This window comes from Streptomyces mexicanus (assembly GCF_902506575.1).
GTDB lineage: Bacteria > Actinomycetota > Actinomycetes > Streptomycetales > Streptomycetaceae > Streptomyces > Streptomyces mexicanus.
In genome coordinates this window covers 1,589,405-1,646,559 of sequence record NZ_LR732544.1, presented here as the reverse complement: position 1 = coordinate 1,646,559, position 57,155 = coordinate 1,589,405, and the positions used below count along the sequence as shown (strand labels likewise).

Annotated in this window: 52 protein-coding genes (1 of these 52 cut by a window edge); 27 read left to right on the top strand and 25 right to left on the bottom strand. The window is 72.8% G+C overall.

Annotated features, from left to right (window positions below; all coding sequences use genetic code 11):
• Positions 1-110, top strand: partial view of a YoaK family protein gene (locus GV126_RS07410; RefSeq protein ID WP_159663793.1) — the end only. It extends 562 nt beyond the left edge of the window; the window shows 110 of its 672 coding nt (coding positions 563-672); the start codon falls outside the window, past its left edge; the stop codon is at positions 108-110.
• 135 nt (positions 111-245) lie between these two features.
• On the opposite strand, the gene GV126_RS07405 is transcribed toward GV126_RS07410, so the two are convergent.
• Positions 246-824 carry a Dps family protein gene (locus GV126_RS07405; protein WP_159663791.1) on the bottom strand — a complete coding sequence of 193 codons (579 nt, stop codon included), beginning with the start codon at positions 822-824 and terminating at the stop codon, positions 246-248.
• 141 nt (positions 825-965) lie between these two features.
• Positions 966-1,628: a hydrolase gene (locus tag GV126_RS07400; protein WP_159663789.1), complete on the bottom strand. Its 663-nt coding sequence runs from the start codon at positions 1,626-1,628 to the stop codon at positions 966-968.
• A 484-nt stretch (positions 1,629-2,112) separates the two neighbouring features.
• On the opposite strand from GV126_RS07400, the gene GV126_RS07395 reads away from it, so the two are divergent.
• The 3 genes from GV126_RS07395 (at position 2,113) to GV126_RS07385 (ending at position 5,120) form a co-directional block, all read left to right on the top strand.
• Positions 2,113-3,183, top strand: coding sequence for an AraC-like ligand-binding domain-containing protein (locus GV126_RS07395; protein ID WP_159663787.1), 1,071 nt, complete (start codon positions 2,113-2,115; stop codon positions 3,181-3,183).
• A 151-nt stretch (positions 3,184-3,334) separates the two neighbouring features.
• Positions 3,335-4,327 carry an alpha/beta hydrolase gene (locus GV126_RS07390; RefSeq protein ID WP_159663785.1) on the top strand — a complete coding sequence of 331 codons (993 nt, stop codon included), beginning with the start codon at positions 3,335-3,337 and terminating at the stop codon, positions 4,325-4,327.
• A 166-nt stretch (positions 4,328-4,493) separates the two neighbouring features.
• On the top strand, positions 4,494-5,120 hold the full coding sequence (locus GV126_RS07385) for an FMN reductase (RefSeq protein ID WP_159663783.1): 627 nt from the start codon (positions 4,494-4,496) through the stop codon (positions 5,118-5,120).
• A gap of 152 nt (positions 5,121-5,272) precedes the next feature.
• Here GV126_RS07385 and GV126_RS07380 read toward each other — a convergent pair whose 3' ends face one another.
• Both GV126_RS07380 and GV126_RS07375 read right to left on the bottom strand, forming a co-directional pair.
• Entirely contained in the window at positions 5,273-5,713 is a 441-nt protein-coding gene (locus GV126_RS07380) for an SsgA family sporulation/cell division regulator (protein ID WP_159663781.1), read from the bottom strand.
• 361 nt (positions 5,714-6,074) lie between these two features.
• Positions 6,075-6,557 (bottom strand): DoxX family protein, encoded by a 483-nt coding sequence (locus tag GV126_RS07375; protein ID WP_159663779.1) that lies wholly within the window; start codon positions 6,555-6,557, stop codon positions 6,075-6,077.
• A gap of 799 nt (positions 6,558-7,356) precedes the next feature.
• On the opposite strand from GV126_RS07375, the gene GV126_RS07370 reads away from it, so the two are divergent.
• Entirely contained in the window at positions 7,357-9,231 is a 1,875-nt protein-coding gene (locus GV126_RS07370; protein ID WP_201299927.1) for an amidohydrolase, read from the top strand.
• 52 nt (positions 9,232-9,283) lie between these two features.
• Here the strand turns inward: GV126_RS07370 and GV126_RS07365 are convergent, their stop codons facing one another.
• Entirely contained in the window at positions 9,284-9,778 is a 495-nt protein-coding gene (locus tag GV126_RS07365) for a carboxymuconolactone decarboxylase family protein (RefSeq protein WP_236569915.1), read from the bottom strand.
• 281 nt (positions 9,779-10,059) lie between these two features.
• Between GV126_RS07365 and GV126_RS07360 the strand changes: the two genes are divergently transcribed.
• Entirely contained in the window at positions 10,060-10,395 is a 336-nt protein-coding gene (locus GV126_RS07360) for a GNAT family N-acetyltransferase (RefSeq protein ID WP_159663773.1), read from the top strand.
• 155 nt (positions 10,396-10,550) lie between these two features.
• Positions 10,551-10,886: a WhiB family transcriptional regulator gene (locus GV126_RS07355; protein ID WP_272910166.1), complete on the top strand. Its 336-nt coding sequence runs from the start codon at positions 10,551-10,553 to the stop codon at positions 10,884-10,886.
• 114 nt (positions 10,887-11,000) lie between these two features.
• On the opposite strand, the gene GV126_RS07350 is transcribed toward GV126_RS07355, so the two are convergent.
• Together GV126_RS07350 and GV126_RS07345 are read right to left on the bottom strand one after the other, a co-directional pair.
• Complete coding sequence (locus tag GV126_RS07350) at positions 11,001-11,723, bottom strand: alpha/beta fold hydrolase (RefSeq protein ID WP_159663771.1); 723 nt, start codon at positions 11,721-11,723, stop codon at positions 11,001-11,003.
• A gap of 60 nt (positions 11,724-11,783) precedes the next feature.
• Positions 11,784-12,758 (bottom strand): alpha/beta hydrolase, encoded by a 975-nt coding sequence (locus GV126_RS07345; protein WP_159663769.1) that lies wholly within the window; start codon positions 12,756-12,758, stop codon positions 11,784-11,786.
• A 311-nt stretch (positions 12,759-13,069) separates the two neighbouring features.
• Here GV126_RS07345 and GV126_RS07340 point away from each other — a divergent pair, with 311 nt between their 5' ends.
• Positions 13,070-13,906: an alpha/beta fold hydrolase gene (locus GV126_RS07340; protein ID WP_159663767.1), complete on the top strand. Its 837-nt coding sequence runs from the start codon at positions 13,070-13,072 to the stop codon at positions 13,904-13,906.
• A gap of 151 nt (positions 13,907-14,057) precedes the next feature.
• Here the strand turns inward: GV126_RS07340 and GV126_RS07335 are convergent, their stop codons facing one another.
• Complete coding sequence (locus GV126_RS07335) at positions 14,058-16,316, bottom strand: ATP-binding protein (protein ID WP_159663765.1); 2,259 nt, start codon at positions 16,314-16,316, stop codon at positions 14,058-14,060.
• Between the two features lie 305 nt (positions 16,317-16,621).
• On the opposite strand from GV126_RS07335, the gene pcaDC reads away from it, so the two are divergent.
• The 4 genes from pcaDC (at position 16,622) to GV126_RS07315 (ending at position 19,946) form a co-directional block, all read left to right on the top strand.
• Entirely contained in the window at positions 16,622-17,926 is a 1,305-nt protein-coding gene (gene pcaDC / locus GV126_RS07330) for a bifunctional 3-oxoadipate enol-lactonase/4-carboxymuconolactone decarboxylase PcaDC (RefSeq protein WP_159663763.1), read from the top strand.
• A gap of 79 nt (positions 17,927-18,005) precedes the next feature.
• Positions 18,006-18,641, top strand: a complete 636-nt coding sequence (locus tag GV126_RS07325) for an MBL fold metallo-hydrolase (RefSeq protein ID WP_159663761.1) — start codon at positions 18,006-18,008, stop codon at positions 18,639-18,641.
• Positions 18,642-18,707: 66 nt separating this feature from the next.
• A complete protein-coding gene (locus GV126_RS07320; protein ID WP_159663759.1) occupies positions 18,708-19,487 on the top strand; it encodes an exodeoxyribonuclease III in 780 nt (259 codons plus the stop codon).
• 18 nt (positions 19,488-19,505) lie between these two features.
• Entirely contained in the window at positions 19,506-19,946 is a 441-nt protein-coding gene (locus GV126_RS07315) for a DUF6278 family protein (protein WP_159663757.1), read from the top strand.
• Between the two features lie 207 nt (positions 19,947-20,153).
• Here GV126_RS07315 and GV126_RS07310 read toward each other — a convergent pair whose 3' ends face one another.
• Positions 20,154-20,921, bottom strand: coding sequence for a hypothetical protein (locus GV126_RS07310; protein ID WP_185947145.1), 768 nt, complete (start codon positions 20,919-20,921; stop codon positions 20,154-20,156).
• A gap of 163 nt (positions 20,922-21,084) precedes the next feature.
• On the opposite strand from GV126_RS07310, the gene ggt reads away from it, so the two are divergent.
• Entirely contained in the window at positions 21,085-22,896 is a 1,812-nt protein-coding gene (gene ggt, locus GV126_RS07305; protein WP_159663755.1) for a gamma-glutamyltransferase, read from the top strand.
• Positions 22,897-22,974: 78 nt separating this feature from the next.
• Here ggt and GV126_RS07300 read toward each other — a convergent pair whose 3' ends face one another.
• Positions 22,975-25,521, bottom strand: a complete 2,547-nt coding sequence (locus GV126_RS07300; RefSeq protein ID WP_159663753.1) for an ATP-dependent Clp protease ATP-binding subunit — start codon at positions 25,519-25,521, stop codon at positions 22,975-22,977.
• A 338-nt stretch (positions 25,522-25,859) separates the two neighbouring features.
• On the opposite strand from GV126_RS07300, the gene GV126_RS07295 reads away from it, so the two are divergent.
• The 7 genes from GV126_RS07295 (at position 25,860) to GV126_RS07265 (ending at position 34,342) form a co-directional block, all read left to right on the top strand.
• Positions 25,860-26,111: a helix-turn-helix domain-containing protein gene (locus tag GV126_RS07295; RefSeq protein ID WP_159663751.1), complete on the top strand. Its 252-nt coding sequence runs from the start codon at positions 25,860-25,862 to the stop codon at positions 26,109-26,111.
• A 172-nt stretch (positions 26,112-26,283) separates the two neighbouring features.
• The gene (locus tag GV126_RS07290; protein WP_159663749.1) at positions 26,284-27,567 is read left to right on the top strand and encodes an aspartate aminotransferase family protein; all 1,284 of its coding nucleotides are present in this window, start codon (positions 26,284-26,286) and stop codon (positions 27,565-27,567) included.
• A gap of 92 nt (positions 27,568-27,659) precedes the next feature.
• The gene (locus GV126_RS07285; RefSeq protein ID WP_438947872.1) at positions 27,660-29,219 is read left to right on the top strand and encodes a PucR family transcriptional regulator; all 1,560 of its coding nucleotides are present in this window, start codon (positions 27,660-27,662) and stop codon (positions 29,217-29,219) included.
• A gap of 123 nt (positions 29,220-29,342) precedes the next feature.
• Positions 29,343-30,185: a nitrilase-related carbon-nitrogen hydrolase gene (locus GV126_RS07280; RefSeq protein WP_159663747.1), complete on the top strand. Its 843-nt coding sequence runs from the start codon at positions 29,343-29,345 to the stop codon at positions 30,183-30,185.
• A gap of 28 nt (positions 30,186-30,213) precedes the next feature.
• A complete protein-coding gene (gene hydA / locus GV126_RS07275) occupies positions 30,214-31,617 on the top strand; it encodes a dihydropyrimidinase (protein ID WP_159663745.1) in 1,404 nt (467 codons plus the stop codon).
• 11 nt (positions 31,618-31,628) lie between these two features.
• Positions 31,629-32,651 (top strand): TIGR03842 family LLM class F420-dependent oxidoreductase, encoded by a 1,023-nt coding sequence (locus tag GV126_RS07270; protein WP_159663743.1) that lies wholly within the window; start codon positions 31,629-31,631, stop codon positions 32,649-32,651.
• Positions 32,652-32,776: 125 nt separating this feature from the next.
• Positions 32,777-34,342, top strand: coding sequence for an NCS1 family nucleobase:cation symporter-1 (locus GV126_RS07265; RefSeq protein ID WP_236569913.1), 1,566 nt, complete (start codon positions 32,777-32,779; stop codon positions 34,340-34,342).
• A 29-nt stretch (positions 34,343-34,371) separates the two neighbouring features.
• On the opposite strand, the gene GV126_RS07260 is transcribed toward GV126_RS07265, so the two are convergent.
• On the bottom strand, positions 34,372-35,073 hold the full coding sequence (locus GV126_RS07260; RefSeq protein ID WP_159663741.1) for a hypothetical protein: 702 nt from the start codon (positions 35,071-35,073) through the stop codon (positions 34,372-34,374).
• Positions 35,074-35,190: 117 nt separating this feature from the next.
• On the bottom strand, positions 35,191-35,484 hold the full coding sequence (locus GV126_RS07255) for a hypothetical protein (RefSeq protein ID WP_159663739.1): 294 nt from the start codon (positions 35,482-35,484) through the stop codon (positions 35,191-35,193).
• 51 nt (positions 35,485-35,535) lie between these two features.
• Between GV126_RS07255 and GV126_RS07250 the strand changes: the two genes are divergently transcribed.
• The 5 genes from GV126_RS07250 to GV126_RS07230 all read left to right on the top strand — a co-directional run bounded on the left by GV126_RS07250 (position 35,536) and on the right by GV126_RS07230 (position 40,263).
• Positions 35,536-36,945, top strand: coding sequence for a phytoene desaturase family protein (locus GV126_RS07250; RefSeq protein ID WP_159663737.1), 1,410 nt, complete (start codon positions 35,536-35,538; stop codon positions 36,943-36,945).
• A complete protein-coding gene (locus tag GV126_RS07245) occupies positions 36,942-37,454 on the top strand; it encodes an O-acetyl-ADP-ribose deacetylase (RefSeq protein ID WP_159663735.1) in 513 nt (170 codons plus the stop codon). Before GV126_RS07250 ends, GV126_RS07245 begins: the two co-directional genes overlap by 4 nt.
• 139 nt (positions 37,455-37,593) lie before the next feature.
• Entirely contained in the window at positions 37,594-39,111 is a 1,518-nt protein-coding gene (locus GV126_RS07240; protein ID WP_159663732.1) for an AlkA N-terminal domain-containing protein, read from the top strand.
• A gap of 10 nt (positions 39,112-39,121) precedes the next feature.
• Entirely contained in the window at positions 39,122-39,682 is a 561-nt protein-coding gene (locus GV126_RS07235; protein WP_159663730.1) for a methylated-DNA--[protein]-cysteine S-methyltransferase, read from the top strand.
• Between the two features lie 116 nt (positions 39,683-39,798).
• A complete protein-coding gene (locus tag GV126_RS07230; RefSeq protein WP_159663728.1) occupies positions 39,799-40,263 on the top strand; it encodes a hypothetical protein in 465 nt (154 codons plus the stop codon).
• 87 nt (positions 40,264-40,350) lie between these two features.
• On the opposite strand, the gene GV126_RS07225 is transcribed toward GV126_RS07230, so the two are convergent.
• From GV126_RS07225 to GV126_RS07215, 3 genes are all read right to left on the bottom strand, one after another.
• Positions 40,351-41,085 carry an SIR2 family NAD-dependent protein deacylase gene (locus tag GV126_RS07225; RefSeq protein ID WP_159663726.1) on the bottom strand — a complete coding sequence of 245 codons (735 nt, stop codon included), beginning with the start codon at positions 41,083-41,085 and terminating at the stop codon, positions 40,351-40,353.
• 65 nt (positions 41,086-41,150) lie between these two features.
• Positions 41,151-41,651: an NUDIX domain-containing protein gene (locus GV126_RS07220; RefSeq protein WP_159663724.1), complete on the bottom strand. Its 501-nt coding sequence runs from the start codon at positions 41,649-41,651 to the stop codon at positions 41,151-41,153.
• Positions 41,648-42,751, bottom strand: a complete 1,104-nt coding sequence (locus tag GV126_RS07215) for an ADP-ribosylglycohydrolase family protein (RefSeq protein ID WP_159663722.1) — start codon at positions 42,749-42,751, stop codon at positions 41,648-41,650. The genes GV126_RS07220 and GV126_RS07215 overlap by 4 nt, the downstream gene beginning before the upstream one ends.
• A 281-nt stretch (positions 42,752-43,032) precedes the next feature.
• Here GV126_RS07215 and GV126_RS07210 point away from each other — a divergent pair, with 281 nt between their 5' ends.
• Entirely contained in the window at positions 43,033-44,151 is a 1,119-nt protein-coding gene (locus GV126_RS07210; protein WP_159673419.1) for a glycerate kinase, read from the top strand.
• 112 nt (positions 44,152-44,263) lie between these two features.
• On the opposite strand, the gene pssA is transcribed toward GV126_RS07210, so the two are convergent.
• From pssA to GV126_RS07165, 9 genes are all read right to left on the bottom strand, one after another.
• Positions 44,264-45,082: a CDP-diacylglycerol--serine O-phosphatidyltransferase gene (gene pssA, locus GV126_RS07205; protein WP_159673417.1), complete on the bottom strand. Its 819-nt coding sequence runs from the start codon at positions 45,080-45,082 to the stop codon at positions 44,264-44,266.
• Positions 45,083-45,104: 22 nt separating this feature from the next.
• Positions 45,105-45,761, bottom strand: coding sequence for a phosphatidylserine decarboxylase (locus GV126_RS07200; protein ID WP_159663720.1), 657 nt, complete (start codon positions 45,759-45,761; stop codon positions 45,105-45,107).
• A 171-nt stretch (positions 45,762-45,932) separates the two neighbouring features.
• Complete coding sequence (locus tag GV126_RS07195) at positions 45,933-47,138, bottom strand: acyl-CoA dehydrogenase family protein (RefSeq protein ID WP_159663718.1); 1,206 nt, start codon at positions 47,136-47,138, stop codon at positions 45,933-45,935.
• Positions 47,139-47,140: 2 nt separating this feature from the next.
• A complete protein-coding gene (locus GV126_RS07190) occupies positions 47,141-47,710 on the bottom strand; it encodes a MaoC family dehydratase (RefSeq protein WP_159663716.1) in 570 nt (189 codons plus the stop codon).
• 5 nt (positions 47,711-47,715) lie between these two features.
• Entirely contained in the window at positions 47,716-48,732 is a 1,017-nt protein-coding gene (locus GV126_RS07185) for an HpcH/HpaI aldolase/citrate lyase family protein (protein ID WP_236569912.1), read from the bottom strand.
• Positions 48,729-50,777 carry a protein meaA gene (locus tag GV126_RS07180; RefSeq protein WP_159663714.1) on the bottom strand — a complete coding sequence of 683 codons (2,049 nt, stop codon included), beginning with the start codon at positions 50,775-50,777 and terminating at the stop codon, positions 48,729-48,731. The genes GV126_RS07185 and GV126_RS07180 overlap by 4 nt, the downstream gene beginning before the upstream one ends.
• 9 nt (positions 50,778-50,786) lie before the next feature.
• Entirely contained in the window at positions 50,787-52,124 is a 1,338-nt protein-coding gene (gene ccrA, locus GV126_RS07175) for a crotonyl-CoA carboxylase/reductase (protein WP_185947256.1), read from the bottom strand.
• A 457-nt stretch (positions 52,125-52,581) separates the two neighbouring features.
• Positions 52,582-53,445 carry a TetR family transcriptional regulator gene (locus GV126_RS07170; protein WP_236569911.1) on the bottom strand — a complete coding sequence of 288 codons (864 nt, stop codon included), beginning with the start codon at positions 53,443-53,445 and terminating at the stop codon, positions 52,582-52,584.
• A gap of 172 nt (positions 53,446-53,617) precedes the next feature.
• On the bottom strand, positions 53,618-55,423 hold the full coding sequence (locus GV126_RS07165; protein WP_159663710.1) for a 3-hydroxyacyl-CoA dehydrogenase family protein: 1,806 nt from the start codon (positions 55,421-55,423) through the stop codon (positions 53,618-53,620).
• A gap of 385 nt (positions 55,424-55,808) precedes the next feature.
• Here GV126_RS07165 and GV126_RS07160 point away from each other — a divergent pair, with 385 nt between their 5' ends.
• On the top strand, positions 55,809-56,384 hold the full coding sequence (locus GV126_RS07160; RefSeq protein WP_159663708.1) for an adenylosuccinate lyase: 576 nt from the start codon (positions 55,809-55,811) through the stop codon (positions 56,382-56,384).
• A 189-nt stretch (positions 56,385-56,573) separates the two neighbouring features.
• Here the strand turns inward: GV126_RS07160 and GV126_RS07155 are convergent, their stop codons facing one another.
• Entirely contained in the window at positions 56,574-56,987 is a 414-nt protein-coding gene (locus tag GV126_RS07155) for a RidA family protein (RefSeq protein ID WP_159663706.1), read from the bottom strand.
• Positions 56,988-57,155 lie beyond the last annotated feature (168 nt).

The window sequence follows — 57,155 nt, the reverse complement described above, 5'->3', positions numbered from 1 at the left end:
GCGCCGCGGCCGGTGCCGCCCTGGTCAACCACGTGGGACTGGGCTGGCCGATGCTGGTCAGCACGGTCCTCGTCGCCGCGGTGGCGCTCGGCTACCGCGACCGTCCCTGACCCCCGCCGCCGGGTGCCCTGCTCGCCGACCGCGGGCAGGGCACCCTGTGCTGTTCCCGCACCCCCCTTGCACGAGGCCGGACACACCTGTGCCGCTCCACCGTCGCAGGCGGGGCGGCACAGGGTCCGGGCGGCTCAGAGGCGCGCGAGCGGGGTTTCCACGAGGTGTTCGGCGAGGAACCACACATGGGTCTCACCGGTGCGGACCACCTGGGAGACGAGGAGGTCGTTGGTGCCGTCGTCGCCCATCTCGGCGGCGCGCGCCGCGGCCTCACGGCTCTCGATCAGGATCGCCTCATGGGCGCGCAGCAGGCGCGAGAGCATCGCCGGCACCTGCTCGGTCCCGTCGGGGGGACGCGGGATCGAGGTGAGTTCGGCCGCGTGCCGGGGGTCACCCACGGCCACGCCGCCCAGGCTCTGGACGCGTTCGGCGAGCGCGTCCACCAGTGCGAGCTGCTCGGCCGCGTGCTTGTCGAAGAGCCGGTGCAACTGGAAGAAGGTGGCGCCGCGCACCGTCCAGTGACTCCTCTTGTAGAGGGAGTACAGGATCTGGGTGTCCGCGAGCAGCCGGTTGAGGCGCTGGCACGAGTAGGCCCGGGTGTCATGGGCCAGGCCGATCGGGAAGAGCTTGACGCTCCCGAACGACTGGACCTCCGGGCCGTTCTGCTGGACCATCGGCTGGCTGGACGCCGCGGTGGCGGTCGTCTGCTCCATGGGTGTTCTCCCTGGTAGGGGCGGAAAGTGAACCGGCCGGCCGAGCCGGATCGTGGCTCGGCCGGCCGGAGGGGAGGGCGGATGCCCTCCCGCGTCGGGGACGAGGTGTCGCGTCGGTGTGAGCCGGGTGCCGGGCCGCGGTCAGCCCGCCGCGTGCTCGCCCATGACGGACTGCGCGTACACGACGCCCATCCCGTAGGCGCCCCCGTGCTCCTTGACGATCTCCATGACCGCCCCGTACGTCTCCTGGCGAGCCCAGTCCCGCTGGAGCTCCAGCAGGACCTGGACCCAGGTCACCGGGACGGCGCCCGCGGCGACCATGCGCTGCAGGGCGTGCTCGTGCGCCGCCGGGCTGACGCCGCCGGAGGCGTCGGCGACGACGTACACCTCGTAGCCCTGGCCCAGCGCCGACAGGGCCGGGAGCACCAGGCACACCTCGGTCCACAGACCGGACAGGACGATCTTCTTGCGGCCGGTGGCCTTGACGGCCTCCACGAACGCGGCGTCCTCCCAGGCGTTCATGGTGCTGCGGTCGATGACCTCCTGCCCCGGGAAGACCGCGGCCAGCTGCGGCAGGATGGGGCCGGAGAAGGACTCCGCGGCCACGGTGCTGAGCACGACCGGGACGTCGAACGCCCGGGCGGCCTTTGCCAGGCCGATGGTGCTGTTGATGATGGAGGTGCGGTCGCCGCTGCCGGTGCCGAAGAACATCTGCGGCTGGTGGTCGACGAACAGCATGACGGCGTTGTCCGGGGTGAGCAGGTCGGGGCTGGGGGCAGCCTTCACCTGGGCGAAGTCGACCATGAGGGGTTCCTCTCCGAAAAAGGCATGACCGCTCCCGCGGGAAGCGCGGGGCGAACGGGACGGCGGCGCCTCGGGGCGCCGCGGGTCGGGGACGGACGGGCCGCACCGCGCACCGGTCGGGGCACGGTTTCGGCGGCCTGACGCCACGACAACGAAGTTAGCCGGGTGCGTCGGCCGCTTCTTTCCCCACGGCGCCCTGTGCTGTTCCAGCACTGCACAGCACGAACGGCGCAGCTCCGCCGCCGGAATTTCTGCCTGCGTTTGTGCCTGGAGGAAGAAGTGGACGGCTGCTTGGCTGTTCCGTGCGGGCGGGAACCCGGGCCTCACCGAAGCGGTCCGGTCGCGCTCCGGCGAGGTCGCTGCCCGTACGACGAGTCGTCCGGCCCTGTCCGGGCACCGGCTGCGCCCACTGGGGCGAAGGCAGCCGTCCGTCCCCTTCCCGTCCGCTGCCGCCCCGCAGTCACGCCCCCTGAGGGAGAGCAACTTGAGTCTCGTGCTGACGACCGCCTCCGTGCCGGACCAGGACAAGGTCACGTACTGGAACAACGCGGTGAGCAGGACCTTGGTACCGATGACGGTCGCACCGCGGGACGACGGCCCGTTCGACGGCCGCATCGCCACCGACCGCCTGGGATACCTTCAGGTCTCCACCATGGAGGCCGACGCGGAGCGGGTCAGCCGCACCCCGGCACTGATCGCCCGGTCGTCGGAGGCACTGGTGGCCATCGGTGTCCAGATGTCGGGCACGGCCACCTTCATCCAGGACGGCCGGCGCGCCGAGGTGGGTGAGGGAGACCTGGTCGTGTACGACACGTCCCGGCCGTACTCCTTCGACTACCCGCGGCGGTTCACCTCGCACGTCTTCCAGCTGCCCCGCCGCGTGCTGGGCGTGGCGGACAGCGACATCCGGCAGGTCACGGGCAACGCCATCGGTATCGGGGACGGTTTCGGCGCGATGCTGCTCCCGTTCCTGGCCAACCTGGCGTCCTGCGCGAACGGTTACTCGCCGGCCGTCGCGGACCGGCTGGCCGGCCATGTCGTCGACCTGCTCGCCACCCTGATCGCCGAACGGTCACACCCCGGGGGCACGGACGCCGACACGGCCCGCAGCCACCTGCTGACGCGCGTCCGCGAGCACATCAACCGGAACCTGGGCGACCCGGACCTGTCACCGGAGAGCATCGCCCGGACACACCGGATCTCCGTGCGGTACCTGCACCGGCTCTTCCAGGGAGAGGGGACCACCGTGGGCCGGCTCATCCAGCAACGGCGCCTGGAGGAGTGCGGCCGGGAGCTGGCCCGCCGCGGCAGGACGACCCCCACCGTGTCCGCCGTGGCCCAGCGCTGGGGATTCGTCAACCCCGCCCACTTCAGCCGGGCGTTCCGCGCCGCCTACGGGGTCTCCCCCCGGGAATGGCGCAATCTGCGCGCCGCCCAGGACGATGGTGCGCGCTCCGTGGTGGTCACCGCCGCGTCCAGGAGCGTCCGGGCGACCGCCGCCGATGCCCGCGGCGGCGACCGGCCCTCGGCCGTCCTTCCGTCCTTCAGGGGATAAGGTGCCGCTCGAAGCCACCCGGGGCCCGCTGCCCACGGGCGGCCGTGGCGCGGCCGACGGCCGCGGTATCGCCTTCCACCTCTCGGCCAGGCATATGGCCTTCCGAACAGCCGATGCACTTCAGTACCTTGGCCCCCTCACAGGAGACCGTGTGACCGACTTCGCCCCCTCGCCCGCTCGGCACCCGGTTCTGGATCGTTCCACCCAGGAGTTCGTGGACAGCTACAGCTGCTCCCTGCCGGTGCACGAACGGCACCTGGAACAGGCCCGGTCGGGCCTGACCCGTCTTCAGGCCGAGGGAAACGACGCCCTCGACGAGGAAGCCATCTCCACGGAGTGGTTCGCGCTGCCGGGCGGACCGACCGGTCACGTACGGGTCCAGGTGGTCAGGCCGGCCGACAGCGTCGGCGAGATCCCCGTCGTGCTCTTCCTGCACGGGCTGGGCTGGGTCCTGGGAGACGCCGGCACCCATGAGCGCATGGTGCGCGAGTTCGCCCTCGGCACGGACGCGGCCGTGGTCTTCGTGGAGTACGAGCGCGCGCCCGAGGCGCGGTACCCGGTCGCCGTCGAGCAGTGCTACGCGGTCGCGAAGTGGATCTACGAGCGAGGCGGCGAGATCGGCCTGGACGGAAGCCGGATGGCCGCCGTGGGCGACTCGGCGGGCGGCAACCTGGTGGCGGCGCTGACCTTGCTCGCCAAGGAGCGCGGCGGGGTGCGGCTGGTGCAGCAGGTGCTGCTCTGCCCGGTCACCGACGCCGACTTCGACACCCCCTCGTACCAGGAGTTCGCCAAGGGCTACTTCCTCGGCCGCGAGACCATGCGCTGGTTCTGGGACCAGTACCTGCCCGACGTGCGGCAGCGCAGCGAGGTCACCGCGTCACCGCTCCAGGCCTCCCTGGAGCAGCTCACCGGGCTTCCCCCGGCACTGGTGGTCACCAGCGAGGCCGACGTGGTGCGCGACGAGGGCGAGGCCTACGCGGCGAAGCTCCGTGCGGCCGGGGTGGCGGTGGTCTCGATGCGCTACCACGGGACGATCCACGGGTTCATGGTGTTCGATCCCCTGCGCGGCACGGACGCCGCCCGGGCGGCCCTGATCCAGACCCTCGACACCGTCCACGTCGCCCTGCACCGGCACGGCGGCTGACCCCTCGGGGCAGCCGCCCGAAGGTGCGCCCAGGGCACAGCCCCCGTGCGCGAGCAGGCAGGCGACGCCGGCCGCAGCGGGTTGGCTTCGGGGTGCGGCCGCGCAACGGCAGACGAACGGGCCGTTGCGAGCCGCCGCACCCGCCCGAGAGACGAGGAAGACCACCGTGGACCCCTTCAAGATCGTGGCCGTTTCGGCCGGCCTCAGCCGGCCCTCGTCGACCCGCCTGCTCGCAGACCGGCTCGCCGAGGCGACCCGGCACTCGCTCCAGGACCACTCACCCCGCCCGGTGGACGTCCAGGTGGTCGAGCTGCGCGAACTGGCCGTCGACATCGCGCACAACCTGGTGACCGGCTTCCCCGGCCCCGCGCTGCGCGCGGCGGTCGAGGCGGTGACCGGCGCGGACGGCGTCATCGCCGTGACACCGATCTTCACTGCCTCGTACAGCGGGCTGTTCAAGTCCTTCGTCGACGTCATCGACAACACCGAACTCATCGGCAAGCCGGTGCTGATCGGTGCCACCGGTGGCACGGCCCGGCACTCGCTGGCCCTGGAGCACGCGCTGCGCCCGCTCTTCGCCTACCTGTGCGCACACGTGGTGCGCACCGCGGTCTTCGCGGCCGCCGAGGACTGGGGCGCGGGGGACGCCCAGTCCGGCGGCCTGGGCGTGCGCATCACCCGCGCGGGTGAGGAACTGGCCGAACTCGTGCTCAATGAGCCGGGCGGCACGGTGCGGGACGAGGCCGTCGTCCCCTTCGCGCAGCAGCTGGCGACCTATCGGATCCCGCGGTAGCGGACGTCCGCGACCGCATCGCCGGGCAGGGCGACTGTCCGATCGCCCTGTCCGTGGCCGCAGTGCCACCCGCTTCGATGCCGCCGTGACACCACGGGAGCCATGTCGCCTCGACCGTACAGCGGTCGGCTCCGTGACGCGCAGCCGACCCCTCACTCGGTGTCCGCCAGCAGTTCGGCCACCACGTGGTCCAGGTCGAGGAAGAGCCCCTCCGCGCCCGGCGGCACGACCATGCGCGCCCGCTCCAGGAACGCGGTCACTGCCGAAGCCGCGAGGTACAGCGCGGCCGCTCCCGCCGGGGTACGGACGACGATGCGCACCGCGCCCTGAGGACCGCCGTGCCGGGGCGTCACCAGGATGTCCCCGACACCCACCGGCCGGCTCAGTCCCTCCGTCAGGAGACTGCGGGCGAACACCCAGTCGACGGTGCCGGTCGCCGTCGTCTTGATGGAGAGGCGCACGGCGTAGGGATCCGACCGGTCGTAGCGGAGTTCGGCGGGCAGCGACACATGCGGTGCGCCCGCGACGGCGACGTGCACCACCACCTCGTCGGTGACCGAGGTTGCGGCGGCGCTGTGAAACGGCTGAGTCATGTCATACCCGTCCAGCAGGTTCTGAGGGAGGCGGCAATCCGCGCGACGGACACCAAAACCGCGGATGAACGGGGCTTGCCGGGGAACGTCCCGGGCGTTGCCCGGCAGAGCACCGGGCGCGCACGCCGGCCGCTCGTGCCGGGCGTGCTGCGCCGGGATGGCTCGGCCGGCGGGGAGCGAGTCCCTGGTGGAGGGCATCGCGATGGTGGTCGGCCGCCTCCCGCCACCGGCCCGGAGCGGCGCAGTCGTGACCGAGCGCGTGCGTCACCTGTGCCTGGTGTATGTCGGTGACGGGCCTGCGCACCGGGCAGTCGGGCGTGCCGGTGGCTGGGTTCACGAGCGGCCGGCGCCCTCGACGCACTCAGTTCCGGTGGAGGGCGAACCTGGTGGCGAGGCCGCCGCCGACGCCGGCGACGACGGCTGCCGGCAGGCACCAGGCCGGCCACGTGGCGAGGCCGAGCGCGGCGTCGGCCGACCAGTCCCCGGGACCGGTGGAGGACAGCACCGCCGCGATGACGATGAGCACGAACGGGTACTCGAACCCGTCGTTCTGTACCCACAGACCGTGCGGCCACTTGACGGTGAAGGCGACCGTCATCACCCCCATGGCTCCGGCGGCGGCCAGCGGAGTGAGCAGGCCGAGCGCCAGGAGGAGGCCCGAGCCGATCTGGCTGGCGCCCGCGACGAGCGCGGTCAGCACCCCGCCGCGGAAGCCGTCCCCTCGGAACTCCTCGGTGCCGCCGGCCAGCCCTCTCCCCCCGAGGTGGAAGCTGACCTTCTGGACTCCGTGGCCCGCGACCAGCAGCCCTGCGACCAGGCGCAGCAGAAGTAGACCGGTGTTCATGTGGGTCTCCGATGAGATGTTCCGGGTGGGCTGCGAACAGCACCAGACGAGTTGGCGACCGCCGCGCGAAGAGCCGGCAGGGGGGCGTCGGCGACGCTAACGTCCGTACACCGGACGTTTCTTCTCGTTCCGCGCCCAGGTGTGTTCCCAGGCTGCACGCCTCGTGACGGCGAGAGCGGCTCCGCGCGTCGCGCCACCGGGCAAGAGCCGGTGCGCCGCAGGGCGACAAAGGGCCGGACGCGCACCCCATCGTGCTGGTCCCTCCGTCCCGCGCATGCCCGACGACCAAGTGTCCGACGGCGATCGCGACGGGACCGGAACCCGGAGCGCTGGCTCCGTCCCCCGCTGCCGGGAAACCACGGACGAAAACCACGGACGAACCAACCCCACGACGATCAACGCCAGACGATCAACGCCATACCGGTCGACCCATGCCCGCCCGGTCCGCATCGCGCGCAGAAAAGGCTCGACGCCCATGACCGAGGCCGCCGTACCACCCAGCCCATGGGCGACGAGGCGTGCCGCACGCGAGCGGCACGCCCGCCATGACGCGTCTCCCGGTGCCCGGTCCGGTGGGACCGTCGGCCGGCGCACCTCTGGGTGGCCAGGCCGCTCAGTGCACTTGAGAACCGGAAACGGTGCACCGCTGGACAACACGGCCGAGCCCGAAGGCCTAGCGTCCATGACCGGCGGCCACGTGGGCCCGGAGCCGGCCGCCCCAGGCGATCAGTGTCCCGTACCGGACTGGGTCCGATACCCCGTCCGAGCCCCCCCTTTGGAGTCTGCCGAAGTGACTACTATGCCGGTCGGCGGGTTGGTCCCCCGTACCACCGAGGATGCCGCGGACGTGGTCGTCCGCAACGCGAAGATCTACACCGGTGACCACAACCGCCCGCACGCCGGAGCACTCGCCATGCGCGACGGCCGCGTGCTGAGCGTGGGCGACGACGCGGACGTCGCTCCCTTCGTCGGCCCCGCGACCACCGTGATCGACGCGATCGGCCGGCGCGTCGTGCCCGGCCTCAACGACGCACATCTGCACGTGATCAGAGGAGGCCTCAACTACGTCCTGGAGCTGCGCTGGGACGGGGTCACCTCGCTGCGCCAGGCACTGGCCATGCTGCGTGAGCAGGCGGCCCGCACCCCCAAGGGGCAGTGGGTGCGTGTGGTGGGAGGCTGGTCGGCCGAGCAGTTCGCCGAGCGGCGGCTGCCCACCCCCGCGGAGCTGAACGCGGCCGCACCGGACACCCCCGTGTTCGTCCTGCACCTGTACCAGTCGGCGATCCTGAACCGGGCGGCCCTGAAGGCCGTCGGCTACACCCGGGACACCCCCGACCCCAAGGGCGGCCAGATCGTCCGGGGCCGCAACGGCGAACCCAACGGCATGCTGCTCGCCGCCCCCAGCGCGCTGATCCTCTACTCCACGCTCGCCAAGGCCCCGATGCTGGAGGGGGAGGACATGAAGACCTCCACCCTGCACTTCCTGCGCGAGCTGAACCGCTTCGGGCTGACCTCCGCGATCGACGCCGCCGGAGGCTTCCAGAACTTCCCGGACAACTACCGCACGGTGACCGAGCTGGCCGGCGAGGGACGGCTGTCGCTGCGGATCGCCTACCACCTGTTCCCGCAGACCGCGGGCCAGGAACTGGACGACCTCGCCCGCTGGATCGAGATGGTCCGTCCCGAGGACGGCGACGAGTGGCTGCGGCTCAACGGCGCCGGGGAGAACCTGACCTGGGCCGCCGCCGACTTCGAGAACTTCGCCGAACCCCGTCCGGAACTGTCCGCCTACGAGCCCGAGTTCGAGAAGGCGGTGCGCCTCCTGCTGGAGCACGGCTGGGGCTTCCGGCTGCACGCGACCTACGACGAGACCATCCGGCGCGACCTGGCGGTCTTCGAGAAGCTCGCCGCCGAGGGACTGTTCCCGGCCGGCAACCGGTGGCTCTTCGACCACGCGGAGACCGTGTCCCGGGACAGCCTGGACCGCATCGCGGCCCTCGGCGGTGCGATGTCCGTGCAGAACCGGATGTCCTTCCAGGGCGAGGCGTTCACCCGGCGCTACGGCCTCGGCGCGGCCGCGGAGGCCCCGCCGGTGCGGGCCATGCTGGAGCGCGGGCTGACCGTCGGCGCCGGTACCGACGCCACCCGGGTGTCCAGCTACAACCCCTGGGTGGCCCTGCACTGGCTGATATCCGGCCGGACCCTGGGCGGCCATGTCCTGCGGCCGCCGCAGAACCGGGTCGACCGGGAGACCGCGCTCGCGATGTACACCCGCGCCGGTGCCGCGCTGACCGGGGAGGAGGACGTCAAGGGCGTCCTGCGCGCCGGCTACTACGGTGACCTGGCGGTGCTGTCCGACGACTACTTCACCGTGCCGGAGCAGGACATCGTGCACATCGAGTCGGTGCTGACGGTGGTCGGCGGCCGGATCGTGCATGCCGAAGCCGAGTACGAGGGGATGGCGGAGGAGATCCCGGCGGTCAGCCCCGGGTGGAGCCCGGTCGCCCACTTCGGCGGCTACCAGGCCGCCGGGGCACCGCACAGCTCCGGAGCCCGGCAGGCGGAGCTGCTCGGCCAGGCCGTCGCCGAGTCGGAGAACCACCGGCAGTGGCGCGTCCGGCGCGGGCTGGCCCCGCAGGGCGGCGCGGAGCTGTTCGACCCGTGCTTCCTGTGACCGCCGGCCGGGAGCCGCGGGCCCCTCTCCGGGGTCCGGCGGCCCGCGCCGGTCACTGCGCCGGGACCGGCCGCACCGGGTGCTTGCTGAGGATGGAGACGCGGTTGAAGGCGTTGATGGTGATCGCCACCCAGACCACCGCGGAGATCTCGTCGTCGGTCAGCACCCGGCGGGCGTCGTCGTAGGCGTCCTGCTGCGCGGCGGCGTCCGCCGGGCTGGTGGTCGCCTCCGCCAGGGCCAGCGCCGCCCGCTCCCGGGGGCTGAACAGCTCGGTGTCCCGCCACGCCGGGAGCACGCCGAGGCGCTGGGTGCTCTCCCCGGCGCCCAGCGCGGCCCGGGTGTGGACGCTGAGACAGTAGGCGCAGCCGTTGATCTGGGAGACCCGCAGGTTGACCAGTTCCACCAGTCGGCGGTCCAGCCCGGCGTCGGCCGCGACCGCCCGCACCTCCTCGGCGGTCCGGGTCAGGGCCTTGTACGCCCGCGGACTCTGCTTGTCGACGAACACCCGTCGGCCCGCCTGAGCCTGCGCCCGGGTCGGATCGTTCACCTGCACTCCTTCGGCAGGCCGCTTCCGCGCGGCTTGTGGTGAGGCGCACCCTCGGGGAGTGGCGCCCGTGATCACTCGCATGATAGTTGAATGAACAACGAAAGCGGGAGGTGCTTCATGAGCAACGTCGAGGCTCATTCCAGCACGATCGGCAGCACGCCTCCGACCGTCTCGGCGAGGTGAGCGGCTACGACGGGGACCGGCTGCCCGCCCTGGCCCTGCCCAAAGCCGCCATCCGCCCGCGCCGCAATTCCGCACCCCCCTTACCCGAAAGGCTTCCCATGGCCACGCCCGCCAGTCCCGTCGTCGTACGAGTCGAGGACAAGCACCGTTACGAGATCCTCGTCGACGGCGTGCTCGCCGGCTTCACCGAGTACCTGGACCGCGACGAGCAGCGCGTCTTCTACCACACCGAGATCGGCGACGACTTCGCCGGACAGGGCCTCGCGTCCCGCCTGGTGAAGGAGGCCCTGACCGACGTGCGCGCCGCGAGCAGGCGCGTCGTGCCGGTCTGCCCGTACGTGGCGGGCTTCCTGGAGCGGCACGACGAGTTCGCCGACATCGCCGACCCGGTCACCCCGGACGTCCGGCACTGGCTCCGCGAGGCACTGCGCTGACCGACCCCGCGTCGACAACTGCGCACACCCTGCCACCGCGCCCCCCGCGAACCGCTCGTTCGCGGGGGGCGCGGTCGTCGTGCGCGCTCGATCACGCCGTCCGCGCGGGCTTGCCCAGCGTGGTGAGCGGCCCGGTCACCCGCATCGGTCGGGTCATGACCCTCACACCCGACGGGAGTTGGTGCACGATGCGCGCGAAGAAGAGGATCCGCCCCCTTGCCGATCTCTGGGAGTGGCAGACGGAGGCCGCCTGCCGGGGCCTGGACGGTGCTGTCTTCTACTCCCCGGCCGGAGAGCGGGGCAGCGAGCGGATCCGCCGTGAGGACCGGGCCCGCAGCGTGTGCCAGGCCTGCACGGTGCGGGAGAAGTGCGCGCTGTTCGCGCTGGCGCTGGGGGAGCCGTACGGCGTCTGGGGTGGGCTGACCGAGGCCGAGCGCAGGCACATCGCCCGGCAGGCGCAGGCCGGGCAGACGGCGGGTCGAGGACGGTAGCCGCACCGGCCCGGCGCCCGGCACGACGAAGCTCCCGTGGCGGACGGACGACTTGGACATGTCGCCGTCGGCCACGGGAGCTCGGTGTCGCGCCACGGGCGGGCCCGCGGTCGGTCAGCGCACGGCGCGGACCGCCTCTTCGATCAGGTCGGCGACGCGGCCGGGGTGGGCGAGCATCACCAGGTGCGAGGAGTCGACCTCGACGGTGGTCATGCCGGCCCGCTCGTAGCCGTAACGCTCCACATCGGGGTTGATGGTGTGGTCGGAGGCGGCGACCAGGCCCCACGAGGGCTTGGTCTTCCAGGCCGCCGCCGGGGCCTTCTCGCCGAAGGCCTGCGCGGCCAGTGGGCGCTGGGAGACGGCGAGGACGGCGGCGAGGGAGGGGTCCACGTCGGCGGCGAAGATCGCGTGGAACCTGTCGGGCCGCACCGAGACGTCCGTGCCGGGCGCGGGGGAACCCTCCAGCGGGAAGGGGGTGTAGACCAGCGCGCCGGCCAGGTCGGAGTCGGGGAAGCCGCCCTGGAGCTCGCCCAGGCTCTCGCCCTCCTCCAGGGCGTAACCGGCCAGGTAGACCAGCGCCTTGACGTTGTCCTCCACGCCGGCGACCGTGATCACGGCGCCTCCGTAGGAGTGGCCGGCCAGGACCACGGGGCCGGGGATCTGGCGGACGACCGAGGCGATGTAGGCCGAGTCGCCGAGCAGGCTGCGGTTGGGCACCGCCGGGGCCACCACGTTCAGGCCGCGGCCCAGCAGTTCGGGGATGACGCGGGCGAAACTGGACGCGTCGGCGAACGCGCCGTGGACCAGGACGACGGTCGGGTTGTCGGTGGGGGACAAGGGGGAGTTCCTTTCGGAGACGGGCTGCGGGTCAAACGGTGTGCAGTGACGGACCGCGGGTCAGGCGGTGTGCAGTGCGGTGCGCAGGGTGTGCACGGCCTGGGCGATGGCCGCCTCGGCGGCGTGCGTGCCGCGCAGCGCGTTGAGCATCACGAAGTCGTGGATGATGCCCTGGTAGCGGACGGCGGTCACCGCCACCCCGGCCTGGCGGAGCTTGTTGGCGTACGCCTCGCCCTCGTCGCGCAGGACGTCGGCCTCGCCGGTGATGACGAGCGCCGGCGGCAGGCCGGCGAGCCGCTCGATGCCGGCCCGCAGCGGGGAGGCGGTGACCTCGGCCCGCTGGGCAGGGTCGGTGGTGTACTGGTCCCAGAACCACTGCATGCCGTCGCGGCGCAGGAAGTACCCGGTGGCGAACCGGTGGTAGGACGGCGTGTCGAACGACGCGTCGGTCACCGGGTAGAACAGCACCTGCTGGACCAGCGGAAGGCCGCCCCGCTCCTTGGCCATGAGCGTCAGGGCCGCGGTCATGTTGCCGCCGACCGAGTCGCCGGCGGCGGCGATGCGAGTGGCGTCCAGGCCCTTGCTGGCACCGTCGGTGACGATCCAGCGGGCCACGGTCCAGTTCTGCTCGATGGCGACGGGGTAGCGGTGCTCCGGCGACAGGTCGTACTCGGGGAACACCACCGCGGCCCCGGCACCCACCGCCAGCTCCCGGACCAGGCGGTCGTGGGTGTGCGCGTTGCCGAACACCCATCCGGCGCCGTGGATGTAGAAGATGACGGGCAGGACACCGGTGGCACCGGCGGGCTTGACGATGCGGGCGCGGACGGAACCGGTGGGTCCGCCCTGGACGGTGATCCACTCCTCGTCGACCGCGGGCTTGGCGATCTCATCGGACTGCACCTCGTCGACCGCCTTGCGTCCCTCGGCGGGCGGCAGCTCGAACAGGTACGGCCGGGCGGCGGTGGACGCGGCGAAGTCCGCGGCGGCCTGCTCCAGCACGGGTGCGGACTGAGTGGTGGGGTCATCGGTCATGCTTGTGTGTCTCCTGCGGTGGCGGGTCGGGCAGATCGGACCGGCCCTCGGGAAGCCGGCCGGACGCGGAGCCGACGGCTCGTGCCACGACGCTAGGGGCGGCTCGACCCGGTGCATTGCCCGTCGGCGTACCGCCTCTGGTCTGTCCGTGCCCACTCCGCCCCGGCGGCGGCACGCAGGTGTCCGGCCACCCGGCTCGCGGCACTCGCGGGCAAGAAGGGGTGCGCCACGGGGACACCGGCGGCGGAGCGCCCGTCCTAGCGTGTCGATGCCTGTGACCAGCAGGTACTTTTGACGAGAGAGCGGACATCATGTCGTACATCACCGTGGGCCAGGAGAACTCCACCCCCATCGACCTCTACTACGAGGACCACGGAAGCGGGCAGCCGGTCGTCCTCATCCACGGCTTCCCGCTCGACGGCCAGTCCTGGGAGCGGCAGAGCGCCGTGCTGCTCGACGCGGGCTACCGCGTGATCACCTACGACCGCCGCGGCTTCGGACAGTCCAGCCGGCCGACGACCGGCTACGACTACGACACCTTCGCGGCCGACCTGAACACCGTGCTGGAGACCCTCGACCTGCGGGACGCCGTCCTGGTCGGGTTCTCGATGGGCACCGGCGAGGTCGCCCGGTACGTGTCCACCTACGGCTCCGCCCGGGTGGCCAAGGTCGCCTTCCTCGCCTCGCTGGAGCCCTACCTGCTCCGGACCGACGACAACCCGGACGGGGTCGCCCCCAAGGAGTTCTTCGACGGCGTCGTCGCGGCCGTGAAGGCGGACCGCTACGCGTACTACAGCGACTTCTTCAAGGACTTCTACAACCTCGACGAGAACCTCGGCACCAGGATCAGCGAGGACGCGGTCCGCAACAGCTGGAACGTCGCGGCGGGCGGCGGCTTCTTCGCCGCCGCCGCCGCGCCGTCGACCTGGTACACCGACTTCCGGGCCGACATCCCGGCCATCGACGTGCCGGCCCTGATCCTGCACGGTACGGGCGACCGCATCCTGCCCGCCGAGGGCACCGCGCGACCCTTCCACCAGGCGCTCCCCTCCGCCGAGTACGTGGAGATCGAGGGCGCCCCGCACGGCCTGCTGTGGACGCACGCCGAGGAGGTCAACGCGGCACTCCTCGCCTTCCTGGCGAAGTGACTCCGGCACGGCGGTGCACTGTCGGGCAGGTTCCCGTGCGCTGAGAGACACGGCGGCGCACACGCACCGCACGGGCGAACCGGGACGGGTGAGCCGGGACGGGGTGACCTCGGTGTGACGAAGCGTGGTGTGCGTCAGGGGTGCCGGCGGCTCACCGGGGGCCGAGGTCGGCCAGGCGTTCCCGGGCCGTGGCGATGTGCTGGGGGTTGGCCGCCGCGCCGAGGGCGAGGCACCGGGCGTAGGCGTTGTGGGCCTCGTCCCGGTGACCGGCGGCCAGCAGCGCGTTGCCGAGGTGCACCAGGGCGCGGCTCTCCAGACCGGGATGGCCGTTGGCGTGGCTGAGGTCCACGGCGTTGCGCAGGTGGGCGGCGGCCTCGGACCAGTTGCCCAGGTAGGCGTTGGCCCGGCCGATGGACGTCTCGACGTTGACGCGGTTGAAGTCGGCGCTGTGCGGTTCTATGTCGTCGCCGGCCTGTTCGAGGAAGGCGAGCGTGCGCAGGTGTTCCGTGATGGAGTCCCGGTACCGGCCCGCCTCCAGAAGGGTGTTGGCGTGGCTGCTCATGGCGTGCAGGGTGCCGTGGAGGTCACCCGCCGCCTCGAAGAGCCTGGCCGCCTCGCGATTGTGACGCACCGCCGCTGCGTGCTCGCCGAGCAGACCGAGGGCCCAGGCGGTGTAGCTGTGCGCCCAGCCCTGCTGGGGGAGGTCCTCGGCGCGCTGGGCGGCCCGCAGGGCCTCGGCGGCGCGGGCGAGGCTGTCGTGGTGGCGGCTTTCGCAGATGAGCAGGGCCCAGGCGTGGTTGTTGAGGTGGGTGGCTTCGAGGAGGGGGTCGCCCAATGCCTGGGCGGAGTCCGCGGCGATGCCGCAGACCTCGGGCCAGTGTCCCCAGAAGATCCACTGGTCGGAGAACCAGTGAAGGGCCTCGGCGACCTCGACGACGGTGGCGTGGTCGCCCGCGGTGGCGGTCGCGCGCAGGGCGGCGAGCCAGTTGGCGCCCTCGGCCTGGAGCCAGTGGCGGGCGTGTTCGGCGCTGGACAGGTCGACGGCGCCCTGCCAGGTGGCGGGTGGGGCGCCGTGGTCGGGCTCGTACCAGCGGCCGGCCACGACGGCGGTCTCCAGCAGCCAGCGGCGCAGTGCCGAACGAGCCTTCTCCGACTCGTCGTCGGGCTCCTCGGCCCGCAATCGGCTGCGGGCGTACAGGCGCAGCAGGTCGTGCAGGCGGTAGCGGTCCCGATAGGTGTTCAGCAGGCCGGTCTCGACGAGTTCCTCAAGGGTGTCCTCGGTGTCGAACGGCGGCTGTCCGGTCAGCTGGGCTGCGCCCGCGGCGCTGACATCCGGGCCGTCGACCAGGGCGAGGAGGCGGAACAGGCGGGCGGCGTCGGGGGTGAGCTGGCGGGAGGACAGGTCGAAGGCGGCCGAGACATGCAGGTCACCGGCGGTGAGGGTGTCCAGGCGGCGTTCTTCCTGGGCGAGGCGGTCGGCGAGGCGGCGTACGGTCCAGCCGGTGCGGGTGGCCAGCCAGTTGCCCGCCACGCGCAGGGCCAGCGGCAGATGCCCGCAGCGGTCGGCGACCTCGGCCAGCGCGCCCGGGTCGGCGTCCGCGCGTTCCTTGTCGACCAGGGCGGTCAGGAAAGTGGCGGCGTCGGCGCGGGACAGTTCGCCGAGGGGCACGCGGTGGACGCTCTCCAGGCCGGTGAGCATCCGCCGGCTGGTGATCACCACCATCGCGGTGCCCGCGCCGGGCAGGAGCGGGCGGACCTGGGCCTCGTCGCGGGCGTTGTCCAGCACCAGCAGACAGCGCCGCTCGGCCAGCATCCGCCGGTACAGTTCCGGATGGCCCTTCGGGCCGGCCTTGGACAGGTCCCGGTCGGCCACTCCCAACGCCTTGAGCACGTGGAGTATCAGCTCGCCGGGGTCGGGCGGGTCGTCGTCCATGCCGCGGAGGTCGAGCATCAGCTGCCCGTCGGGGAAGTGTCCGGCCAGCGCGTGGGAGGCGTGCAGGGCCAGGGTGGTCTTGCCCGTGCCGGGCGGTCCGGACACCGCCACCACCACCGGTATCCCGGCGTCCTCCTGTGCGGCCAGCGACATCAGCCGTGCCAGCTCCGGCTCCCGGCCCACGAAATCGTCGATGCCACGGGGGAAGGCGTGCAGCCCCGCCGGGCGGTGGACGGGGTTGCGGCCGCTCCGGGCGACGGCCAGCAGCCGCTCCCGGTCCGCATCGTCCAGCCCCAGCCCGTCCGCGAGCGCCGCCACCGTCCTGCGCTGGGGGGTCGCCCGTCGTCCGCGCTCCAGATCCCCGATCCCGCGGACGCTGACCCCGGACGCCTCCGCCAACGCCTCGATCGTCAGCGACGCCGCCAGCCGGAACTGCCGTAGCAGCGTCCCGAATCCCGCACCCCTCGCGTCGGCCACCCGTGCCACCACCTTGTTCCCCCAGCCGGCCTGCTTCTCAACCGCTCCGCCACGCCCAGGCCCGAACCCCTGCCGGGTGGGCTGCGTACGCGCTCAGCACGAGCATCGGGCGACGGCCTGAATCGTATAGCGCGTGGACGATCGCCCACGCGGGACGGCCTGTACGGTGCTGCCACGGAGGGGTGAGCGGGTGTCAACGGCCTGCCGAGCGAGCCAGTCGGCGGGCGCGCTGTGCCGCGAGGGGCACGAAGCGCTGGGTTCCCCCGGCTGTGTGAGATTTTGTGATACGTGAGAGGGTCTGGGACGTGAGTGAGACACCCTCGAACCCCCTGCAATACCGCTTTGACGGGCCAGAAGACGCTCCGGTCCTGATCCTGGGTCCCTCACTGGGTACCACATGGCACATGTGGGACCGTCAGGTCCCGGAGCTGGCCCGGCAGTGGCGGGTCTTCCGGTACGACCTGCCGGGCCACGGCGGCGCGCCCGCCCACCCGGCCGCCTCGGTCACCGAGCTGGCCGACCGGCTGCTCGCCACGCTCGACGCCCTGGGCGTGCAGCGCTTCGGCTACGCCGGCTGCGCGCTCGGCGGCGCGGTCGGGGTGGAGCTGGCCCTGCGCCACCCCGAGCGCCTGGCCTCCTTGGCGGTGATCGCCGCCTCACCCCGGTTCGGCACGGCGGACGAGTTCCGCCAGCGCGGGGTCGTGGTCCGCACGAACGGCCTCGACCCCATCGCCCGTACCTCCCCGGACCGCTGGTTCACGCCCGCCTTCGCCGCCGCCCAGCCCGCGATCACCGACTGGGCCGTGCAGATGGTGCGCACCACCGATCCCGGCTGCTACATCGCCGCCTGCGAGGCGCTGGCCGCCTTCGACGTGCGGGCCGAGCTGGGCCGCGTCGGCGTGCCCACGCTCGTCCTGGTCGGCTCCGACGACCAGGTCACCGGCCCCGCCGAGGCCCGGACCCTGGTCGCCGGCATTCCCGACGCCCGCCTCGCCGTCGTGCCCTCCGCCTCCCACCTGGTCCCGGTGGAGCAGCCCGCCGCCGTCACCGACCTGCTGGTGCGGCGCGCCCCCGCCGCGGGGCGGCCCGCGTGCGACGGGGGCGCGGGGCGGGGGGCGGGCGCCGCCGCCCCGCCCAGGCCGGGCCGGGCCGCGGCCCCGCCGGCCGCGCCCGTCACGCCGGTCGCCGAGATAGCCCCCGCCCAGGCGCAGCCCCCGGCCACCGCCGGCCCGGACGGCTACGAGACCGGCCTCAAGATCCGCCGCGAGGTGCTGGGCGACGCGCACGTCGACCGCGAGCTGGAGCAGGCCGACGACTTCTCCGGTGACTTCCAGAACCTGCTCACCCGCACCGCCTGGGGCGAGATCTGGCACCGGCCCGGCCTGGACCGGCGCACCCGCAGCTGCGTGGCCCTGACGGCGCTGGTGGCGGGCGGCCACCTGGAGGAGCTGGCCGCGCACACCCGGGCCGCCCTGCGCATCGGCCTGACCCCGGACGAGATCAAGGAAGTACTGCTCCAGACGGCCGTCTACTGCGGCATGCCGGTCGCGGGCCGCGCCTTCCGGGTGGCCCAGCGGGTCATCGAGGAGGAGACCACCCCGGCGGAGTGACCCGGCGGACGGCACCGTCCCCGGCCCCGTGCCCGGCTCCTCGAGCGCCGCCGCGACCCGGCGCGGCAAGATGGGAGTCATGAAGCTCACGAAGAAGTCGCACGCCTGTGTCCGCCTGGAGAAGGACGGACGCACCCTCGTCATCGACCCGGGCGGGTTCAGCGAGGAGGACGCGGCCGTCGGCGCGGACGCCGTCCTGGTCACCCATGAGCACTTCGACCACTTCGACGAGGACCGGCTGCGGGCCGCGATGGAGGCCAACCCGGCGGCCGAGATCTGGACCCTGAAGTCGGTGGCGGAGCAGATCTCGGCGGCGTTCCCGGGCCGCGTGCACACCGTCGGCCACGGCGACACCTTCACCGCCGCCGGGTTCGAGGTCCAGGTGCACGGCGAGCTGCACGCGGTGATCCACCCGGACATCCCGCGCATCACGAACGTCGGCTACCTCATCGACGGCGGCAAGGTCTTCCACCCCGGTGACGCGCTCACCGTCCCCGACCACCCGGTCGAGACGCTGATGCTGCCCGTGATGGCCCCCTGGAACAAGATCGCCGAGGTGATCGACTACGTCCGCGAGGTCAAGCCGCAGCGGGCGTACGACGTGCACGACGCGCTGCTCACCGACCTCGCCCGCCCGGTCTACGACCACCAGATCGGCGCCCTGGGCGGCGCCGAGCACCTGCGGCTGGCGCCGGGCGCCTCCGCCGAGGTCTGACCGCGGGCGAGGGGGCCGCGTACCGGGCGGGCCGCGTTGTCGGTCCCGCCCGGTAGGTTGTGAGACATGCGCATCGCGACCTGGAACGTGAACTCGATCACCGCCCGCCTGCCGAGGCTGCTGGCCTGGCTGGAGAGCAGCGGGCCCGACGTGCTGTGCCTGCAGGAGGCCAAGGTCGCCGAGGAGCAGTTCCCCTTCGACGAGCTGCGCGCGGCGGGCTACGAGGCGGCGGTGCACGCCACCGGCCGGTGGAACGGCGTGGCGGTGCTCTCCCGCGTCGGACTTCAGGACGTGGTCAAGGGCCTGCCCGGCGACCCCGGCTTCGACGGCGTGGTCGAGCCGCGGGCCATCTCCGCCACCTGCGGCCCGGTGCGCGTGTGGTCGGTGTACGTGCCCAACGGGCGCGAGGTGGAGCACCCGCACTACGCGTACAAGCTGCAGTGGTTCGAGGCGCTGAAGGCCGCGGTGGCGGGCGACGCCGGCGGCAGCCGCCCGTTCGCCGTCCTCGGCGACTACAACGTCGCGCCGACCGACGAGGACGTCTACGACCCGGCGGCCTTCGAGGGCGCCACCCACGTCACGCCCGCCGAGCGGGCAGCGCTGTCCTCCCTGCGCGAGGCCGGCCTGTCGGACGTCGTCCCGCGGCCCCTGAAGTACGACCGGCCGTTCACCTACTGGGACTACCGCCAGCTGTGCTTCCCCAAGAACCGCGGCATGCGCATCGACCTGGTGTACGGCAACGAGCCCTTCGCCAAGGCGGTCACCGACGCCTACGTCGACCGCGAGGAGCGCAAGGGCAAGGGCGCCTCGGACCACGCGCCCGTGGTGGTCGACCTGGACGTCTAGGACTGTCACGCTGGGCCCATGGACATCCCCATCCTGGGCAGGTGGCGCAAGAGGCGGGGCGGCGCCGGCGGGGGCGCGGCGGTCTTCGAGGGCGAGGACGACCCGGCCGCGACGGCCGATCTGTTCTCCGAGTGCGCGTTGCTGCGCTCGCAGGCGGCCCGGGCGGGCGTCCGCCTCGACGACTCCGCCGCCTCCCTGGAGGCGCTCGACCAGTTGCCGCCGCGCTGGCGCGACGAGGAGGACCTGCTGCCCTGGCTCGGCAACGACGCCGGGCTGTATCTCGGCACCATCGTCGTGCGCACCGTCCCCGGGGCGGGCTGGGAGATCCTGCCGGGCGGCCGGCCGGTGGTCCGCCTGGCCTCCGGACGCGAGATCGACGTGGTGAGCGCCGGCCACGCCTGGGCGGAGAGCGGCGTGCCGGAACTGTCCCAGCTGTACGCGGAGATCGCGGAGAGCTGAGTCGCCGGCCGGGCGGGCGGCGCTGCGGGGCCCGAGGTGCCGCCCGGCGGTGTCACCCGATCACGCCCTCGACTACGATGGGGCGTTCGCGACCGCGGCAGGGGGCAGCGGTCCACAGAGCCATACCCGGCCGGCGCCGGCCGGAGATCACTGCTTGCGCGGCGGGACGGACCCGTGCGACGGGTCCTTTCGCGGCCGAGGAGAAGGTCAGCTGCGCGCCGGGCGGGTTGCGCTCGGTTCCGTGTCACCCGGGGAAGCCGGCTCCGGCAGCGGCGTGCGGGCCGCGCGGGTGACGTCCGCGACGAGTTCGACCACGTCCGGGCCGTACGCCTGGGAGTTGACCACCTTCAGCAGCAGTACGAACGAGCCGTTGCCGTAGCGGCGGGCCAGCTGCTCGTGGTGGCGGGCGAGATAGCGGGTGGCGGCCTGGTTGGTGATCGCCCGCTGGCCGCAGAAGAGGAACACCGGCCGCGACTCGCCGGTGGTGACGCGGGCCAGCAGGACGTACTCGGTGACGCCGGGCTCCATCCGGTAGTGCTCACCGCCGATGTGGAAGGTGCCCCGTTCCGCGACGGGTTCGGCGTCGAGGGTGATCCGGACGCCCGGCAGCAGCACCGACAGGTGGGCGAGCATCCGCCGGTTGGACCCGGGGCCGCCCACGCAGAACTCGGTGCGTTCACCGAAGCCCTGCTGGGCCGCGTCCTGGGTGACGACTTGGACGTTCGCCCCGCAGTCCTTGATGAGCGCGGACAGTTCGAGCAGGGCGAACACGTCGTGCCGGTGCACGGCCAGGTCCGGGCTGCCCGCGTCCCGGTTCACCACCAGCAGCGACTCGGAGTTCTCCGGCAGCCCGAAGAACGCCTGCTTGCGCCGCAGTCCGCGCCGCCACAGGAAGGTGCGGGCCAGCCAGCCGAGCGCGGCGCTGATGCCGGCGGCTATCACGCCCAGGACGATGTTGCGCACGTCGTCGTTCATGGCCGCGCATGCTAGCTGTTCCGCAACGACCCGCCGTGCGCACGGGCGTTCGATCGATGTGTCACCCGTTCGGACGCGTTCGCGGTGCTCCTGACGGGACCATGGCAATGAATTAAGCTGCGCGGACGGTCAGCCGACCGAGCAGACACGACCGGAGGTGCGGATGCGTCGCCCTGTCGCACGGAAACTGGCGGTACTCGCGGTCTCGGCCGCCGTGGTGTCGGTGGGGGCCGCGGCGCCACCGGCCGCGCAGGCCGGCGGCAGACCCGGACCGGCCCCGAAGACTCCCGTGGCCGTCGGCTACGGCGGCGCGGTCTCCAGCGTCGACGCCGACGCCACCGCGGCCGGCATCGAGGTGCTGCGGAAGGGCGGCAACGCCGTGGACGCGGCCGTCGCCACCGCCGCCGCGCTCGGCGTCACCGAGCCGTACTCGGCCGGTGTCGGCGGAGGCGGCTACTTCGTGTACTACGACGCCCGTACCCGCACCGTCCACACCATCGACGGCCGCGAGACGGCGCCGCTGACCGCAGACCGGAACCTCTTCATGGAGAACGGCAAGCCGCTGTCCTTCGACGACGCGGTCAGCAGCGGCCTGAGCGTGGGCACCCCGGGCACCCCCGCCACCTGGCAGAAGGCCCTGGACGAGTGGGGTACCCAGCGCCTCGGCACGGTCCTGCGGCCCGCCGAGCGGCTGGCCCGCGACGGGTTCACCGTCGACGACACCTTCCGCTCGCAGACCGCCGCCAACGAGACCCGCTTCCGGTACTTCCCGGACACCGCCAAGCTGTTCCTGCCCCACGGGCAGCTGCCCGCCGTCGGCTCGACGTTCAAGAACCCCGATCTGGCCCGCACCTACCAGGAGCTGGCCCGCGAGGGCGTCGGCGCGATCTACCACGGCGAACTGGGCCGGGAGATCGTCAAGACGGTCGACCACCCGCCCGTCGATCCCGCCTCCGGCTGGAAGGCCCGCCCCGGCGAGCTGTCCGAGAAGGACCTCGCGGCCTACCGGGCCAAGCTCCAGGCGCCCACGAGGACCGCCTACCGCGGCCTGAACGTGTACTCCATAGCGCCCTCCTCCTCCGGCGGCACCACCGTCGGCGAGGCGCTGAACATCCTGGAGAAGACCGACCTGTCGAAGGCGAGCGAGGTGCAGTACCTGCACCACTTCATCGAGGCCAGCCGCATCGCCTTCGCCGACCGCGGCCGCTGGGTCGGCGATCCGGCCTTCGAGGACGTGCCGACGAAGGAACTGCTGTCGCAGAAGTTCGCGGACTCCCGGGCCTGCCTGATCAAGGACGACGCGGTACTCACCAGCCCGGTCGCGCCCGGCGACCCGCGCCACCCCGCCGCCTGCGCCACGGGCGGCACGGCCGCACCGACCACGTACGAGGGCGAGAACACCACCCATCTGACGGTCGCCGACCGCTGGGGCAACGTCGTCGCCTACACCCTGACCATCGAGCAGACCGGCGGCAGCGGCATCACCGTCCCCGGCCGCGGCTTCCTGCTCAACAACGAGCTGACGGACTTCTCCTTCGCCCCGGCCAACCCGGCCGTGCACGACCCGAACCTGCCCGGCCCGGGCAAGCGGCCTCGTTCGTCGATCTCCCCGACGATCGTGCTGGACGCCCACAACCGGCCCGTGGTGGCGGTGGGTTCGCCCGGCGGCGCGACCATCATCACCACCGTGCTGCAGACCCTGACCGGGTTCCTCGACCGGCACCTGCCGCTGGTCGACGCGATCGCCGCGCCCCGCGCCAGCCAGCGCAACGCGGCCCAGACCGAACTCGAACCCGCCCTCTACGACAGCCCGTTGAGGAAGCAGCTGGAGGCGATCGGGCACTCCTTCAAGCTCAACCCGGAGATCGGCGCCGCGACCGGTGTGCAGCGCCTGCCCGACGGCCGCTGGCTGGCGGCCGCCGAGAAGGTACGGCGCGGCGGCGGCTCGGCGATGGTGGTCCGCCCCTCGCGCTGAGCGAGCGCGCCGCACGACGAACGACACCGTGCCCGCCTCCCACGCGAGGGAGGCGGGCACGGTGTATTGGACGGACTGTCACTCCAGGGGCGCGGCCGACGGCTCCCGGTCCTCGGTGCGGAACACCAGCCGGCCCTCGGCCACGTCCACCGTGACCCGGCTGCCCGAACCGACCCGGCCGTCCAGCAGCAGCCGCGAGAGCTGGTTGTCCACCTCGCGCTGGATGGTGCGGCGCAGCGGCCGGGCCCCGTACTCCGGCTGGTAGCCGCGCTGGGCGAGCCAGTCCACGGCCGCGTCGGTGAACTCCACGGCGACACCCTGGGCGTGCAGCAGCCGGCGGGTCTTCTCCAGCTCCAGGTCGGTGATCTGCCGCAGCTGTTCGGTGGTGAGCTGCCGGAACACCACGATCTCGTCGATGCGGTTGAGGAACTCGGGCCGGAAGTGCTCCCGCAGTGGTCGCAGGATCTGCTCGCGCCGCGCCTCCTCGTCCGCGTCCGCGCCGCCCGGGCCGAAGCCGATGCCCGCGCCGCGCCGGGTGATGGCCTCCGAACCGAGGTTGCTGGTCATCACGATGACGGTGTTGGTGAAGTCCACGGTGCGGCCCTGGGAGTCGGTCAGCCGCCCGTCGTCGAGCACCTGCAGCAGGATGTTGAAGACGTCCGGGTGGGCCTTTTCCACCTCGTCCAGCAGCAGCAGCGAGTACGGGTGGCGGCGCACCACCTCGGTGAGCTGGCCGGCCTCCTCGTGGCCGACGTAGCCGGGCGGGGCGCCCACCAGCCGGCTGACGGTGTGCCGTTCCTGGTACTCGCTCATGTCCAGACGGACCATGCGGTCCTCGCTGCCGAACAGCGACTCGGCCAGCGCCCGCGCCAGCTCGGTCTTGCCCACGCCGGTCGGGCCGAGGAACAGGAAGCTGCCGATGGGCCGGTGGGGGCTCGCCAGGCCCGCCCGGGAGCGCAGCACGGCGTCGGAGACCACGGCCACCGCCTCGTCCTGGCCGACCACCCGCCGGTGCAGATGCTCCTCCAGGCCCAGCAGCCGCTCCTTCTCCTCCTGGGTGAGGCTGCTGACCGGGATGCCGGTCTGCCGGGACACCACCTCGGCGATGGCCTCGGCGGTGACCTCCAGGTTCTGGCCCTCGTCCGCCTCGCCGTCCCGTCCGGCCTCGGCGATCCGCTGCTTCAGCTCGGTGATGCGGTCGCGCAACTGCGTGGCCTGCTCGTACTGTTCGTCCGCGACCGCCTGGTCCTTGTCCAGGGTGAGCTGCTCGACCTCGCGCTCCATGGCCCGTACGTCGGTGCCCTTGGTGCGGGCGCGCAACTTGACCCGGGCGCCCGCCTGGTCGATCAGGTCGATCGCCTTGTCGGGCAGCCGCCGGTCGGTCAGATACCGGTCGGACAGCTCCACGGCGGCCACCAGCGCCTCGTCGGTGTAACGGACCTGGTGGTGGGCCTCGTAGCGGTCGCGCAGCCCGCGCAGGATCTCCAGGGTGTCCGGGACGGACGGCTCGGGCACCAGGATCGGCTGGAACCGCCGGGCCAGCGCCGCGTCCTTCTCGATCCGCCGGAACTCCTCCAGCGTGGTGGCGCCCACGATGTGCAGCTCGCCGCGGGCCAGGGCGGGCTTGAGGATGTTGCCCGCGTCCATCGAGCCGCCCTCGCCGCCCCCGCCGGCGCCGACCACGGTGTGCAGCTCGTCGATGAACACGATCAGCTGCTCGGAGTGGGTGCGGATCTCGGTGACGATGGTGTTCAGGCGCTCCTCGAAGTCGCCCCGGTAGCGGGTGCCCGCGACCACGCCGGTCAGGTCCAGGGCGACGACCCGGCGGCCGATGAGCACATCGGGCACATCGCCGTCGGCGATGCGCTGGGCGAGCCCCTCCACGATGGCGGTCTTGCCCACGCCCGCGTCACCGATCAGCACCGGGTTGTTCTTGCCCCGCCGGGACAGCACCTCGATGGTCTGCTCGATCTCGTCGTCCCGCCCGATCACCGGGTCGATGCGCCCCTGCCGGGCCAGGTCGGTCAGGTCGCGCCCGTACTTGTCCAGGGTGGGCGTGCCGGTGGGCCGCTGCCGCTCGGGCCGGGCCGGCGCGGCGCTCTCCGCGGGCTCCGCGGGCAGGCCGGAGGCCGCGAACCGGGCCGCGTTCAGGATGTGCCCGGCGGCGGAGTCGGGGTTGGCGGCCAGCGCGCTGAGCACGTGCTCCGGGCCGATGTAGCCGGCCCCGCTGGCCCGCGCCATGTCGTGCGCGTCGAGCAGGGCCCGCTTGACCGCCGGGGTCAGGGACAGCGAGGTCGGCGCGGGGCCCTCGCCCGGCGGGTGCTGGACGGGACCGGAGCGCTCGTCGATCTGCGAGGCGAGGGAGTCGGGGTCCGCGCCCGCCCGGCTGAGCAGGCTGCGGGTCGGCTCGGTGGCGAGCGCGGCCCGCAGCAGGTGCTCGGTGTCCAGGTCCCGGCTGCCGTGGTCGGCGGCGTACTGCGCCGCGCCCCGGACCAGCTCCCGGGCGGGCTGGCTGAGCAGCCGGCCGATGTCGACCTGCCGGGGACCGGGGCGCGATCCGCCGAAGAAGCGGGCGAAGAATTCGCCGAAGGGGTCGCCCTCCGGGCCGATGAAGCCGCTGGTCATCGTGTTCCGTTCCTTCGCTGACGACTGGCTCCCGACGGGTAACCGGGTGAGCTGCGCTCATGCAACGATGACACGTACGGCTGCTGCGGGCACCCCGGGCGCCTGCGGGCCGGGGACCTCGGGCCGCCCGGCGGACGCCGCTCCGCAAGCGGTCGTCCGCCGCCCCGCACCCCTGTGTGTTCCCCGCGAGCCGTCGTCCGTCCGCGGGGTCCGGCCGCCGCCGGGGAGGACCCGGCCGGCCTCGCACCGCGCATCGACCGGGGCGCCGGCCCCTCGGCTCCACGATGCCAATAACTGTACCGGTACGAGAATAACGGTCTGCCGGTAGACTGGCGGGCGTGGTACGCAACCCCCTCACCCCGGAAGAGCGCGAGCGCGGCGAGCGGCTCGGGCGGCTGCTGCGCGAGGCGCGCGGCGAGCGCAGCATGACGGAGATCGCGGCGAGCGCCGGCATCTCCGCCGAGACCCTGCGCAAGATCGAGACGGGTCGCGCCCCGACCCCGGCGTTCTTCACCGTCGCCGCCCTGGCCCGGGCCCTCGGCCTGTCCATGGACGAGCTGGTGGGGCGCTGCGCGCCCGCGGAGGTGTGAGGCGCGGCCGACAGCCTTCGGCGCTCGCCCAACGGAGTGCGAAACACGATCGACTCAGCGGGTTCACGACGATGGTCTTGGCAAGCCCGCCCGGGAGGCTTACGTTCGTGCCTCTAGGCCTGTTCTACGGGCGTAGAGGAGACGGCTCTGACGTACGCCGAAGGAGCAGCTGGTGAACGATCTGTACGACCGGCACCGCGCCGTCCTGCCCGACTGGCTCGCGCTCTACTACGAGGACCCGCTGGAGATCACCCACGGTGAGGGCCGCCATGTCTGGGGCGCCGACGGCCGGCGCTACCTGGACTTCTTCGGCGGCATCCTGACCACCCTGACCGCGCACGCACTGCCCGAGGTCACCAAGGCGGTCAGCGAGCAGGCCGGGCGGATCATCCACTCCTCCACCCTCTACCTCAACCGGCCGATGGTCGAACTGGCCGAGCGGATCGCCCAGTTGAGCGGCATCCCGGACGCGCGGGTGTTCTTCACCACCTCCGGCACCGAGGCGAACGACACCGCGCTGCTGCTGGCCACGACGTACCGCCGCAGCAACACGATCCTGGCCATGCGCAACAGCTACCACGGCCGCTCCTTCAGCGCTGTCGGCATCACCGGCAACCGCGGCTGGTCCCCGACCTCCCTGTCCCCGCTGCAGACGCTGTACGTCCACGGCGGCGTGCGCCCCCGCGGGCCGTTCGCGCACCTGAGCGACGCGGAGTTCACCGCGGCCTGCGTCGCGGACCTGAAGGACCTGCTCGGCCACACTCGCCCGCCCGCCGCGCTGATCGCCGAGCCCGTCCAGGGCGTCGGCGGCTTCACCTCCCCGCCCGACGGCCTGTACGCCGCCTTCCGGGAGGTGCTCAAGGACCACGGCATCCTGTGGATCAGCGACGAGGTGCAGACCGGCTGGGGCCGCACCGGCGACCACTTCTGGGGCTGGCAGGCGCACGCCCGCAGCGGGCCGCCGGACATCCTCACCTTCGCCAAGGGCATCGGCAACGGCATGTCCATCGGCGGCGTCGTCGCCCGCGCCGAGATCATGAACTGCCTGGACGCCAACAGCATCTCCACCTTCGGCGGCACCCAGATCACCATGGCCGCGGGCCTGGCGAACCTGAACTACCTGCTCGAACACGATCTGCAGGGCAACGCCCGGCGGGTGGGCGGGCTGCTCATCGAGCGGCTGCGGGCCGTCGCCGCCCAGCTGCCCGGCGTGCGGGAGGTGCGCGGGCGTGGCCTGATGATCGGCGTGGAGCTGACCAGGCCGGGCACCGACGAGGCCGACCCGCAGGCCGCCGCGGCGGTGCTGGAGGCGGCCCGCGAGGGCGGCTTGCTCATCGGCAAGGGCGGCGGCCACGACACCAGCGCCCTGCGCATCGCCCCGCCGCTGTCACTGACCGTGGCGGAGGCCGAGGAGGGCGCCGCGATCCTCGAACCCGCGCTGCGCGCCGCCAGCTGAGGAGCGCGCGGGCACCATCAGCCGACCAAGGGGGCGCTGCTCATGACCACCGCCTCGGACCGACCTCTCACCGGCCCCCGCCCGAGGCCGCCCTGTCCGTGCGGCAGGTGCTCGCCCTGGAGAGGGTGCTCGCCGGGGAGCCCGAGGTGGTGGCCGGGGCCGACCACCTGGACCGGCCCGTGCGCTGGGTGCACGTCGCCGAGGCCGCGGACGTCGGTGTGATGCTCAGCGGCGGCGAGATGGGCCTCACCACCGGAGTGCTGCTCGCCGGGGGCGAGGACAAGCAGGCCGCCTACATCCGCCCCCTGCACCGGGCGGAGGCCGCGGCCGTGGTCCTGGGCCGGGGGCGGGCGTTCCCCCGGCCGCCGGAGGTGATGCGGCGGGCCGCCGAGCGGGGCGGGCTGCCGCTGGTGGGCCTGCACCGGCCGTTCCCCTTCGCCGAACTGACCGAGGAGGTCCAGTCCCGGCTGGTGCGGCGCAAGTACGCCTCCGTCAGCCTCTCCGAGACCGTCCGCACCGCGCTCACCGCGCTGATCACCGCCGGTGCCCCGCTGCAGGCGCTGCTGGACGAGATCGCCCGGCACGCCGGCTGTCCCGTCGTGCTCACCAACCTCGCCCACCGCGTGCTGGCCACGGCGGGGGAGCGCTCGGCGGTGGACGACGTGCTGCGCGACTGGGAGCGCATCGCCCGGCAGGCATGGGGGCACCGCCCGGGCCGTTCGGGCACGGGGGCGGGCAGCGAGGGCGACGGCTGGATCCACGCCGAGCTGGGCGGACGCGGGGAGCGGTGGGGCCGGCTCGTGCTGTGCGGGTATCGCGGCGACGCCGCCACCGGGCGGCTGCTGGCCGACCGGGCCGCCGAGGCGCTGGTGCTGCACCGCCTGCTCGGCGGCGCCGCCGGCTCCTGGGAGGAGCAGTCCGCGCAGAGCCTGCCGACCGACCTCGCCGGCGGTGCCGTCCCCGCCCGGCAGCTGCTGCCGCGGGCCCGGGCGGCCGGACTGCCGGTGGGCCGCCGCACCTTCGTGCCGCTGGTCGTCCCCGGCGGCGAGAGCGCCGCCCTCGACCGGCTGCTGCGGCTGCTGGGCCTGCCCGGGCTGGGCGCACAGCTGGGCGACGGCCATGTCGCCGTGCTGCTCAGCCTCGCCCACGACCAGGACGCCGACGCGCTCACCGCGCACTTCGCGGCCCGGCTGCGCGCCGAGCCCGGACAGCGGCGCACGGTCGTGGCCGCCGCCGGGTCGCGCACCTGGGACGACGTGCCCGCCGGGCTGCGCGAGGCCCGGCACGTCGCCGACGCGCTGGCCGGCTCGGCCCGCGCGCTCGACCTCCCGGCGGTCGTCCGCCTGAAGGACGTCCACCTGCGCGGCCTGGTCCGGCTGCTGCGCGACGACCCGCACGTGCAGTCCTTCGCCGAGCGCGAGCTGGACGGGTTGCTGGGCGGCGCCGACGCCGAGCTGCTGAACGTACTGCGCACCTACCTGGCCACCGGCCGCAACAAGTCCCGCACCGCCCAGCTCCACCACGTCTCCCGCCCGGCGCTCTACCGCCGCCTGGAGGCGATACAGACCCGCCTCGGGGTGGACCTCGACGACTTCGAGCAGGCCGCCTCCGTCCACATCGCCCTGCTCGCGCACGACGCGCAGCAGCCGTGACACCGTGGCACGCCGCCCCCCCGCGGAGGTGACCCCGTGCCCCTGAAAGCCGCCCGCCCGGCTCCCTACGCTCACCGCCACGACACGCACCACCCCGCACCCGAGAACGAGCGGAGGTCCCCGATGAGCCGAGTGATCCGCGCCGCCCTCTTCCAGACCGCCTGGACCGGCGACAAGGAATCCATGATCCAGGTCCATGAGCAGGCAGCCCGGGACGCGGCCGCGCAAGGCGCCCGGATCCTGTGCTTCCAGGAGCTGTTCTACGGTCCCTACTTCTGCCAGGTGCAGGACCCCGCCTTCTACGACTACGCCGAGCGGATCCCCGAAGGGCCCATCGTGCGGCGCTTCCAGGACCTCGCCCGGGAACTGGGCATCGTCCTGATCCTGCCGATGTACGAGGAGGAGCAGCCCGGCGTCCTCTACAACACCGCCGCCGTCATCGACGCCGACGGCTCCTACCTCGGCAAGTACCGCAAGACCCACATCCCGCAGGTCAAGGGGTTCTGGGAGAAGTTCTACTTCCGCCCCGGCAACAGCGGCTGGCCCGTCTTCGACACGGCCGTCGGCAAGGTCGGCGTCTACATCTGCTACGACCGCCACTTCCCCGAGGGCTGGCGCGCCCTGGGCCTGGCCGGCGCCGAGCTGGTGTTCAACCCCTCGGCCACCTCCCGCGGCCTGTCCGGCTACCTGTGGCAGCTGGAGCAGCCGGCGGCGGCCGTCGCCAACGAGTACTTCGTCGGCGCCATCAACCGGGTCGGCGTCGAGGAGTACGGCGACAACGACTTCTACGGCACCTCCTACTTCGTGGACCCCGAGGCGCAGTTCGTCGGCCAGGTGGCCGGCGACAAGGAACCCGAACTCGTCGTGCGCGACCTGGACCTGGCCAAGCTGCGCCTGGTACGCGACCGCTGGCAGTTCTACCGCGACCGCGCCCCGGGCGCGTACACGCCGCTGACCGCGCCCTGACGGATTCGCCGACCAGGCAGGAGGGACCATGAGCAGCCGTACCGTCATCCGCGGCGGTCTCGTCATCACCGCCGCCGACGAGATGCACGCCGACGTCCTGATCGAGGACGGCCGGATCGCCGCACTCGCCGCCTCCCACACCCCGGCCGCCGAGGCGTTCACCGCCGACCGGACCATCGACGCCACCGGCAAGTACGTCATCCCGGGCGGCGTCGACGGCCACACCCACATGGAGATGCCCTTCGGCGGCACCTACGCCTCCGACACCTTCGAGACCGGCACCCGGGCCGCGGCCTGGGGCGGCACCACCACCATCGTCGACTTCGCCATCCAGACCGTCGGCCACACCCTGCGCGAGGGCCTGGACGCCTGGCACGCCAAGGCCGAGGGCACCTGCGCCATCGACTACGGCTTCCACATGATCGTCTCGGACGTGAACGCCGAGACGCTGAAGGAGATGGACCTGCTGGTGGAGGAGGGTGTGACCTCCTTCAAGCAGTTCATGGCCTACCCGGGGGTCTTCTACAGCGACGACGGGCAGATCCTGCGCGCCATGCAGCGCGCCGCCGACAACGGCGGGCTGATCATGATGCACGCCGAGAACGGCATCGCCATCGACGTCCTGGTCGAACAGGCCCTCGCCCGCGGCGAGACCGACCCCCGCTACCACGGCGAGGTCCGCAAAGCGCTGCTGGAGGCCGAGGCCACCCACCGCGCGATCCGGCTCGCGCAGGTCGCGGGCGCGCCGCTGTACATCGTGCACGTCTCGGCGCGCGAGGCGGTCGCCGAACTGGCCCGCGCCCGCGACGAGGGCCTGAACGTGTTCGGCGAGACCTGCCCGCAGTACCTGTTCCTGTCCACCGACAACCTCGCCGAACCGGACTTCGAGGGCGCGAAATACGTGTGCAGCACACCCCTGCGCCCGAGGGACCACCAGGCGGCCCTGTGGCAGGCGCTGCGCACCAACGACCTGCAGGTGGTCTCCACCGACCACTGCCCCTTCTGCTTCGCCGGCCAGAAGGAGCTGGGCCGCGGCGACTTCTCCAAGATCCCCAACGGCATGCCGGGCGTGGAGAACCGCATGGACCTGCTCCACCAGGCCGTCGTGGACGGGCACCTCACCCGCCGCCGCTGGATCGAGATCGCCTGCGCCACCCCGGCCCGCATGTTCGGCCTGTACCCGAAGAAGGGCACCATCGCCCCCGGCGCCGACGCCGACGTCGTCATCTACGACCCCCGCGCCGAGCAGGTGATGTCCGCGGCGACCCACCACATGAACGTCGACTACTCGGCCTACGAGGGCAAGCATGTGACCGGCCGCGTCGAGACCGTGCTCTCGCGCGGCGAGTTCGTCATCACCGAGCGGGAGTACACCGGACGCGCCGGTCACGGTGTCTACACCCCGCGCTCCACCTGCCAGTACCTCCCCTAGGAGCGCCGCCCATGGACTTCGGACTCGTCCTGCAGACCGACCCGCCGGCCTCGCGCGTCGTCAGCCTGATGCAGCGCGCCGAACGCAACGGCTTCCGCTACGGCTGGACCTTCGACTCCGCGGTGCTGTGGCAGGAGCCGTTCGTGATCTACAGTCAGATCCTCGCGGCGACCGAGCACCTGACGGTCGGGCCGATGGTCACCAACCCCGGCACCCGCACCTGGGAGGTCACCGCCTCCACCTTCGCCACCCTCAACGACATGTTCGGCAACCGGACCGTGTGCGGCATCGGCCGCGGCGACTCCGCGATGCGCGTGGCCGGCCGCAAACCCCACACCCTGGCCCGCATCAGCGAGGCCATGAAGGTCATCCGGGCGCTGGCCGCGGGGGAGGAGGCCGACCTCGGCGGCGGCACGGTGGTGAAGTTCCCGTGGGTCAGGCCCGGCGCGAAACTCCCGGTGTGGATGGCCGCCTACGGGCCCAGGGCCCTGAAGACGGCCGGCGAGGAGGCCGACGGCTTCATCCTCCAACTCGCCGACCTGTACCTCACCGAGTACATGGTCAAGGCCGTCAAGGACGCGGCGGCGGCCGCCGGACGCGACCCGGCCGAGGTGACCGTGTGCGTCGCCGCCCCGGCATACGTCACCGCCGACGACTCGCCCGGCGCGCTCGCCCACGCCCGCGAGCAGTGCCGCTGGTTCGGCGGGATGGTCGGCAACCACGTCGCCGACCTGGTCGCCCGCTACGGCGAGCACTCCGGCGCCGTCCCCGACGCCCTCACCGACTACATCAAGGCCCGCCAGGGCTACGACTACGCCCACCACGGACGCACCGGCAACCCCGACACCGCGTTCGTGCCCGACGCGATCGTCGACCGGTTCTGCCTGATCGGGCCGGTCGAGAAGCACATCGAGAAGCTGACCGCGCTGCGCGAGCTGGGTGTCGACCAGTTCGCCGTGTACGACATGCACGACGCGCAGGAAGCCGTGATCGACGCGTACGGCGAGCAGGTCATCCCCGTCGTCAACGCCTGACCGACGCCGGTCCGTCCCCGTCGTCAACGCCTGACCGGCGCCGGTCCGTCCGCGTCGCCGACTCCTGACCGGCGCCGCTCCGGCCGCGTCGTCACCTCCTGATCCGGTCCACCGATTGGGCTGCCATGACCGACACCGCTCCCCCCGGCGTACCGCCCACCCGCCAGGTCACCCTCCCCGACGGGCGGGTGGAGCTGGCCCCCGGCACTCCCGCGCCCGGCGGCCCGCACGCCAACGCCGACCTGCTGCCGGTGCCCGCGGCCCGGCGCACCTGGACGACGTACAACTTCTGCGCGCTGTGGGTCGGCATGGCCCACAACACGGCCTCCTGGACCCTGGCCTCCGGCCTGATCGCCGTCGGCATGGACTGGAAGCAGGCGGTGTTCACCATCGCCCTGGCCAATCTGATCGTGCTGGTCCCGATGCTGCTCACCGGCCACGCGGGACCCAAGTACGGCATTCCCTTCCCGGTGTTCGCCCGCGCCTCCTTCGGGGTGCGCGGGGCCAACCTGCCCGCGGTCGTACGGGCGTTGGTGGCGTGCGGCTGGTTCGGCATCCAGACCTGGATCGGCGGCGAGGCGATCTACTTCCTCGCCGGGAAGCTGATCGGCGACAGCTGGGCGAACGCCGCCGAGGTCGGCGGCCACGCGTGGACCATGTGGCTGTCGTTCGCGATCTTCTGGGTGATCCAGGTCGCGATCATCTACCGGGGCATGGAGACGATCCGCCGGTTCGAGAACTGGGCGGCCCCCTTCGTGCTGGTGGGCGCGTTCGTGATGCTGGGGTGGATGAGCAGCAGGGCCGGCGGTCTGGGCCCGCTGTTCGACCAGCCGTCGAAGCTGGGCTGGGGAGCGGACTTCTGGAAGCTGTTCGCGCCGTCGCTGATGGGCATGATCGGCTTCTGGTCCACGCTGTCGCTGAACATCCCGGACTTCACCCGCTACGGACGCAGCCAGCGCGCGCAGACGCGGGGCCAGGCCCTCGGCCTGCCCACGACCATGACCCTGTTCGCGTTCCTCTCGGTGCTGGTCACCTCCGGCTCGCAGGCCGTCTACGGCACACCCGTGTGGGACCCGGTGCAGCTGGCGGCCAAGACGGACAACGTGGTCGGTCTGCTGTACGCGCTGGTGACCGTCCTGGTCGCCACCTTGTCGGTGAACATCGCGGCCAACCTGGTCTCCCCGGCGTTCGACTTCTCCAACATCGCCCCGCGCAAGGTGAGTTTCCGCACCGGCGCCCTGATCACGGCCGTGCTCGCCGTGGTCATCTGCCCGTGGAAGCTGTACGCCGACCCGCAGGGCTACATCTTCACCTGGCTCGGCCTGGTCGGCGGACTGCTCGGCACGGTGGCGGGCATCCTCATCGCCGACTACTGGATCCTGCGGCGCTCCCGGCTGGACCTGGTGGACCTGTACCGCAGGGGCGGGCGCTACTGGTACGCGGCCGGCTGGAACGGGCGGGCGGTGGCGGCCTTCCTGGCGGGCGGCGTCCTGGCCGTCGGCGGCGCGGACTTCCACCCGATCATCGACGGCAGGCCGATCCCGGCCCTGCGGTCCCTCGCCGACTACGGCTGGGCGGTGGGCCTGGGCACCTCGCTGGTGGTGTACCTGCTGCTGACGGCGGCGCTGCCCCGGCACCGGGAACGGGCCGCCCCTGACCCGGCGGCACACACCGGACGGGCCGCCGCCTGAGCCGGCGGCGGCGCGCACGGGGCGGCCGGTCAGCTCTGCCGGCCGCCCTCCAGCGCGGCCACCGCGGCCCGGGCGGCCTGGATGGCGCCCTTGTTGATCTCGTCGGTGCCGGGTGCCTTGCCCGTGTCGAAGTCGCTGCCGCTGTAGGTGACGACGACCAGCGCGTTGGCGGCGCGCACCAGGACCGTGCCCTCACGGGTCTGCTGCTTGTCCTCGGTGGTCAGGCCGACCTGGGAGTACGCGGAGTCGCCGAGCCCGGGCACCGCCCCGCCGCCGCTCTTCTCCGCGGTCCGCTGCTGGTACGACGTTCGCGCCGCCGCCTCGGACCGCATGATCTCGAAGGACACGTCGAGCCAGCGGTAGTCGTAGCCGTCGAGCGCGTTCCAGGAGCAGGTGCGGCGCAGCCGGGTGTCCGTCGACGGGATCTCCTTGCCCGCCGTCTTCGCCTTCGGCACCAGGGAGGTGACCGTCTTCTGCGGGATCGCGGCGCAGGGCGCCGGGGCGGAGGTGTACGTCATCGCCGTGGCGGACGATGACGGGGAGGGAGCCGTCGGCGACGTGGACGCGGACGACGACCGGGTGCCGGTGCCGTCGGTCTGCTGCCCGGCGGCATGCTGCTGCGCGGGCGGCGGCGCGAACGGCCCGGAGGTGAGCGCCCAGCCCGCGCAGGCGACGACGAGGACCGGGCTGAGCCGCGCGGTCAGCGCGAGCGGCAGGGGAAGATCACGCACGGCGCACTTCTCGTGTGGGGGACGAACAAGGCGGGGGTGTCCGCAGTGCGGACGGGACGACAGTTTCACACGAGTACCTGTGCGGCGGAAGGGCCAACTCACTGCGTACAGGCGCCGTTACGCGGCCACCGCGCCCGGCGCCCCGTCCGTCCCGCGCCCGTGCCGGCCGTTGCCGCCCGCCCGGGGGCGGTGCCCGGCGCCCCGGTCGTGGCCCCGGGCCGGCCCCGCCGGTGCGGAGGCGTCCTCGTAGTACGGCAGGGCGGTGGCGACCACGACACCGCCGAGAGAGAGGTGCTGCTTCTTGGTGGGGCTCATGAACCGTGCTCCGGTGGAGCGCGCCTCGAACACGGCCACGGAGAAGCCCCGGCGGGCGGTGACCGGCGGCGTGCCGGGCTGTCGGTGCCGCGGCATATCCTGACCCCGAGTGACCATCGGCTGAGAAGGGGTCCGAAGGTGCCGTCGATGCTCGATGCGGTCGTGGTGGGTGCGGGACCGAACGGACTGACCGCCGCCGTGGAGCTGGCCCGCCGGGGCTTCTCCGTGGCCGTGTTCGAGGCGCGCTCCACCGTGGGCGGCGGCGCCCGCACCGAGGAACTCACCCTGCCCGGCTTCCGGCACGACCCCTGCTCGGCCGCGCATCCCCTCGCCGTCAACTCACCCGCCTTCCGCGCCCTGCCCCTGGACCGCTACGGCCTGCGCTGGCTGCACCCCGAGCTGCCCATGGCGCACCCCTTCCCTGACGGCACCGCGGCGGTGCTCGCCCGGTCCGTCGCCGAGACGGCCGCCTCCTTCGGACCGCGCGACGCCGGTGCCTACCGCAGGCTGGTCGAGCCGTTCCTGCCCCGCTGGGACACGCTGGTGCGGGACTTCATGTCGCTGCCGCTGACCGCGCTGCCCCGCGACCCGGTCACCCTCGCCCGCTTCGGCCTGGCCGGCCTGCCCCCCTCCACCTGGCTGATGCGCCGCTTCTCCGGCGAGCGGGCCAAGACCCTCTTCGCCGGTCTCGTCGCCCACGTCATGGCCCCCCTCGGCACCTTCGCCACCGGCGCGATCGGCCTGGTCTTCGCGCTGGCCGCGCACGCCCGCGGCTGGCCCCTGGCCCGCGGCGGCTCGCAGGCGATCTCCGACGCGCTCGCCGCGTACCTGAAGGACCTCGGCGGCGCCGTGCACACCGACTTCGAGGTCAAGCGCCTGGACGACCTGCCGCCCGCGCGCGCGTACGTCTTCGACACCTCGCCCACCGCGCTCGCCCGCATCGCCGGCCTCGGCCGCTCCTACGACCGCTACCGGTACGGCCCCGGCGCGTTCAAGATCGACTACGCGCTGGACGGGCCGGTCCCCTGGGCCGCGGAGGCACCCCGCCGCGCCGGCACCGTGCAGATCGGGGCGGACAGCGCCGAGATCGGTGCCGCGCTGCGGGCCGCCTCCCGCGAGGGCCGCGCCCCCGACAGACCCTTCCTCATCACCGTCCAGCCCAGCGTCGTCGACCCCACCCGCGCCCCCGCCGGCAAACACGTCTTCTGGGCCTACGGCCATGTCCCCAGCGGCTGGGACGGCGACCTCACCGACGCGATCGAACGCCAACTGGAGCGGTTCGCCCCGGGGTTCCGCGACCGCGTCCTGGCCCGTGCCACCGCGGGGCCGCCCGAACTCGCCGCCCGCAACGCCAACTACGTCGGCGGCGACATCGCCACCGGCGCGGTCACGGGCCTGCAGGTCCTGCTGCGCCCCAGACCCTCCCTGTTCCCCTACCGCACCGCGCACCCGGCCGTCTTCATCTGCTCGTCGGCCACCCCGCCCGGCCCCGGCGTGCACGGCATGTCGGGACACAACGCGGCGAAGGCCGTCTGGAGGAGGCTGCGCCAGACATGACCCCGGCCATCAGGCTCGTCCAGGGCGACATCACCCGGCAGCGCGCCGACGCCATCGTCAACGCCGCCAACTCCTCGCTGCTCGGCGGCGGAGGAGTGGACGGCGCCATCCACCGCCGCGGCGGCCCCGCGATCCTCCAGGAATGCCGCGCCCTGCGCGCCTCCAGGTACGGCAAGGGCCTGCCCACCGGACAGGCCGTCGCCACCACGGCGGGCGAGCTGGACGCCCGCTGGGTCATCCACACCGTCGGCCCCGTGCACAGCGCCACCGAGGACCGCTCGCACCTGCTGGCCTCCTGCTACCGCGAGTCCCTCCGGGTCGCCGACGACCTGGGTGCCCGCACCGTGGCCTTCCCGGCGATCTCCACCGGCGTCTACCGCTGGCCGCTGCCGGACGCCGCCCGGATCGCGGTGGCGACGGTGCGCGCCACGGACACCCGGGTCGAGGAGGTCGTCTTCGTGCTCTTCGACGAGCGCTCCTACGCCGCCTTCGCCGCCGCGGCCGGCTGACCCGCACCCGCCGGCACACCCGGCACCGCGTCCGCGCCCGGGCGCTCCTGACGACGGCGATCCGCGAGGTCCCAGCGTCCGCCAGGTCGATGTCGGATTCCTGCCAGACCGGGCCGCCCGGATGCCCGATGCTGGAAGCATGCAGAACGGGATGCACACCGACCGGGAACGCTGTCTGCGCGCCGTCCGGTCCAAGGACGCGCGCTTCGACGGCTGGTTCTTCACCGCCGTCCTGACCACAGGCATCTACTGCCGGCCCAGCTGCCCGGTGGTGCCGCCCAAACCGCAGAACATGGTCTTCCACCCGAGCGCCGCCGCCTGCCAGCAGGCCGGCTTCCGGGCCTGCAAGCGCTGCCGCCCCGACACCAGCCCCGGCTCACCGGAGTGGAACCAGCGCGCCGACCTCGTCGCCCGCGCCATGCGGCTGACCGCCGCCGGCGTCGTGGCCCGCGGGGGCGTGCCGGGCCTGGCCCCCCGCCTCGGCTACAGCACCCGCCAGATCGAACGCCAGCTGCTGGCCGAACTCGGCGCCGGACCGCTCGCGCTCGCCCGCGCCCAGCGCGCCCAGACCGCCCGGCTGCTGATCGAGACCACCGCCCTGCCGATGGCCGAGATCGCCTTCGCCGCCGGTTTCGCCTCCGTCCGCGCCTTCAACGACACCGTGCGCGAGGTCTACGCCCTCGCCCCGACCGCCCTGCGCGCCCGCCGCACCCCGCGGCAGCCCACCGCGCCTGCCACATCCCCGACCGGCACATCTCCGGCCGGCACGCCCACAGCCCTGTCCCTGCGGCTGCCCTTCCGCGCCCCGCTCAACCCGGACAACCTCTTCGGCCACCTCGCGGCGACCGCCGTGCCCGGCGTGGAGGAATGGCGGGACGGCGCCTACCGGCGCACCCTGCGCCTGCCCTACGGCCACGGCATCGTCGCCCTCACCCCGCAACCGGACCACATCGCCTGCCGCCTGACCCTGAGCGACGTACGCGACCTGCCCGTCGCCATCACCCGCTGCCGGCGCCTGCTCGACCTGGACGCCGACCCGGTGGCCGTCGACGACCAGCTGCGCACCGACCCGGTCCTCGCGCCCCTGGTGGACAAGGCCCCCGGCCGGCGCGTGCCCCGCACGGTGGACGAGGCCGAGTTCGCCGTGCGGGCGGTGCTGGGCCAGCAGGTGTCCACGGCCGCCGCCCGCACCCACGCCGCCCGCCTGGTCACCGCGCACGGCGACCCGGTCGACGACCCCGAGGGCGGCCTCACCCACCTCTTCCCCGCCGCCGGGGCGCTGGCCGCGCTCGACCCGGCGTCCCTGGCGATGCCCCGCACCCGGCGCACCACGTTCACCACGCTGGTCGGCCACCTCGCCGACGGCACCCTCCGCCTGGGCGTCGACAGCGACTGGCAGGAGACCCGCGCCCGCCTCCTTCAGCTGCCCGGCTTCGGCCCCTGGACGGTCGACGTCATCGCCATGCGCGCCCTCGGAGACCCCGACGCCTTCCTCCCCACCGACCTCGGCATCCGGCGCGCCGCCCGCGACCTCGGCCTGCCCGCCACCCCGGCCGCGCTGACCGCGCGGGCGGCGGCCTGGCGTCCGTGGCGGGCGTACGCGGTGCAGTACCTGTGGGCCACGGACAGCCACCCGATCAACTTCCTTCCCGTGTGAGGTGCGTTCCATGAAGCAGCACACCGTCGTCGACAGCCCGTGCGGTCCGCTCACCCTCGTCGCCGAGGACGGCGTCCTGTGCGGCCTGTACATGACCGACCAGCGCCACCGCCCGCCGGAAGAGACCTTCGGCGAACGCGACCCCGCCCCGTTCGGGGAGACGGAGGAGCAACTGGCCGCCTACTTCGCGGGCGAGCTGACGGAGTTCACCGTCGCACTGCGGCTGAACGGCACGCCGTTCCAGCGCCGCGTGTGGGACCGGCTGCGCCGGATCCCCTACGGCGAGACGCGCACCTACAGCCGGCTCGCCGAGGACCTCGGCAACCCCGCCGCCTCCCGCGCGGTCGGCCTGGCCAACGGACGCAACCCCATCGGCATCATCGTCCCCTGCCACCGCGTCGTCGGCTCCGACGGCAGCCTGACCGGCTACGGCGGCGGCCTGCACCGCAAGCGGCACCTGCTGGACTTCGAGCGGGGAGCGGCCCTCTTCCCGTCCCCGGCCGGGCGCGGCGCGCCCCCGCGCGTGCCCGGCGCGTCCGCTCCCTCCGACGGCTCCGCAGCGGTGGTGTGAGGCGGCCGGCCGGTCCAGGCTCGTAGAGTGGACCGGCGGGTGTGAGCGCCGAACCGGGCGGGACCGGCCACGAGGCCCACCGGCGGCGCGCTTCTCCGCACCACCAGGAGGGCGATGTGGCACTGTCCGAGAGCGACCTGCTCGATGCCGGTGACGACGGCCTGTTGGAACTCTTCGCCTCGAGTCCGGCCGGTGACATCCCCACCGGCCCGCTGGAGGGCACCGGCATCGTGCGGTGGGGCGGCAGCCGCCTCGCCCGTGCCCTCGCCCGGCTGGTGCGCGCGGCCGTGTGGCGGGGCAAGGTCTTCGCCCCCGAGGGCTACCTGAGCAACCGCATCACCGCGTTCGACGTGCTCGCCGTCCCGGCCCGGGTCTCCAAGGGCCCGAGCCTGCTGGACGAGCGGGAGTGCGTCGTCATCGACTACTCCAGGACCTCCCTCGCCGCCCGCGGGGTGCGCGACGAGATGCGCCAGGTCGGCCCGGGGCTGTATCTGGGGGCGGTGTGGCTGTACGGGCGCCGGGTCGGCTGGTTCGCCCTGCGGGTGCCTCAGACCGGCCCCCACACGTCCGAGGACCGGTGAAACGGCGGCCGCGGTGCCGGACCGCGCCGTGCGCCCCGGCACCGCGCCCGGTCAGCGCCGCACCTCGCGCTGAACGGCACGCTCCGGTCAGGAACCGGCCTGCCGCAACCGGCTCAGCAGCGCCGGCAGGGCGACACCGATCGGCTCCCGGATCACCTCGTCGGCCAGGTCGTCGTACGGCGTCGGCTCGGCGTTGACGATGATCAGCCGGGCGCCGTGCTCGGCGGCGACGCCCGCGAGCCCGGCGGCGGGCTGCACCTGCAGGCTGGGGCCGACGGCGACGAACACCTGGCAGGCCTGGGTGATCGCGACGGCCTCGCCGAGCACGACCGGGTCCAGGCGCTCGCCGAACATCACCGTCGCCGGCTTCAGGATCCCGCCGCACTCCAGGCACGGCGGGTCGTCCTCGCCGGCGTCCACGCGGGCCAGGGCGTCCGCCATCGAGGTCCGGGCACGGCAGCGCGTGCACACCACGGCACGGGCGCTGCCGTGCAGCTCCAGCACCTTGCGGGCGGGCATCCCGGCGAGCTGGTGCAGCCCGTCCACGTTCTGGGTGATCACCCGCACCGGCACCCCGGACCGCTCCAGCTCGGCGACGGCCCGGTGGGCGGCGTTCGGCTCGGCGGACAGCGCGTGGGTACGGCGGCGCATCTGCCACGAGCGGCGCCGGATCTCCGGGTCGCTCATGTAGAAGTCGTAGGTGACCAGCTTCTCGGCCTCCGGATCGCGCCGCCACAGCCCGTTCGGGCCGCGGTAGTCGGGGATGCCGGAGTCGGTGGAGACGCCGGCACCGCTGAGCAGGGCGACGAGGGGCTTGGCCATGGGCACGAGGGTAGGGGCGGGGGCCGCGCCGGGCGAACGGATGTCCCGCCCCGCCGCCTCGCGGCTCAGCCCACGCGGTGGCCGTTCTCCAGTTCCGCCGTGCCCGCGCCGTCGGCGAGGGTGTCGAGGGCGGCCAGGACCCGGCGGCCCAGGGCGCCCGGCAGGTGCGCGGACAGGTCCTCGCGCGGCACCAGGCGCCAGGACAGCAGCTCCTCCTCCTGCAGGCGGATCGCCTTCAGGTCCTCCTCGGTGAGCGTCCCGCCGTCGTACAGGTACGCCACCAGCGGCGGGCGGCCGGTGCCGGGCACCCAGTCCACCGCCAGCAGCCGGCCCGGCTCGCGGTCCAGGCCGATCTCCTCCAGCGTCTCGCGGCGCGCCCCCTGCCGCGGGCTCTCGCCGTCGTCCGACTCGACGGTGCCGCCGGGCAGCGCCCAGCCCTCCCGGTAGTTGGGCTCGACGAGCAGCACCCGTCCCTCGGCGTCCCGGAAGAGCATGGCGGCCCCGGCGAGGACGCGGGGCAGGCCGGCGATGTACGTGGCGTAGTCCTGGATGTCCGCAGTGGTCATCCTGGAAGGGTAGCCAGTCGCAGGGTGCGTTCCGCCAATTCGCTGATCCGCACGCCGTCGAAGCCGAACACCGCGCTGCGCACCGTGTCCTGGAGCGGCTCGGTCCACTGGGCCGGGATGGCCTCGGCGCCGGTGAGCACGCCGGCCACCGAACCGGCGGTCGCGCCGTTGGAGTCGGTGTCCAGGCCGCCGCGGACGGTCAGCGCGATGGTCCGGGTGAAGTCGCCGTCGCCGTAGAGCAGGCCGGCGGTGAGGACGGCGGCGTTCGGGACGGTGTGGATCCAGCCGAGGCCGCCGGTCTCCTCGGCCAGCGTGGTGAGCGTCTCCTCCCACGGCAGCCGGGTCTCGTGCAGCGTCACCACCCGGCGCACGGTGCGGGCCAGGCGGCTGCTCGCGGGGATCACGGTGAGCGCCGTCTCGATCGCGGCGCGCACGTCCGCCGCGGTGAACGCGGCCGCGATCAGGGCCGCCGCCCACATCGCGCCGTACACGCCGTTGCCGGTGTGGGACAGCACCGCGTCGCGGCGGGCCAGCGAGGCGGCGCGGCGCGGGTCGCCCGGGCTGGTCCAGCCGTGGATGTCGGCGCGGATCAGGGCACCGATCCACTCCTGGTACGGGTTGTCGTAGGTGGCCGTCAGGGGCGGTTTCAGACCGGCCGCCAGGTTGCGGTAGGCGGCCCGCTCGGCGGGGAACGTCTGCAGGGAGGGCAGGGGCAGCAGCCACAGGTCGCCGACCTGCTCGGTGCTGAAGCCGAAGCCGTGCCTCTCCAGCAGGTGCAGGCCGAGGATCGTGTAGTCGATGTCGTCGTCGCGGCAGCTGCCGTGGACGCGGCCGCGGACGCAGGCCCGCCACTCGGGGCGCAGCTCCGGCAGGTCCTGGCCGGTGCCGGCCGGCTCCGGCTCGGGGAGGTAGTCGGTGAGCGGCAGCGCGGCGGCCCGCCGCAGGTAGCGGTCGATGCGGTCGCGGGTCCACACCTCGCCCTGCTCGATCGGCTTGCCGAGCATGTTGCCGGCGATCCGGCCGAGCCAGCCGCCGAGGACGCGGTCGGCGAGGTCCGTTCGGCTGCTCACGGGGTTCGGGCGGGTGCCCACAGGGTTCATAGCAGCGGTGTACCCGGTTTTCCCGGGGCGTCCCGAACGCCGCGCCGCACGCTCCCGGACACCGTCCCGCGGACGTCCCGAACGCCGCGCCGCAGGTCCCCGGGCACTGGTCCGCGGACGTCCCGGCCCCCATGCAGGCTTCTCAGCCAGCGGGCGGGGCATGACGGCGGGGGTGGTCGCCGGTTATGGTCGCAGCGGCGCGACTGGCCCCCTGACGTGCGGGGCCCGGAGAGCAAGGGGATGGCAAGGTGGCGGACGCTGCAGTGCACGGCACCCGCAGGGTGCTGATTGCCGCGGACAAGTTCAAGGGGTCGCTGACGGCCGTACAGGTCGCCGAGCGGGTGACGGCCGGTCTGCGCCGGGTCGTACCGGACGTGGAGGTCGAGGCGCTGCCCGTGGCCGACGGCGGCGACGGGACCGTGGACGCGGCGGTCGCGGCCGGGTTCGAACGCCGCGAGGGACGGGGCGCCGGCCCCCTCGGCGCCGAGGCGCCGGCCGCGCTCGCGCTGCGCGGCGGCACGGCGGTGGTGGAGATGGCGGAGGCCAGCGGCCTGCAGCGGCTGCCCGCGGGTGTCTTCGCGCCGCTGACGGCGTCCACGTACGGCTCCGGCGAGCTGCTGCGGGCCGCGCTGGACGCGGGCGCCCGGACGATCGTCTTCGGGGTCGGCGGCAGCGCGACCACCGACGGCGGCGCGGGCATGCTGTCCGCGCTGGGCGCGCGGTTCCTCACCGCCGACGGCGCACCGATCCCGCCCGGCGGCGGGGGACTGGCCGACCTCGCGCACGCGGACCTGTCCGGCCTGGACCCGCGGCTGTCGTCGGTGGAGTTCGTGCTCGCCAGCGACGTCGACAACCCGCTGACCGGGCCGAAGGGCGCCCCGGCGGTGTACGGCCCGCAGAAGGGCGCCTCCCCGGAGGACGTCGAGACGCTGGACGCGGCGCTCACGCACTACGCGAAGGTGCTGGAGGGCGCGATCGGGGCGAAGGCCGCGGAGTACGCCGCCTCCCCGGGCGCCGGGGCCGCGGGTGGCATCGGGTACGGGGCGCTGATCCTCGGGGCCCGGTTCCGGGCCGGGATCGAGGTCATGCTCGACGTGCTGGGCTTCGCGCCGGCGCTGGAGTGGGCCTCGCTGGTGATCACCGGTGAGGGCTCGCTGGACGAGCAGACCCTGCACGGCAAGGCGCCGGCCGGGGTCGCGGCGGCCGCGCGGGCGGCGGGCCGGGAGGTCGTCGCGGTGTGCGGGCGGCTGGCGCTGGCCCCGGAGGCGCTGGGCAAGGCCGGCATCCGGCGGGCGTACGCCCTGACGGAGGCCGAGCCGGACGTGGCGAAGTGCATCGCCGACGCGGGGCCGATCCTGGAGCGGGTGGCCGAGCGGATCGCCCGCGACTTCCTGCGGTAGCGGCGTACGCGACCACCTGCGGCGGAGCACCGCTCGCCCCCGGTCGGCGCAGACAGCGAAGGGGCCCGGAACCGTTGCGGTTCCGGGCCCCTTCGTCAGGTGCCTGAGCGGGCTACGGCAGCTGGGCCGCGCGCGCCTCGCGCCGGTTGTCGCGGAAGTTGTTCACCCGGCGGGCCGTGGCGAACAGCGGGATCACCGCGCCCATGACCAGCTGAAGCGCGCAGCCGGTCTGCAGCAGCAGCTGGCCGCTGGGAGCGTCGAAGGCCCAGGCGGCGAGCAGGCCCATGGACAGCACGATCCAGGAGAGCATCGCCCCGGCGAGCCGGCCCCGCGGCTTCGGGTACTCCACCCGGCTGACCATCAGCCACGCCGTGCCCAGGATGGCCAGCAGCGTCGCCACGAAGGGCAGCTCCAGCAGCACGATCGACACGACCGTCAGCGCACCGAAGGGCGAGGGCATGCCCTGGAACATGCCGTCCTTCATGGTCACGCAGGAGAATCTGGCCAGCCGGAGCACCACCGCCAGCAGCACCACGATCGCGCCGAGCGCGGCCATCCGCTGGTGGGCGTCGTCGGCGACCATGCCGTAGACCAGGACGAAATACGCCGGGGCCAGGCCGAAGCTGATCAGGTCGGAGAGGTTGTCCAGCTCCGCGCCCATGGGGGAGGAGCGCAGCTTCCGGGCGACCAGGCCGTCGAACAGGTCGAACACGGCCGCGCACAGCATCAGGATGACCGCCGTGGCGGCGCTGTGCCGGGCCATGCCTCCCGAGTCGTTGCCCGCCAGGTGCGGGATCAGGATGCCGGTGGTGGTGAAGTACACCGCCATGAAGCCGCACGTGGCGTTGCCCAGGGTGAGGGTGTCCGCTATCGACAGGCGCAGCGAGAGGGGCATCTCCTCCTCGTCGTCCACGTCGTCGGCCTCGGGCACCCAGCCGGTCTGGGTGTTCGGATCAATCACGGTCAAGGCGCGTCACCCCTGCCACGGTCTTCTGACCGACCTCGACGTCCACCTCCACGCCCTCGGGCAGGTAGAGGTCGACACGCGAGCCGAAGCGGATCAGCCCGATCCGCTGGCCCTGCTCGACCTTGGTGCCCGACGGGATGTAGGGGACGATGCGGCGGGCCACCGCACCGGCGATCTGGACCATCTCGATGTCGCCCAGCTCGGTGTCGAAGTGCCAGACGACGCGCTCGTTGTTCTCGCTCTCCTTGTTGAAAGCGGGAACGAAACCGCCGGGTACGTGTTCGACCGAGGTGACCGTGCCGGCCAGCGGAGCCCGGTTGACGTGGACGTTCAGCGGGCTCATGAAGATCGCGACGCGGGTGCGGCCGTCCTTCCACGGCATGATGCTCTGCACCACACCGTCGGCGGGCGAGATGACCCGGCCCTGGGCGATCTCGCGCTCGGGGTCGCGGAAGAACCACAGCATCCCCGCCGCGAGCGCGGTGGCGGGGGCGGCGAGGGCCTTGGCGGCACCCGAGCGGCGGGCGCGGGCCAGGCTGACGGCTGCGGTGGCGACGGTCGGCAGAAGCCACGGCGATGCTCCGCGCGCGAGGCGTACGCCGGCCAGGCTGTCGCGAGGTGCAGAGGTTTGGCTGTGGGGCATGGATGACCTTCGTAGCGGATGAATGCCGCGCTTTCGGCGGGGGACGGCGGCTTTCCGCGATCGTAGCGGTTAAGGGCCACAACTGGGTAAGCCGGGAAGCCGAGTCGGCGGCCGAAGACCGCTGACGGGGTGTGATCTTCTTCTCGAAGAAAACACCCCGTACCCGGACAATCAGCCCTGGAATCGATACTCTTCGAGCAGTCGCCGCCCGATGATCATTTTCTGGATCTCGGCGGTCCCTTCACCGATGAGCAGCATCGGGGCCTCCCGGTAGAGGCGCTCGATCTCGTACTCCTTGGAGAACCCGTAACCGCCGTGGATGCGGAACGCGTCCTCCACGACCTCCTTGCAGTACTCGGAGGCCAGGTATTTCGCCATGCCGGCCTCCAGGTCGTTGCGCTGCCCGGAGTCCTTCTTCCGGGCGGCATTGACCATCATCGCATGCGCGGCCTCGACCTTCGTGGCCATTTCCGCCAGTTTGAACTGAATGGCCTGGTGCTGGGCGATCGGCTTGCCGAAGGTGTGTCGCTGCTGGGCGTAGCGCACACCCAGCTCGAAGGCGCGCTGGGCGACACCGCAGCCGCGGGCGGCCACGTTCACCCGGCCGACCTCGACGCCGTCCATCATCTGGTAGAAGCCGCGTCCGGTCGTGCCGCCGAGGATCCGGTCGGCCGGCACCCGCAGCCCGTCCATGATCAGCTCGGTGGTGTCGACACCCTTGTAGCCCATCTTCTCGATCTTGCCGGGGATGGTGAGGCCGGGGCGGACCTCGCCGAACCCGGGCTCCTTCTCCACCAGGAAGGTCGTCATGGACTTGTGCGGGGCGGTGCCCTCGGGATGCCCCTCGTCGGTGCGCACGAGCACCGCCACCAGGGACGACGTGCCGCCGTTGGTCAGCCACATCTTCTGGCCGGACAGCACGTACTCGTCGCCGTCCCTGACCGCCTTGGAGGTGATCGCGGACACGTCCGAGCCCAGCGCCGGCTCCGACATCGAGAAGGCGCCGCGGATGTCGCCGAGGGCCATCTTCGGCAGGAAGTAGTCCTTCTGCTCCTGCGTCCCGTGCTGCTTGAGCATGTACGCGACGATGAAGTGGGTGTTGATGATGCCGGACACCGACATCCAGCCCCGGGCGATCTCCTCCACGCACAGCGCGTACGTCAGCAGGGACTCGCCCAGACCCCCGTACTCCTCGGGGATCATCAGACCGAACAGGCCCAGCTCCTTCAGGCCGTCCACGATCGCTTGCGGATACTCGTCGCGGTGCTCCAGCTCGGTCGCGACCGGGATGATCTCCTTGTCGACAAAGTCACGGACGGTGGAGACGATCTCCTGCTGGACGTCGGTCAGACCGGCGGTCTGGGCGAGACGGGCCATGTCTACTTCTCCTGCTGCTTCGGCTCCGGACCGGAGGGGGCGCCCCGCAGGGGCGTCGTTTGAGGGTGGTGGTGGGAGACGGGCGGGCGGCCCGGCTGCTCGCCGCCGCGCTCCTTGATGTACGTCTCGGTGGGCACCATGACCTTGCGGCGGAAGACGCACACCAGGGTGCCGTCCTGCTTGTAGCCCTTGGTCTCGACGTGGACGATGCCGCGGTCGTTCTTCGACTTCGACGGCCACTTGTCCAGCACGGTCGTCTCGCCGTAGATGGTGTCGCCGTGGAAGGTGGGCGCCACATGCCTGAGCGACTCGATCTCCAGATTGGCGATCGCCTTGCCGGAGACGTCCGGCACGCTCATGCCGAGCAGCAGGGAGTAGATGTAGTTCCCGACCACCACGTTCTTGCCGAAGTCCGTCGTCTCCCCGGCGTAGTGCGCGTCCAGGTGGAGCGGGTGGTGGTTCATGGTGAGGAGGCAGAACAGGTGGTCGTCGTACTCCGTGACCGTCTTGCCCGGCCAGTGCTTGTACACCGCCCCGACCTCGAACTCCTCGTAGGTACGTCCGAACTGCATCGCGCTCACGCCTCCGGGATCTCGAACGTGCTGGTGCGCCGCATGCCGGCGGCACGCCCCTTGCCCGCGATGACCAGGGCCATCTTGCGGCTGGCCTCGTCGATCATCTCGTCGCCGAGCATCGCCGAGCCCTTCTTGCCGCCCGCCTCGGACGTGTAGTAGTCGTACGCGTCCAGGATCAGCTCGGCGTGGTCGTAGTCCTCCTGGGAGGGCGAGAAGACCTCGTTGGCGGCCTCGACCTGGCCCGGGTGGAGCACCCACTTGCCGTCGAAGCCGAGCGCGGCGGCGCGGCCGGCGACCTCGCGGAAGCCGTCCACGTTGCGGATCTGCAGGTACGGGCCGTCGATCGCCTGCAGGTTGTTGGCCCGGGCGGCCATCAGGATCTTCATCAGGATGTAGTGGTAGGCGTCCGCCGGGTAGCCGGGCGGCTGCTCGCCCACGACGAGGGACTTCATGTTGATCGACGCCATGAAGTCGGCCGGGCCGAAGATGATCGTCTCGATGCGTGGACTGGCGGACGCGATCGCATTGACGTTGTTGAGACCCTGGGCGTTCTCGATCTGCGCCTCGATGCCGATGCGGCCCACCTCGAAGCCCATCGTCTTCTCGATCTGCGTCAGCAGCAGATCAAGAGCGACGATCTGCTGCGCGTCCTGCACCTTCGGCAGCATGATGCAGTCGAGGTTCTGGCCGGCCCCCTCGACGACCGTGACGACATCCCGGTACGTCCACTCGGTCGTCCAGTCGTTGACCCGGACCACCCTGGTCTTGCCCGTCCAGTCGCCCTCGTTGAGGAACTTGACGATGGTGTGCCGCGCGTCGGGCTTGGCCAGCGGGGCGCACGCGTCCTCCAGGTCCAGGAACACCTGATCGGCGGGCAGGCCCTGGGCCTTCTCCAGGAAGCGGGGGTTCGAGCCCGGCACGGCCAGACACGAGCGACGCGGGCGCAGGCGGTCGAAAGAGGGGTGTGCGGCGGAGCCGCCCGTTGCAGGAGCGGCGGTGGGCGACGGATGGGCGGTCATGCGGGGACCTCCAGGGGGTCGAGCTTGTTCGCGGTCCGGATCTCGTCGACGATGCGGCCGATGATGCCGGTGATGTCGAAGTCCTTCGGGGTGAAGACGGCGGCCACTCCGGCGGCACGCAGCTGTGCGGCGTCACCGCTGGGGATGATGCCACCTGCGATCACCGGTATATCTGTGGCACCGGCCACACGGAGGCGTTCCAGCACGTCCGGAACCAGCTGGGCGTGCGAGCCGGAGAGGACCGACAGGCCGACCGCGTGCACGTCCTCGGCGAGCGCGGCGTCCACGATCTGCTCCGGTGTCAGCCGGATGCCCTGGTAGACCACCTCGAAGCCGGCGTCGCGGGCCCGCACGGCGATCTGCTCGGCGCCGTTGGAGTGCCCGTCCAGGCCGGGCTTGCCGACCAGGAAGCGCAGCTTGCCCACGCCCAGCTCACGCGCCGTCAGCTCTACCTTGCGGCGCACGTCGGCCAGGAGCGAGCCGTCCTGCGCGGCGACGGCCACGGGCGCCGACGACACGCCCGTCGGGGCGCGGAACTCGCCGAACACCTCGCGCAGCGCCCCGGCCCACTCGCCGGTCGTCACGCCGGCGCGGGCACACTCCAAGGTGGCCTCCATGAGGTTCTCGGTGCCCTTGGCCGCCTCCTTCAGCCGCTCCAGCGCCTTGCACGGGCGGGGATGGTTGAACGGCGGCTGGTAGCGGGTGTCGCGCCAGTGCCGCAGGGACTTCACGACCCGGGCCTCGACCTCGGGGTCCACCGTCTGGATCGCGGTGTCCAGGTCGGCGGTGAGCGGATTGGGCTCGGTCGACTCGAAGATGTTGACGCCCACGATCTTCTCTTGACCGGACTCGATACGCGCGCGGCGCTCGGCGTGGGAGGCGACCAGCTGGGACTTCAGGTAGCCGGACTCCACGGCGGCCAGCGCGCCGCCCATCTGCTGGATGTGGTCGATCTCGGCGAGCGCCGCCTCGACCAGTTCGTCCACCTTCGCCTCGATCACCTTCGAGCCCTCGAAGATGTCGTCGTACTCCAGCAGGTCGGACTCGTAGGCGAGCACCTGCTGGATGCGCAGCGACCACTGCTGGTCCCAGGGCCGGGGCAGGCCGAGCGCCTCGTTCCAGGCGGGCAGCTGCACGGCGCGGGCGCGGGCGTCCTTGGAGAGGGTGACGGCCAGCATCTCCAGGACGATCCGCTGGACGTTGTTCTCCGGCTGGGCCTCGGTCAGGCCGAGGGAGTTGACCTGGACGCCGTAGCGGAAGCGGCGGTGCTTGGGGTTCTCGATGCCGTACCGCTCGCGGGTGATGCGGTCCCAGATGCGGCCGAAGGCGCGCATCTTGCACATCTCCTCGACGAAGCGGACGCCGGCGTTGACGAAGAAGGAGATGCGGCCCACCACGTCGCCCATGCGCTCCTGGGGCACCTGGCCGGAGTCGCGCACCGCGTCGAGCACGGCGATCGCGGTGGACATCGCGTACGCGATCTCCTGCACCGGCGTGGCCCCGGCCTCCTGCAGGTGGTAGCTGCAGATGTTGATCGGGTTCCACTTCGGCATGTGCGCGACCGTGTACGCGATCATGTCCGTGGTCAGGCGCAGCGACGGTCCGGGCGGGAACACGTGCGTGCCCCGGGACAGGTACTCCTTGACGATGTCGTTCTGCGTGGTCCCCTGGAGCTTGCTGATGTCGGCGCCCTGCTCCTCGGCGACGACCTGGTAGAGCGCCAGCAGCCACATCGCCGTGGCGTTGATGGTCATCGAGGTGTTCATCTGCTCCAGCGGGATGTCCTGGAACAGCCTGCGCATGTCCCCCAGGTGCGCCACCGGCACCCCGACCCGGCCGACCTCGCCGCGGGCGAGGACGTGGTCGGGGTCGTAGCCGGTCTGGGTGGGCAGGTCGAACGCCACCGACAGACCGGTCTGGCCCTTGGCGAGGTTGCGGCGGTACAGCTCGTTGGACGCCTCGGCCGTGGAGTGGCCGGCGTACGTCCGCATGAGCCACGGACGGTCCTTTTCCCTCCGGCTGCCCGAAGGCTGACGCTCGGTCATCTGCGCCTCTCAGACGTTGCGGAAGCGGTTGATGGCGTCGATGTGCCGGGCGCGCATCTCGTGGTCGCGCACGCCCAGGCCCTCCTCGGGGGCGAGGCACAGCACGCCGACCTTGCCCTGGTGCAGGTTGCGGTGGACGTCGTACGCCGCCTGGCCGGTGTCCTCGAGGGCGTAGACCTTGGACAGGGTCGGATGGATCTTGCCCTTGGCGATCAGGCGGTTGGCCTCGTACGCCTCGCGGTAGTTGGCGAAGTGGGAGCCGATGATCCGCTTCAGCGACATCCACAGATAGCGGTTGTCGTACTCGTGCATGTAGCCCGAGGTGGAGGCGCAGGTGGTGATGGTGCCGCCCTTGCGGGTGACGTAGACGGAGGCGCCGAAGGTCTCGCGGCCGGGGTGCTCGAAGACGATGTCGATGTCCTCGCCGCCGGTGAGCTCGCGGATGCGCTTGCCGAAGCGCTTCCACTCCTTGGGGTCCTGGGTGTGCTCGTCCTTCCAGAACTTGTAGCCCTCGGCGTTGCGGTCGATGATCGCCTCGGCGCCCATCGAGCGGCAGATCTCCGCCTTCTGGGGCGAGGACACGACACAGATCGGGTTGGCGCCGCCCGCGAGCGCGAACTGCGTGGCGTACGAGCCCAGGCCGCCGCTCGCGCCCCAGATCAGGACGTTGTCGCCCTGCTTCATGGCGGCGCCGTTGCGGGAGACGAGCTGCCGGTAGGCGGTGGAGTTCACCAGGCCGGGGGCGGCGGCCTCCTCCCAGGTCAGGTGGGCCGGCTTGGGCATGAGCTGGTTGGACTTCACGAGCGCGATCTCCGCGAGGCCGCCGAAGTTGGTCTCGAAGCCCCAGATGCGCTGCTCGGGGTCGAGCATCGTGTCGTCGTGGCCGTCGGGGGACTCGAGTTCGACGCTGAGGCAGTGGGCGACGACCTCGTCGCCGGGCTTCCAGGCGTTGACGCCCGGGCCGGTGCGCAGGACGACGCCGGCCAGGTCGGAGCCGATGATGTGGTACGGCAGGTCGTGCCGCTTGGTGAGCGGCGAGAGCTTGCCGTAGCGCTCGAGGAAGGCGAAGGTCGACACCGGCTCGAAGATCGAGGTCCACACCGAGTTGTAGTTCACCGAGGAGGCCATGACGGCCACCAGGGCCTCGCCCGGGCCCAGCTCGGGCACGGGAACCTCGTCGAGGTGGATCGACTTGCGCGGGTCCTTGTCGCGGGTCGCCATGCCCGCGAACATCTCCGTCTCGTCCTTGTGCACGGTGATCGCGCGGTACGACTCGGGCAGCGGCAGAGCGGCGAAGTCGGCGGACGTGGCGTCCTGCGACTGGATCGCGTCCAGGATGTCCTTCACGGTCACGGTGTTGCCTCCGGCGATGAGCGCCCTGAGGGAGGGGCGCGGGGGATACGTCGGTGCTGCTGAGGGTTTTCGGTGGGGTGCCGTCGGTTCGGCCGGGTGCCGGCGGTGCGGCGGGTGGTGCGCGGCAGCGCTTTGTGGCGCGAGAGGGTGCCTGTGACGCAGGCGTCCGGGCGTGCGGGCCCAAGGGTCCGCCGGGACAGCCGGCGCGCGGTGTGGTCGCCGCTCGCCGGTCGCCCGGACCCCTTCAACGTATGACACCGCGTGTCAGCTGACAAGGCACTGAGTGCCAGAAAAGGCGCTCAGACGAAATCTTTACCCGACAGATGAGCGATGATCGATCGAATGCGGTGTACCATCCGGGCCGAAAGTGGCCCTGACATGCCAAAACGGCCACCCGGTGGGGTGGCCGTTCCCTGTGCGGCGCGGTCGGCCGAAAAGCCGACGAGGGCGCTCAGCGGTCCTTCAGCGCCTCCTCGATGGTCCGCATGACCTCCTCCAGCGGCGCGTCGGTGCGGGCCACGGTGATCAGCCCCTCGCCCTGCCGGGACGCGGTCGCGGCCGGGGCGGCCGGGGCGGCGGGCGTGGCGGACGCGCCGGACGGCCGGGACGCCGCCCCGCCGGCGCCGCCCGTGCCGCGGCCGGCGCCGATCCCGGTGCCGAACGTCTTGCGCACGATGGCGAAGGCGTGGTCCAGCTGCGCCTCCAGGTCGCCCTGGCCGCCGGCCCGCAGCCAGCGCCGCAGCACGTGGTTGTGCGCGGTGACCACGGCCGAGGCGGCGACCTCCGCCAGCAGCGGGTCGTCGTTGGCGTCGTCGGCGTGGGCGTGCTCGTCGAAGTGGCCCAGCAGGTAGCGCGTGAACAGCCGCTCGTAGCGGGCCACCGAGGCGATCTCCGCCTCGCGCAGGGTGGGCACCTCGCGGGTCAGTTTGTACCGGGCGACCGAGATGTCCGGCCGCGCCGCGTACATCTTCATCACTTCCTTGATGCCCCGGCACACCGTGTCCAGCGGGTGCTCGTGCGCGGGTGCCGCGTTCAGCACCGCCTCCGCGCGCACCAGGGTGTCGTCGTGGTCGGGGAAGATCGCCTCTTCCTTGGAGCGGAAGTGGCGGAAGAAGGTGCGGCGGGCGACCCCGGCCGCCGCGGCGATCTCGTCGACCGTGGTCGCCTCGTAGCCCTTCGTCGCGAACAGCTCCATCGCGGCGGCGGCCAACTCCCGGCGCATTTTCAGCCGCTGGGCGGCCGCGCGGGAGCCGGCGGCGCTCTCCGGCGCGTCGGGTGTGGCGGAGGTGCGTGAGGACATCGCGGGCTGGGGCATGACCCGAACGTACTGCATACGGGCGGTGCGATGCGCAGGTCCCCGGCCCGTACCCGCCCCGGAGGGCGGAGCGGCGTCCGCCGGATCGAGCAGGCCGCCCCACTCCCGCCCCGGTGCGTGCCCGGGTTCCCGCCCCGGCCCGAGCCCGGGCCGGGGCGGCTCGTCGCGCCGGTCAGCGCCGGGCATATTCGCGGAAGCCGCGGCCCGTCTTGCGGCCGAGGCAGCCCGCGGCCACCAGATGCTCCAGCAGCGGCGCCGGCGCCAGCCCCGGGTCGCGGAACTCCCGGTGCAGGACCTTCTCGATGGCCAGCGACACGTCCAGCCCGACCACGTCCAGCAGCTCGAAGGGGCCCATCGGGTACCCGCCGCCGAGCTTCATCGCCGCGTCGATGTCGTCCAGGGAGGCGTAGTGCTCCTGGACCATCTTCACCGCGTTGTTCAGGTACGGGAACAGCAGGGCGTTGACGATGAACCCGGCCCGGTCGCCGCAGTCCACGGGGTGCTTGCCGATCCTGCCGCACACCTCGCGGACCGTGGCGTGGACGTCGTCGGTGGTCAGCACCGTGCGCACCACCTCGACCAGCTTCATCGCGGGCGCCGGGTTGAAGAAGTGCATGCCGATCACGTCCTGCGGGCGCGAGGTGGCGCGGGCGCAGGCGACCACGGGCAGCGAGGAGGTGGTGGTGGCCAGCACCGCGCCCGGCTTGCACACCTTGTCCAGCATGCCGAACAGCTGCTGCTTGACCGCCAGGTCCTCGGCGACGGCCTCCACGGCGAGGTCCACGTCCGCGAAGTCGTCGTAGCTGCCGGTCGCCGTGATCCGGTCCAGGGCCTGCGCGGCGGCCTGCCCGCTCAGCCGCCCCTTGTCGACGGAGCGCGACAGCGACTTCCCGATACGGGCCTTGGCGGCCTCCGCCTTCTGAGGGCTGCGCGCGGCGAGCACCACCTCGAACCCGGCCTTGGCGAACACCTCCGCGATCCCGGAGGCCATGGTGCCCGAGCCGGCCACGCCGACGGAGCGGACCGGGCGGCCGGGGGCGAGGGTGTCGTCGTCCGGCGGGGTCAGCGCGTCCCGCACCACGGTGCCGCTGCCGGGCGCCGCGTAGGTGTAGAAGCCGCGGCCCGCCTTGCGGCCGGTCAGGCCCGCCTCGCTGAGCTGCTTGAGGATCGGCGCGGGAGCGTGCAGGCGGTCCCGGGAGGCGGCGTACATGGCCTCCAGGACGGTGCGCGCGGTGTCGATGCCGATCAGGTCGAGCAGCGCCAGCGGGCCCATCGGCAACCCGCAGCCGAGCCGCATCGCGGCGTCGATGTCCTCCCGGGAGGCGTACTTCGCCTCGTACATCGCGGCGGCCTGGTTGAGGTAGCCGAACAGCAGCCCGTCGGCGACGAAACCCGGCCGGTCGCCGACCGCGACCGGCTCCTTGCCCAGCTCCAGCGCCAGGTCGGTGACCGCGGCCACGGCCTGCGGGGCGGTCAGCACCGAGGAGACGACCTCGACCAGCTTCATCGCCGGCGCCGGGTTGAAGAAGTGCAGGCCGAGCACCCGCTCGGGGCGGGCGGAATCGGCGGCCAGGCGGGTCACGGACAGCGCGTTCGTGCCGGTCGCCCGGATCGTCTCCGGGCGCACGATGCCGTCCAGCTCCCGGAAGATCTGCTGCTTGACCTCGTACGACTCCGGTGCCACCTCGATGACCAGATCGGCGTCGGCCGCGGCGGCCAGGTCGGTGGAGGTGCGCACCCGGGCGAGGACGTCCGCGCGCTCCCGCTCGGTGAGCCGGCCGCGCTCGACGGCGCGGGCGGTGGAGGACTCCAGCGCGGCGACGGACCGGGCGGCCGCCACCTCGCTGACGTCGATGCCGACGACCTCGCGGCCGGCCTTGGCGAGGACTTCGGTGATGCCGGTGCCCATGGTGCCCAGGCCGACGACGGCGACCGTCTTCAGCGGGGACAGAGGGGTGTCGGAGAGGGGAGTGGCCATCGCGGGACTCCAGGAATGAGGGGTGACGACTGGGAGCGCGGTCCGGTACGCCCGGGGGCGTACCGGCGCGGAGAGAGATGCGGGTGTGACCGGGCTGCAGGCGCACACGCCCGGTGCCGGAGCCCGCGGGCGCGCACACGCCCGGGCAGCGGCGAAAGACCGACCGGCTCTGTCCCGAAGCCGGGTCGTACTGCGGTCCGTGCGGTCCCGGGACGCCCCGGGGCACCGAACCGACGGCGCTCGCGGCGGCTGCGTCACCAGGCCACCGCGAGGGGATGCGAGCGGGTGGGCTCGCTCGTCTGAGCTTAACCGGCGGGTAACGAGCGCGCCACCCCTCGCGGAAGAATCGCTCCCGGTGACGCCGGTCTCACCCTAGGCTGGTTTCGTGGACGAAGAGTTGCGATCACTCACGGAGCGCGTACGGCAGGAGTCGGGTGGGTCGGCCGCCTGCGAGCATCTGCTGGCCACCGACAGCCCGGACGAGCTGGCCGAGGTGCTCACGGCTCCCGGGCAGCCGCTGTGGGCCAGGGAGTTGGCCGCCGTGCGGCTGGGGCTGGCGGGCGACCGGCGGGCCTTCGAGTCGCTGGTGCTGCTGCTGAACCACCGCGATGCGCAGCGCTGCGTCTCCGCCGCCTACGCCCTGGCCCGCCTGGGCGACCCCCGCACCGCCCGCGCGGCCGCCGCCCTGGCCACCAACGAACTGCGCGTCGCCTACGCGCTGCACCCGGTGCGCCTGCTGGTGGAGCTGCGCGCCCCGGAGTCCGTGCCCGCCCTGATCACCACCCTGCAGCGCCGCCTGCGCCCCCACGACCCCTACCGCCGCGTGGCCCTGGCCTGCGTGGAGGGCCTGGGCGCCCTGGGCGACGCCCGGGCCCGCCCCGTCCTGAACGAGGCCCTGGCCCACCCCGCCCTCGCCGAGGCGGCGGTACGGGCCCTGGCCCGCATCCCGCGGCAGCGGTGAGGTTTCGCGTCCCGCGGCAGCGGTGAGGCTCCGCGTCCCGCGGCGGCGGTGAGGTTTCGCGTCCCGTGGCGGCGGTTGACGGGGCCGGTCCACATCGTGCCAGTGGTGGCGGGGCGGGGCGTGTCCCGTGGCGGCGGTGGCGGGACCGGTCGGCATCCCGCGGCAGCGGGGACGGGGCCGGCCGGTGTCTCAGGCGGGCACCACGGCCAGTGCCTCGATCTCCATCAGGAACTCCGGCCGCACCAGCGCGGCGACCTGGACCGCAGAGGACGCCGGGAGACGGTCGTCGGGCAGGTGCGCGGCGCGGGCCGTGCGGATCGCCGGCATGTGCGCCATGTCCGTGACGAAATAGGTGAGTTTGACGACGTCGGTGAAGTCCGCCCCGGCGGCGGCCAGGCAGCGCCGGAGGTTCTCGAACACCTGGCGGGCCTGCGCGGCCGGATCTCCCGCGCCGACGAGTTCGCCGTTCTCGTCCAGGGGGAGCTGGCCGGAGACCGCGACGAGGCGGCCGCTGGCCATGACGACATGGGAGTACTGCGTGGCGGGGGCCACCCCCTCCGGGGCGGGGATCCTGGTCGGTCCGGTCCTGATCGATTCGGTCATGCGCCCATGGTGGACCACGGGTCCGACAATCCGGCCGGGCGCCCACCCGGCCCGCGACCCGCGGTCCGGCCGGACGCCCCGGCGGCCCCTGGCCCGCGCGAACCCGGACCCCCCCGGGCGCCGGGCCCCCCCCCCCCACCCCCCCCCCCGCCCCCGGCCCCGCCCCCG

Coding starts and splice junctions, on each gene's coding strand:
- GV126_RS07190 (WP_159663716.1), bottom strand. CDS start 47,710: ATGCAGTTCGGACGTACCTACGAGGAGTTCGAGGTCGGGGCGGTGTAC.
- GV126_RS07340 (WP_159663767.1), top strand. CDS start 13,070: ATGTCGTACATCACCGTGGGCCAGGAGAACTCCACCCCCATCGACCTC.
- GV126_RS07165 (WP_159663710.1), bottom strand. CDS start 55,423: ATGGCCACTCCCCTCTCCGACACCCCTCTGTCCCCGCTGAAGACGGTC.
- GV126_RS07250 (WP_159663737.1), top strand. CDS start 35,536: ATGCTCGATGCGGTCGTGGTGGGTGCGGGACCGAACGGACTGACCGCC.
- GV126_RS07345 (WP_159663769.1), bottom strand. CDS start 12,758: ATGACCGATGACCCCACCACTCAGTCCGCACCCGTGCTGGAGCAGGCC.
- GV126_RS07320 (WP_159663759.1), top strand. CDS start 18,708: ATGCGCATCGCGACCTGGAACGTGAACTCGATCACCGCCCGCCTGCCG.
- GV126_RS07185 (WP_236569912.1), bottom strand. CDS start 48,732: ATGACCGCCCATCCGTCGCCCACCGCCGCTCCTGCAACGGGCGGCTCC.
- GV126_RS07400 (WP_159663789.1), bottom strand. CDS start 1,628: ATGGTCGACTTCGCCCAGGTGAAGGCTGCCCCCAGCCCCGACCTGCTC.
- GV126_RS07405 (WP_159663791.1), bottom strand. CDS start 824: ATGGAGCAGACGACCGCCACCGCGGCGTCCAGCCAGCCGATGGTCCAG.
- GV126_RS07155 (WP_159663706.1), bottom strand. CDS start 56,987: ATGACCGAATCGATCAGGACCGGACCGACCAGGATCCCCGCCCCGGAG.
- GV126_RS07380 (WP_159663781.1), bottom strand. CDS start 5,713: ATGACTCAGCCGTTTCACAGCGCCGCCGCAACCTCGGTCACCGACGAG.
- GV126_RS07245 (WP_159663735.1), top strand. CDS start 36,942: ATGACCCCGGCCATCAGGCTCGTCCAGGGCGACATCACCCGGCAGCGC.
- GV126_RS07270 (WP_159663743.1), top strand. CDS start 31,629: ATGGACTTCGGACTCGTCCTGCAGACCGACCCGCCGGCCTCGCGCGTC.
- GV126_RS07170 (WP_236569911.1), bottom strand. CDS start 53,445: ATGCCCCAGCCCGCGATGTCCTCACGCACCTCCGCCACACCCGACGCG.
- GV126_RS07300 (WP_159663753.1), bottom strand. CDS start 25,521: ATGACCAGCGGCTTCATCGGCCCGGAGGGCGACCCCTTCGGCGAATTC.
- GV126_RS07220 (WP_159663724.1), bottom strand. CDS start 41,651: ATGACCACTGCGGACATCCAGGACTACGCCACGTACATCGCCGGCCTG.
- GV126_RS07200 (WP_159663720.1), bottom strand. CDS start 45,761: ATGCCCCACAGCCAAACCTCTGCACCTCGCGACAGCCTGGCCGGCGTA.
- GV126_RS07235 (WP_159663730.1), top strand. CDS start 39,122: ATGAAGCAGCACACCGTCGTCGACAGCCCGTGCGGTCCGCTCACCCTC.
- ggt (WP_159663755.1), top strand. CDS start 21,085: ATGCGTCGCCCTGTCGCACGGAAACTGGCGGTACTCGCGGTCTCGGCC.
- GV126_RS07215 (WP_159663722.1), bottom strand. CDS start 42,751: ATGAACCCTGTGGGCACCCGCCCGAACCCCGTGAGCAGCCGAACGGAC.
- GV126_RS07240 (WP_159663732.1), top strand. CDS start 37,594: ATGCAGAACGGGATGCACACCGACCGGGAACGCTGTCTGCGCGCCGTC.
- GV126_RS07225 (WP_159663726.1), bottom strand. CDS start 41,085: ATGGCCAAGCCCCTCGTCGCCCTGCTCAGCGGTGCCGGCGTCTCCACC.
- GV126_RS07255 (WP_159663739.1), bottom strand. CDS start 35,484: ATGCCGCGGCACCGACAGCCCGGCACGCCGCCGGTCACCGCCCGCCGG.
- GV126_RS07280 (WP_159663747.1), top strand. CDS start 29,343: ATGAGCCGAGTGATCCGCGCCGCCCTCTTCCAGACCGCCTGGACCGGC.
- GV126_RS07265 (WP_236569913.1), top strand. CDS start 32,777: ATGACCGACACCGCTCCCCCCGGCGTACCGCCCACCCGCCAGGTCACC.
- GV126_RS07370 (WP_201299927.1), top strand. CDS start 7,357: ATGCCGGTCGGCGGGTTGGTCCCCCGTACCACCGAGGATGCCGCGGAC.
- hydA (WP_159663745.1), top strand. CDS start 30,214: ATGAGCAGCCGTACCGTCATCCGCGGCGGTCTCGTCATCACCGCCGCC.
- GV126_RS07360 (WP_159663773.1), top strand. CDS start 10,060: ATGGCCACGCCCGCCAGTCCCGTCGTCGTACGAGTCGAGGACAAGCAC.
- GV126_RS07195 (WP_159663718.1), bottom strand. CDS start 47,138: ATGGCCCGTCTCGCCCAGACCGCCGGTCTGACCGACGTCCAGCAGGAG.
- GV126_RS07325 (WP_159663761.1), top strand. CDS start 18,006: ATGAAGCTCACGAAGAAGTCGCACGCCTGTGTCCGCCTGGAGAAGGAC.
- GV126_RS07180 (WP_159663714.1), bottom strand. CDS start 50,777: ATGACCGAGCGTCAGCCTTCGGGCAGCCGGAGGGAAAAGGACCGTCCG.
- GV126_RS07315 (WP_159663757.1), top strand. CDS start 19,506: ATGGACATCCCCATCCTGGGCAGGTGGCGCAAGAGGCGGGGCGGCGCC.
- GV126_RS07355 (WP_272910166.1), top strand. CDS start 10,551: ATGACCCTCACACCCGACGGGAGTTGGTGCACGATGCGCGCGAAGAAG.
- GV126_RS07375 (WP_159663779.1), bottom strand. CDS start 6,557: ATGAACACCGGTCTACTTCTGCTGCGCCTGGTCGCAGGGCTGCTGGTC.
- GV126_RS07310 (WP_185947145.1), bottom strand. CDS start 20,921: ATGAACGACGACGTGCGCAACATCGTCCTGGGCGTGATAGCCGCCGGC.